The sequence below is a fragment of the Bacillus cereus group sp. BfR-BA-01523 genome, assembly GCF_022662615.1.
GTDB lineage: Bacteria > Bacillota > Bacilli > Bacillales > Bacillaceae_G > Bacillus_A > Bacillus_A mycoides.
Genome location: NZ_JAKUDX010000022.1, coordinates 1 through 45,975, shown reverse-complemented (window position 1 = coordinate 45,975; position 45,975 = coordinate 1). Strand labels below are relative to the sequence as shown.

Here is a 45,975-nt window from a genome sequence, read left to right as displayed (position 1 = left end):
CATTGGTTTGGTTTTCACCAATTTAGCTGTTGCTTGATGGATATGGTTATTTCGGATATTCGTAATTTTCCTAGATAACCGAAGGTGCTCAGTTTTAGCTTTTTCATATCCGGCAGATTGAATTTTTACACCTTTTTTAAATCTCCTAGACATATCTCTTTGCGCTGACTTTTTCCTTTTCAAAAGTTTTTTAACCTTAGCATCTTTGTTTATATTTCGTTCTTTCGTACCATTAGAAGCTACAAACAACTCTTTTAAACCAACGTCCACACCAATCGACTCATTGGTTAGTTCTTGTGGTTCGAATTCTTCTTTGAACCCTACACTAATCCACCAGTGACGACCATCAAATGTAACTCTTGGATTTGATGGTTTTTTGTTTCTTGGTAGTTGTTGTCTTGTTTTCACTTCTCCAATAGACTGAATATCAACTACTTTCTTTCCTATAATCAGCCTTTCATAATTGACATAAAATCCTTGGATTGAATCTTTTTTGGTTTTATAAGAAGTGTGATAGCCATTTTTGTACTTTTTGAACGAATTTTTTCGCGCCTTGTCAAAATCTTTTGAAGCCTGTTTGGGAACTTGTGCGTTGATGTCATATAACCACTCATATCTCTTTCGCTTCTTGATCTTTGTAAATCGTTTCTGTAAAGCTAACTGTGAAACAGATTTTCCAAATAGCTTATAGTATCTATCACTCATTCTTTTACAATAGTTATAAGCAAATCTTGCAGCACCAGCATGGTTTCTAAGCACTTTTTCTTGTTCAGGCGTTGGAATCAGTCTGACTTTCTTCGCCAATATCATCAGAATTTAACTCCTTTACTGTGCGATTATTCGGGCACTCACCTTTCAGATAATGAAAGATTTATTCTTCTGAATAGTAGCGTGTTCCACCAGCATTCTCCTGAGACTACTCGGATGCAAACCTGTTAATTCCGATACTTGACTAACTCGTGAAAATTTCATTATTATTCTCACCTCATTGAACCTAACGTAGCACATACGTTCGATAAATTCAATAAAGTTTGATAGATTCAATAAAATTTATCTTGTTCAACTAAGGGCGCAATTCCTTAGCCAGTTCTCTTATGAACTTCTCATGTTTTCACATGAGCGCAGACTATATGTTTATCTACTTAGAGATAGAGGATTTTTCCACCACCATAGGCTTGTGATGTACTCTCGTCAGTTATACGAGATAGTCGTTGAACGTTCATCTTATCAATTTTGACTTAGATGATTCGAGGCGGAAGACCCATTGTTCTAGTGTTTAGGATTTAACCTTGCACGATCTGATTGATTTTTTCTGCTTTCGCGACATTCACGCTCGCCATTTCTAGCCACGTTGTAGTTCAATCAGCTTTAGGGATTGCCCGCAGTTAACCCTCACTACTAGCCAATCACTTGACTAGCAGGGCTTGCTGATATATTTAATTAACTTTAGTTATAATTGGTTAAATAAATCGTAACAGTTAGTTACCCTCGTAATATGAATGGGTATACAGTTGTATTTAATTCATGCCCTGCTACGTTACCACACGTTGTTACACAGCCTCCATACTTAACTACCTTTAAAGAACTTTCTAACATGCTTCCGCCTACGGTATCGACAACCCCAGCGTATATTCCTTTAAGCATCGGTCTTCCTGATTCATCACTCAACTCCTCGCGGCGAATCATCTTTTTTGCACCTAAACGTAACAGCATCTCTTTCTCTTCCATTTTCCCTGTTGCCCCTACTACGTCATATCCTAGCTTCCCTAAAATACTAACTGCTACACTGCCTACTCCGCCCGTAGCACCCGTTACTAAAACATCTCCCATACTAGGCGTAATTCCCGCTCTAATGAGCTTATATACCGATAAGGCAGCTGTAAAACCGGCTGTCCCGTACATCATACTTTCCTTCAAAGACATTTCTTTCGGTAAAGGAATAACCCAAGATGATGGCACGCGAATATATTCTCCGAAACCACCAGAAGTATTCATACCTAAATCATATCCAGTTACAATAACTTGATCGCCTTCCTGAAAGGCGTTATTTTCACTACTAACTACCTCTCCCGCTGCATCGATGCCTGGTGTATGAGGATATGTTCTCGTTACACCTTTATTACCAGTAGCTGAAAGGGCATCTTTATAATTTAATGAAGAATAATAAACACGTATTAATACGTCTCCTTCAGGTAAACTATTGACTTCTCTCTCAACAAGCTTTCTTTCAAATTGATTATTTTCTTTTTCGTTCACGACAATTGCTCGGAATGATGTATGATTCATTATGCTCTCTCCTTCATCCGTAAAATCTTTCTTTATTATATAAGAAGTACGTATACAGCTAATCACATCTTCTTGGCTATATTTCAACAAATCTTACTTCTCTATCACTTTCTCACATTACATATTTTCATTTCTACTAAAACACATTATACTTGTTCTACATCTTAAAAATAAAATATAGAAAATCTGACTTTTTATAAATAAATTGAATTTTTACGAAATGTAAATGATTTGTAATGTTTTTTTTCGCTAAATTTCATTATAATAAGTGGATATGAGTGTCGTATTTCAATTCAAATGAAGGAGTACAAGAAATGGAGCAAAACCCATCTTTGCAAGAAAATACACGCAATAAACCGAAAAAAGGTAAGAAAAAAACAAAAATTATTATAAGCGTTATTCTATTAGTTTTAATAATAGGTGGCGGTTATACATGGTTTTTAGTAAATAAAGCATCTTCTGCTGTTCGAAACGCCGCTCACGATTTAGCACGCGGTGATAAGTCTGATTTACGTGCTAAAGCTGTAAAACCTATTACAAATAACGTCTCTGTCTTAATAATGGGTGTTGATGAAAGCGATGTCCGTGGGAAAGAATATGGTGAAGCTATAAGAACGGATGCACTATTACTTGCAACGTTTAATAAAGATAGCAAAACTGTAAAGCTATTAAGTATTCCACGTGACACGTATACTTATATTCCAGTAGAAAAGAAAAAAGATAAAATTACACACGCTCATGCATTTGGTTCTACTAAAAACGGAAAAGATGGTGGACCACAAGCTAGTATTGATGCAGTTGAAAAATTAATGAATGTTCCCGTCGATTACTTTGTAAAATTCAACTTTAAATCATTCATGAAAATCGTTGATGATTTAGGCGGCATTGAAGTTGACGTACCAGTTGAGTTTACTGAACAAGATAGTAATGATAACGCCGAAGCAATTCACCTGAAAAAAGGTGTTCAAAAGTTAAATAGTGAAGAAGCTCTTGCTCTTGCTAGAACAAGGCACATTGATAGTGATGCGATGCGTGGTCAACGTCAGCAACTCGTTATTGAAGCAATTTTAAAGAAACTAACAAGCGCTGGATCCGTAACAAAAGTTGGTAACATCATTGATGATATTAACGGACAATTCGTTACAAACTTAACATTCGATGACATGCTTTCATTCTATAAATATGGATCGGATTCGGAAATTGAGAAATTACAACTTCAAGGTGAAGATTGTTACATGGCAAAAGGTGATGATACATGTAGTAAGTCAGCTGGTGGTGGTCGAACTTACTACTACAATCCAGATAAAAAAGAATTAGCTAATGTTACAAACGAACTTCGTAGTCACCTTGGACTACCTGCCTATACAAAATCTGATTCTGATTCGAAAAAAACAAACTCAGAGAAAACAAAAGAATCTACGTCTGAAAATACGAGTGAACGCGAATCAAGTAACGATGAAAATCAAAATAAGAAGAATAACAGTGAAGATACAGAAACATCGTCTAATGACAATGAATAAAGTGAAGCAGTGCTCTATGGAGGTAGAGCACTGCTTCTTTTTAATGCTTTCAAAATAAAAAATCAGAACTTTCCAACTATCTTTTTTAATATTTTTAAATTATAATAAATAGTAGTAATCTATTCCAATTATCAGGGGGCCCACGCATATGAAAGCTGCAGTAAAACATAACATTTCAGATTTTAAAGAGTACTTAAAATCAAACGATATATACATGGAAGAAAATATAGATGAAAATGATGGTTCGGTACATTTTTCAGTAGGATTAGAAACAGAAGCTGGCGCAAAAATTCAACTTATCGCTGCTTTCCAAAGCGAACATCCTGCTGTGGATATATACTGCTTCAATGTTGCTCTTGTACCTGATTCAACATCAACAAATGATATTTTACATGTCATCAATGAATTAAACACATCTTATCGATTTGCAAAATTCACGCTAAACAAACAAAATGCAATTGATATTTCAACATCTCTTGCATTCTCAGAACCAAACTTTAATCCCGCACTTGTCTTTGAACATACGAGAATGCTATATAAACTGGCAAACGATGAATATAAGAACTTAATGAAAGTTATTTGGGCGTAAATAAAAAGATGGTGCTACAAGAGCACCATCTTTTTATTTCGATATCATATCAACCCACATCTTTATCGCGGTTCCTACAATTAAAGTAGACAATACGTATTGCAAAACTTTTTGATTCACTCTCTTCCCTACTCTCACTCCAAGAGGAGCGGCAAATAAACTTGCTATCGCAACGATAAGAGCCGGAATAACAACTATTTGTCCAGTAATCACTTTCCCAGTAGTAATTCCTATCGAGGAAATAAAAGTAATAGCGATAGATGTTGCTATTGTTGTACGTATCGGTAGTTTTAAAACAACTAGCATAATCGGTACTAAAAGAAATGCACCACCAGCCCCAATAATGCCGGAAACACTTCCTACAATAAACGCTAGCAAACTAGCGAGCCACTTATTGTACGTAATTCCTTCTGTCCTCTTACGATTGCTTCGCTTCGGTATAAACATCATAATAGCCGCAATAGTAGCTAGTAATGTGTAAACAACGTTTACAGCATGCTCATTTAATAGATTCGCACTAAAGCTACCTACAAAGCTTCCTATTAATATACTAGCTCCCATATACACAACTAAAGTTTTATCCATATCGTTACTTTTCCTATACGCCCACGCGCCTGCAAAAGTTGCAAAGAATACTTGAATCGCTGTAATACCACTCACTTCATGTGATGTATATCCAGCAAATCCTAGCAATACCGGAATGTATAAGATCATCGGATAATTAATAATTGCACCGCCAATTCCAACCATTCCTGATATAAACGATCCTATAAACCCAATTATAAAAAGTAATACGACTAAGCTCATCTTACATCCCCTCCCTTCTAAAAAGAAGGTGAATTAAATGAATAAGTTTACATTCCCATCCGAAGCATCTGCTAAATAAGCTCCTACTCCTGCAAACTCTACCCCATCCATAATCTCTTCCTCTTTTAACCCTAATAAATCTACTGTCATTTGACAAGCTACAAGTTTAATTCCCTGTTCTTTCGCCAAATCGATTAAATCTGGTAAAAGCATCGCATTATGTTTTTTCATAATACCTTTAATCATCTTTGGTCCCATACCGGCAAAATTCATTTTTGATAATCCCATCTTATCAGCGCCGCGCGGCATCATTTTTCCAAACACTTTCTCTATAAATGTTTTCTTTACTTTCACATGCTCATCTTTCCTAAGAGCATTTAAACCCCAGAAAGTATGAAAAATAGTCACTTCATGATCGTACGCCGCTGAACCATTTGCAATAATATAAGCAGCCATTGCTTTATCATAATCTCCGCTAAATAAAACGATTGTTGTTTTCTTCTGTTGTTCCATGTTGTTCTCCTCCTAATTACCTATAGGGGTATTTTATCATTTATAAAAAGGCTCAAATCATTTATCTCTGTACTATACGACTTTACCTTCCCACGCTAACATACCACCTACCATATTGATTGCTCGAAAACCGTAGCTCTCTAAAAACTGAACTGCTCTTGCACTTCTTCCGCCAGAGCGACAAACAATAATATATTCCTGATTTTTATTTAACTCATGCATACGAAATTCTAATAGGCCTAGTGGAATATTACATGCTTCTGGAATTTTTCCTTCAGCTACTTCTTCTACTTCACGTACGTCCACAATATTTACTGCTTCTTTACGTAACAATTTTTCTTCTAACTCTTTTGCAGTCATTTCTTTCATTTTTCTATCTCCTTCTTAATTACAAGCATTCATGCCACCTGAAACATTGATAACGCGCTGAAACCCTAATTTTTTTAATACTTTTGCTGCTTGCTTACTCCTCATCCCGCTCTGACAAATAACGATTATTTCCTTATTTTTATCTAATTGATTTGCTCTACTAGCTAACTCATTTAGCGGGATATTCTGAAATCCCTTCATATGATTTCCTCTATATTCACCTACTGTACGAACATCGATAAACTGCTTTCCCTGTTTTCCCACTATACTCTTTAATTCTTTTCCATTTATATTTTGAACACCTTTCACCGGTAAAAAACGTGAAATAACAAACCATACAGCAATTACAATGAAAAGCGTACTTAATATTGTATTCATATAACCAACCTCTCCGCCTTTACAAAACTAGTTCTTCACTACGCCTTCTTAATCCAAAACTTCAGCACATCGTCTTCTATATTATGCTTTACTATTTCATGACCGCCTGTTTTTGACCATGCTGGAATATCTTTTACTGACCCTTTATCCGTTACATGTACTTCTAACACTTCTCCAGTTTGTAAAGTATCCATCGCTTTCTTCGTTCTTACAATCGGCATTGGACATGCTAAACCTTTCGCATCTAATACTTGTTTTACATTCATCATCTATTCCTCCAGTTTGTTATTTTATAATGAATCATGAACTGCACAACGATTTGGGCCAATCTCCATTTCACGCTCTTCTTCCACACTCGGATGAATTTTCCCCATATTCGTTTGACGAATTTCTTCATATGCATTTGGCTGAGGCGGTAAATTCTCTGTCACAGTTTTACGAAACTCTACCTCATCGGCAATATTTAACCCTACATTCTCCTTAAATAAATCTTGTAAATGCGCACTCACAATGCCTCTGTCGTCCATTTCACTTATTTTTGAATAATGAGCTGGTAAAACAATTAAATCTTGAGATAATTCCTTATAACGTTTATATAAAGTATTTCGTAAATCCCCTACCCAGTCTTCCGCCTTCCCAGCAAGATCTGGACGCCCGATTGAATCTACAAATAAAATATCGCCTGATAATAAATAGGAATCATCTACAATAAATGATGTACTTCCAATCGTATGCCCCGGTGAGTATAATGCGTCAATTCCAATTTTGGTACCCCCCACCGTAATAACAGATCCTTCAACAAGCGGTTTATATGAGAAAACGACTTCCTCCGCATCTTTTGGAGGTAACCAATACGTACCCCCTACTTTTTCAGCTAACCTACGTCCTCCAGAAATATGGTCTGCATGTAAATGTGTATCCATGACATTCGTAATAGTAACACCATGCTCTTCCGCAAAATCTTCATATGCTTCAACCGTTCTGACTGCATCAATAACTGCTGCTTCACCGTTTGAGACGATCATATAAGATAAACAGCCTTTTCCAAGACGGTTAAATTGATATACACTTCCTCCGCCCTGTACATCTCCTACTTTTAACGGCTTTACATATTCACTCCAAGCTTTCATACCACCAGCTAAATAATAAACATCATTGAATCCGGCATGTAACAATTGCTCTGCGACAAACTGCGAAGAACCTTCTTTCGCACATACGACTAAAATTTCTTTCTCCCTCGGCAATTCATCTACAATATGATCTACACCATCTAATAAGTCAAAATACGGTTTATTTATAGAAGAAACTTGTTTCCCTTCAATTTTCCAATCTTCATAGTCCGTTTCATTACGAACATCTAAAATAAACAATTCTCCGAATAAAACTTTCTCTGCGACATCTTTTGCTTGTAACAGTTTAACACTCATCCAATTACCCCCTGAGGTATATTTATATTTAAAAAATTTTATTTTTCTATATTTCCTTGCCACTCTAACATACCTGGAATGACATTTTTCACGTTTGAAAAACCTCTCTCTTTCAACACTTGGCAAGCTACATCACTACGGTTACCAGTTCGGCAAACAACATAAATTGGTTTCGCACTGTCTAACATAGCACTATCTATTTCACCTAATGGAACCGAAATGGCAGATGGAATATGACCAAAGGCAAATTCCGCCGCTTCACGAACATCTACTACAATACACTCTTCACCACTTAATAATAGATCTTGCAATTCCCCATTCGTAATTGTATGAGGATACTTCACAACTTCATTTACTTCATGTTCATGGGATTTTCGTACATAATGCTTTAATATATCTCCCTCTTGTTTCGTTCCGATATATTGGTGCCCTACTTTACTTGACCAACTTTGAATATCTAGCATAGAACCTTTATCTGTCGCCTCTATTTCAATAACTTGCCCTGATGCCAACCCTTCCATCGCCTTTTTTGTCTTCACAATTGGCATCGGGCAAGCCAAGCCTTTACAGTCTAAATTCATATCAACTTTTATACTCATAATCATTTCCTCCCTAATTAGCACACATATACCTGTAGGGGTATAATAAAATGTTTTTGAAAATCTGTCAACACATACGTTTGACAGATTATCTGCTTTTTACAAGTAATTGAACGGCTTCTTTAATTAACTCTTCATTTGAACCATTACCTGTTTCAAACTGCTCGCGCAAACATTGCTCTAAATTTGTTCCAACAACGAGTCCAATTGTACGATCAAGTGCAGAACGGGATGCAGTTAACTGTGTAATAACATCTCGGCAATCTTTTCCCTCTTCCATCATGCGAAGCACACCACGAACTTGACCTTCAATACGTTTCAATCTATTTTTCATATCTTGATTATATTCCACTGTAGATCACCTCCGTAATTATAACTATATTATACATTACTTTGTAACTTTGTATAATATCATATACCCTTAAGGGTATATTGTAAAGTGGTTTATTTTTTTGAAATCTCCTAGAGTATAGTAAAAATGCAAAAGCCACTGATTTCATTGGCTTTTGCATTTCTCAACTACACTGCTTGGTAGTCCAACTAATTCATTTCATTTATGAATCAAGGAATCAACCGTTTTATTATCCTACTTCTTATAATCTCTTTGTAAAACTATAATCCATTTCTCCACCTAACGCTTCAGGTGTATCACCAGTTTCTCTAAAATCATGTGTATAAATTTGTCCAAATGAACCGAAATCTACTTGCTTATAAAATTCGAAACAAGGGAATCCATCATGTTCTCCTTGAATATCGATACTACCATCCTTGTTCACACATACAGTTAATAAATAGTCCACAGGAGGGGCATACACATTTAACGGATTACTAGCGCTTGCACTCATTTTGAATTGCACACCATCAGAATTCCATGAAATATCCGTACACACAATATTTTCAGTACTCGCTTTTCCTGTTCTTTTATTCACAGAACCATCTGGATTTGTGACCTTCTCTGTCGTAATACCCGTGTTTGCATATGAAAACACTTCTTCTTTATAAAAGTCCACTACTACCTCTTGCTCAACTCTAGAGCGCATAGTATTTACCGCATGTGGTGTAAATTCACGTGAATCACCTTCAAACTGGATTACTTTCCCTGTTTGTGCATCCTTCCGCGGTTCTGTCCAAGACATTGGAATAAATACACTAGCTCTTATTTTAACGATATTCGTCATAAGAAACACCCCTATAATTCTAATTTTATATACTGCATGCTATTGAATAAAATAGACCACAATTTCAATCCTAGAACCAATAGCTTTCTCTTTTACGTTTGCTACTTCCTTCTAAAAAATAGCGCTATATTTATATCTAGATTTTCGTTTTAAAGCTATATTCCATTTCTCCAGCTAGTGCTGCTGGGGGTATCATCCGTTTTCCTGAAATCATGTGTATATATTAATTCAAATGAACCAAAGTCGATTTGTTTATAAAATTCATAGCAAGGAAAACCATCATGTAAACCTTCAACATGCACAGTACCACTTTCATTAACTCGTATAGTCAAAAAATAATCAGCTGCAGGTGCTGCCGCGTTTAACGGATTACTTGCACTTGCACTTGCACTTGCACTTGCTCTCATTTCAAATGAAACCTCATCTTCACTCCATACAATATTTGTACATGCAATGTTTTCTGTACTTGTTTCTCCTTTTTGATACTCAATTGAGCCATCTGGATTTGTAATTTTCACAGTAACGATACAAGCATCTGCATATGTGAAAATTTCTCTTTTATAAAAATCAACAACCACTTCTTGTTCTAATCTTGAACGCTTTGTGTTCACAACGTATGGTGTAAATTCACGTGCATCTCCGGCATATTCAAACACTCTTCCCGTCGCAGGATCCTGAATAGGTTTCAGCAAAGCATACGGTGCAAATACACTCCCTCTAATTTTAACGATATTAACCATGTGAAACCTCCATAATTCATTGATTTTATTTAGATAAATCATTATTTGTTCTATTACTTTTATATAGTCAATTTGATTGACTATAAGTAAGGAGGTTATATACATGACTCATCAAACACTTAACGAACTAGATCTTACATCACTTTTATCACTATCTTTCAGCACATTAATTACTGAACTACATGATAGATTAAGTGAATTAGGATTTGAAGATATTAGGCCAGCGCACGGTTTTATGTTCAAACGCATCCTTCCTAATGGAGCAACCGGTATAGAACTAGCTGAATATTTAGGGGTTTCAAAACAAGCCATAAGTAAAATGGTAGATTCTCTTGAGAACAGTGGTTATGTCACGCGCCAAACGCATCCTACTGATAAAAGAGGTAAAATTATTGTTTTAACTGAGCGTGGTTTAGCAGTAATGAAAGCAAAAGAAGAAATAGTAGCTGAAATAGAACAACGATGGATTGCAAACATAGGTGCAGAACGAATGCAAATGCTTAAAGAGGATTTAACAACATTCGTTACTAAAGAAAATACAGGAAAATTATCATCGAGCATACGACCTGTTTGGTAAACAAAAACTCCATATAATAAAAAAGAACGGACAAGAAATTCTATGTCCGTTCTTTTCATCACACATACTTCCGATGCACCATCTTCCCATCATAAGAAAACACAACGCCCTTACTCTCCACAATCGATTCCATATGCACTGTTCTTCCCCATAGCTGATGAAGATACGGTAATACTTTTTCTAAGTATTTTAAATCTAACTCAATTCCTTCATAGCTATGTTTAATGTACAATTCCCCATTCTTTAAGTAGTCTCCATCTTCTACTACTAAGTACGGGAAACCTCCATTTGTGCGCATATTTACGAGTTGATCGCGTACATGCTCCCATTCTTTATCAATTACTTTATATTCTTTTCCTTGGCGCTGGAATAAGTACATATCTTCTCTCATTACAAGTTTTTTATTTAAATAGTTTCTTAGGAACGATACATCCCATTCAATTTCCCGTACTTCAAAGATTTTGTCACGACCAGAACCAGGTTTCACACCGCGTCGTTTCATTTCTTCTGTCGGGTTGTTATAGCGCTCTTCAATATCTTCGAACATTTTAATACCGAGGTAGTATGGATTAATACTTGTTTTTGATGGCTGTACGACACCTGCATTTAATTTCGCAAATTCAATTGCTTCACCAGATGTTAAGTCCATTTCACGAAGTATGCGTTGATGCCAGAAGGAAGCCCAACCTTCATTCATAATCTTCGTTTCAAGCTGTGGCCAGAAGTATAACATTTCTTCACGCATCATCGTTAATATGTCGCGCTGCCACTCTTCTAGCTCACGGCTATATTCTTCAATAAAGAGGAGTAAATCTTTTTCTGGCTGTGGTGGGATTTTCTTCTTTTTATGCATATTAGGTCGTTCTCTCTTTTTGTTTCGATCATCTAAATTCCATAAATCATCGTACTGTGATATCTTTTTCTTTTCTACATCCTCTTCTAAATCTTCAATACTCCATGCAAGTTTCGGACGCATAAGCGATGGATCAATATGTTCTTGAATGGCAAGTACGGCATCTAAAAATGTTTCTACCTCTTCTCTTCCATACTTATGTTCATACGCCTTCACACGATCTGCTGTCGCTGCCATACTCTCCACCATATCGCGTTTCGTATTAGAAAAACGAATATTATTTTTGAAGAAATCACAATGTGCTAAAACGTGCGCCACGATTAATTTATTTTGAATTAAAGAATTCGTATCTAATAAAAAGGCGTAACATGGATCAGAGTTAATAACGAGTTCATAAATTTTACTAAGTCCTAAATCGTATTGTAATTTCATTCTGAAAAATTGCTTTCCAAAACTCCAATGCGAAAACCTCGTCGGCATCCCATATGCACCAAATGTATAGATAATTTCCGCTGGACATACTTCATAGCGCATCGGATAAAAATCAAGACCAAATCCAGTCGCAATTTCCGTAATTTCAGCAATCGCATATTGTAGTGCTTTATCATCACTTGCTCTCATTATTTTCCCTCCTTACACTTTCCCTTAAGAAAGTGTATGATGAGGAACAAGCTTTCATGAGGATTGATTGCATAATAAAAAGACACCCTCTTAAAAAACGAGAATGCCTCTTTCTAATTAACCTTCAATGATCTCCATCTTCTCCGTAATCGGTGTACGAGCTTTTCCTTCTGGTGCTTTATCGAAATAGCCGATATGAAGAATTCCAATGATGCGTTGGCCTCGTGTTAAACCAATTCCTTCTATAAATAGTGGATTGTAGTTTAATCCACCTGATTTCCAAACACAGCCTAATCCGCGTTCCCAAGCAAGTAATTGGAAGTTTTGCATAAATGCACATGTTGCAGCGTAATCTTCGTCACGTGGAATTTGACGCGGATCTTCATTAATGTAAACAACGATTTGTGCAGGCGTACTTAAGAAACGATCAGATAAAGTTTTGCCGCGTTTTGCTCTTTCTTCTTCTGTGAAAGAGTTTAATACTGCGTCTACTAATTTCTGACGGCCTTCTCCAATGTATAATTTACAATTCCATGGCTCACGATGTTTATGATTCGGTGCCCATGTTGCGTCGTTTAATAGTTCAATTAATAGCTCTTTTTCTACTGCTTTATTTGTAAATGTACGAACAGAGCGTCTTTCTTTAATAACATTTGCGATGGAAGTATATGTAGTCATATTTTTCTCTCCCTTATTTATATATATATATATATATAATTCCGTTATTGATATTGATTTTCAATTTCGATTATAACCTAGTTTTTCACTATTAATCAATGTTTTATGTTGGAAAACCATGAAAAACTTCTTTTTATACTGTGAATAAAAAAACTTAACTTGTTCACAAGTTTTTCACATTTTATGGAAATGATATGTGTAAGTTTTCCACATTACCCATCTAGGAGGAGTTTATATGTACAAGAAAATCGCAGTAAGTATGACTATGGCAGCATTATTGTGCGGGATATCTGTCTTTCCTGCTTCCGCTGCCACGCCAAAAGAAGTAACAATGCACCATCATAAGCCTATTTCAGAAGAAGAAATGCAGTCGCTCGAAAAACTCGGCTATAATAAACATGAAATTTGGAAAGCTGCCCACATTGCAAGAATAAGTAAAAAAGAAATTAAGGACGTTTTAGCTTACTATAAGCAAAATAAATCTTGGGAGAAAACAGCACAGCATTTCGGTGTAGACCCAAGTAAATTGAAAAAGCATCATATGAATAAAGAAACGAAAAAAGCACTACTGCAAAAATTAGCAAATATGCAAAAGTCCACACCAGATGGACTGAAACAAAAAATGAAAGAATATAACATCGGCTTACGCCAACTTACCGTGTTAACAATCATCTCCCAAAAAAGTAATACCCCTCTTGACGATGTACTAAAAATGAAAAAAGATGGGATGGATATTAAACAAATTGCGGAAAAATTAAATGTGAAAAAAGAAGATATACGGGCAGAAATGATTAAATTAGTGAAGTCTATTAAAGAAAAGAAAACAAATTAGCCTGTCAAAAAGGAAGAGATATTCAATACTCTTCCTTTTCTTTATCCCGCTATTTCTGGGCAGTAAAACTCCCACCTCAAAATTCTGCTGGAGCAAAGAGGTTAGGTGGGAGTCGGGCTGCCCGTAAAAGCCCGATTGGTGCGGGCTAATAATCAGTGGGGAATGAACAAAATCCCACTGATTAAAGTTTCACTTTATGAACTTTCAGTTTTCAAGTATAAATTCCCGTCTTTCCCAAAAACTAACACAAGTAAATGGTGCATGTCAGGGGTGAGAAAATGTTTCGTTCAACATCTAAAAAGAATAAAAAAACAATCTGTTCCATTCCCGAGTTTATCCACACGATGAAAGAATCTAGTGATTTCGTTTCTTATAACGTAGTAGACGATGGGACATTATGTTTGTTTTATTATAAATCTACAGTAGAATCACTTATTATTAATCGATTCATTTTAACACCTATCAAAAAAGAATTAGATCACATTCAAAATATAAGTGACATAGCAAATATCGTCACACTTGAGGAGATTATCACCAATCCTTCTATTGATGATATCCGTGAAAAACTGTTAGGTGGATATGTACTTTTGCAGCTAAAAGTTAATTCCAAAGCAGCCGAATATGCACTTCTTCGCGCTGAAAGTTTAGCTTTAGGTACACGATTATATAACGATACAGAAAATGAATATAGTGTAATCGGTCCCAAAGTCGGATTCGTTGAAAATATTGATACAAATACACACTTACTTCGCCGAAGTATTGTAACGGAGCAATTAGTTTTCAAAGAAGTTGTAGTTGGCTCTATATCAAAAACAAAGGTCATAGTTGCTTACATCGAAGGCATTACAAATGATCAGCACGTCAATACTGCGATGCAGCGCCTACAAGGCATTGACTTTGATGTTCCTTTCGATGCGACTATGATCGAACAATTTATTAGCGATAATAGTAACTCTCCCTTCCCTGTTTTACTACCTACAGAGCGCTTAGATCGTTCTGTTTATGCACTCATTAATGGTGGTGTTGTCATTTTAACAGATGGTTCACCCTATGCATTAGCTGGACCGGCGACATTACTCGATTTTTTCGTATCTCCAGAAGATTATTATTTACCATGGATAGCAGGCTCATTTCTTAGATTGGTTCGTTTTTTCGGAGCAGCATTCTCTCTATTTTCATCAGCTATTTATACAGCTGTATTAACGTATCACTATCAAATGATTCCCGCAGATTTACTTGGACCAATTATTTATTCCCGAGCCAATGTACCATTCCCACCTGTTTTAGAGGCACTTTTTTTAGAAATTACAATCGAATTACTGCGCGAGGCTGGAGCTCGTTTACCGACTAAAGTTGGTCAAACGATTGGTATTGTTGGGGGGATTGTCATTGGCCAAGCATCTGTTGAGGCTGCTTTAACGAGTACTATTTTATTAATTGCGGTTGCGTTATCTGCGCTTGCTTCTTTTACAACACCAACAGTAAAAATGTCTTCCACTATCCGGATATTACGATTTCCCCTCATCATTTTAGCTGGAGCATTTGGAGGTGTAGGGCTAATCGTCGGATTTGTATTCATATTAGCTCATTTAATTCGCTTAAAATCACTTGGATCACCTTATTTATTACCTTTATATCCATTTCGCGGGTTAGGTACAGCTGAAGGGCTCCTTCGTCTTCCATTTAGTCAAACTGCAGGACGGGCTTCTTTTCTAAGACCAAAGAAGAAATGGCGCTATGATCCAAACCAAGCGAAAGAAAAACGCGACGGTGAGGAAAAATGAAAAATATTTTATTACGCTCTTCCATTATCATTTTAATTTTTCTATCCGGCTGTACACAATCTAACATAGTAGATACACAGCGGATTATTCATGTGGGTGGATTCGATATAACGAAAGAGAAGAAATTTCGTGGGACGATTCTCTATCCAGATTACACAAAAGGAGTGCAATCAAAACCAGAAACTCAATCCACTACCGCTGGTACCATTGAAACAATCTCTTCACTTCTAAACGCAAAATCACCACATACGATTGCTGTAGGTCAAATGCGCGTTGTCCTATTTGGAAAATCATTCGGTGAACGTGGAATCGGAGATATTATTAACAACTTACAACGTGACCCTAACATTGGCCGAGATGTGCAGCTAGCGCTTGTAGACGGTTCAACAGAAGAATTACTTAAACATGTCAAAACAAATGGATCGCTATATCTATCTGATTTATTGGAGCAAAATATAGAAACGGAGACAATCCCTCGGATGGCCTTAAATATTTTTCTATATGATTTTTATTCATCTGGCTGCGATCCATTTCTTCCTTACATTCAAGTTGCAGAAGACAAGTCTGCTTCCATTAAAGGACTCGCTTTTTTAAAAAAGGATAAAGTAGCTATGTATACAGATAAAACAGGATCTTTTTTATTTAAATTACTCATTAATCCAACTAACAACGGACGTTACGAAGTTCCGATACGTCAAGGTAAACATAAAGGCTTAATCGCAACCCAAAACTTATCTGGAAATAGTGTTTGTTCCCTTTCCGAAGCCGGTGACATTCCGAAAGTTCACATTCGACTGAAATTAAATGGACTTATAAAAAATGCCCCTGACTGGCTTGATTTATCAAAGAGCGAAAATGTAACTTACGTAAAAAAACATGTAGAAAAGACACTTGAAAAACATTTAAACGAATTAATAAAACAATTCCAAGAAAAAGAAATCGATCCAATCGGTATACGTGAAGAAATTCGTAGTCACTCAAGAAAATGGAGCATGAAACAAATTCAAGAAATGTATCCTAGCGTAGACGTTGCAGTTAATGTGAAAATTAATGTCGTACAATCTGGTATCGGAGAATAGTGAGGTGCTGTAATGGCTGGACAAGATAAAACACATACTGTTTCCCCTTATTTCACATTTCTTCTATTACACTCCCTTCAAATTGGAGTAGGTGTGTTAGGTTACCAAAGGATTATTGCACAATATGCCGGTTATGATTCTTGGATTTCTCTTATTGTTGCGGGCATTGCAACTCATATCGTGCTATTTTGCATGCTTAAAATGTTAGAAAAAGATAATGATTTAATGAATATTCATACGACATGTTTCGGAAAGTGGACTGGAACATTTTTGTCCGTATGCTTTGCTGCATACCTTCTATTATTTTGCCTTACTGTCCTTCGTACATATATTGAAGTCATTCAAGTTTGGGTCTTCCCTACAATTAAACCGTGGAAATTAACTTTATTATTTTTACTTGTGACTTACTACGTAATTAAAGGTGGTTTTCGCTCTGTAACAGGAATGTGTTTTTGGGGCGTCGTAATACCGATTTTCGTCCTATTTTTCTTAGTTTTCCCAATGAAATACGCGCATGTCCGTAACATTCTCCCAATTCTAACTCATTCACCTTTAGAAATTCTAACTGCAGCGAAATCATCTGCATTAGAATTTCTTGGATTTGAAGCAATTCTTATTTTTTATCCATTTATAAAAAAAGAAAAATCATTAAATAAATGGGCGCATGGTGGTATTGCTTTTACAACAATTCTATACGTAATACTAGCCATCGTTTCCCTTATGTACTATAGCCAAGGACAACTACATCATACAATTTGGCCAACATTAACAATGCTAAAAATTATAAAGATTCCTTTTATCCAAAGGTTTGAGTACATCATTATTTTCATATGGTATCTTATTATTTTACCTAATCTTTGTTTAACAATTTGGTCTTCTTGTTGCATTAGTAAAAGGTCTTTTCATGTACCATTTAAAATTACACTTCCATTTTTTATTGCAGCTATATTTATTTCATCCTTATTTTTCACAAACCGTGAAAGTATTAATACATTAAATACAGTACTGTCTCAAGCTGGTTTATATATTGTATACGCTTATATCCCAATTTTATTTCTATTCCATTCACTACGATGGCGCTTCAAAAATCAGTCGAAAAAATCTTCACCCGACACACCATGATATTTGATACAATTTGGTTAATACATTTGTAAAGGGGACAAGCGAATGAAAAAGTATGTATTTTCTTTACTTGCAGTACTGAGCCTAATTCTTGCTGGATGCGGGAGTACTAGTACAAATGACAAAAAATCTTCTGAATCAAAAAAAGAACATGATCATGCCACGCACACTCAGCAAGCTGATATTCAAGAAAAAACAAAAGGAGTCGACACACTCCCTACCTTTCTAGACAAGCTTGATCCGCAAATGAAAGATATCTACACTGTCGCTGGACAAAATGCAGAGCTATTAGATTGGATTCCATGTTACTGCGGTTGCGGTGAGAGTGTAGGACATAAAAACAATAAAAACTGCTTTATTCGTGAAATTAAAAAGAATGGTGAAGTTGTTTGGGATTCCCATGCAACAACTTGTGTCAACTGCCTAGAAATCGCGGTTGAATCGGCTTCTATGAAACAAAAAGGAAAATCAACGCTCGAAATTCGTAACTATATCGACAATAAATACAAAGAAGGCTATGGCAAGCCAACACCTACGCCAATGCCAAAAGCATAAAAACGAGGAAATCCCTCGTTTTTCTCTTTTCATTCACCTTTTTTCTTAACAAATTCTTTCAAGTGTATTTCTCCTTACTTGTCACACACTATATATAACTCCTCGGTAAGGAGGGTACACAGTGCAAACATATAACGACTATGATAAAGCTCTCTATTACACGTATTGCTGTAATTGGGATAAATTACTCGTTCTCATGGTTCAAACGAACGATCAATTATTTTCTAAGCGTATTGAGCATTTTTTACACGCTTATCAATACAGTAAAGAACTACCAGAAGTTGATAAACAATTGCAGCTCCTATTTCAATATATTGACCACGCATCCCAAAAGTCACATGTAGAAGAAGTAGAGCAAATTCAAATGTAAAATATAGCGCTATTCTCTTTATGAGAATGGCGCTTTTTAAAATGTTCATATCAATAAATGTTTCTCCTCATAAAACTTTTATTGATAAACATATTTTTTCTTTCTTTTCCCTACTACTTCATACTATAATTTAGTATGTAACTATTATAAGTGAGGTATAAAATATGGGACGAGAAAAAAAGCAAGAATATGCTTTACTTACTGCATGGGGAGCTTCGTTTATTGCTACATTAGGAAGTCTGTACTTTTCCGAAATTATGAAATTTGAGCCTTGTGTCCTTTGTTGGTATCAACGTATTTTTATGTATCCATTTGTTTTATGGCTCGGTATCGCTGTAGTAAAGAAAGACTATCGCATTGCAAGTTATTCTTTACCAATCGCAAGTATTGGTGCTTGTATTTCTTTATATCATTATGCAATTCAAAAAATCGCAGCATTTTCAGCTGCTGGGGCAGCTTGCGGCCGCGTACCTTGTACGGGAGAATACATAAACTGGTTCGGCTTTGTGACAATCCCGTTTTTAGCACTTATCGGCTTTATCACAATCGCTGTTTGTAGCTTCATCGTAATTAAAAACAAATAAGGAGATGAAAGAATGAAAAAAATGCTTATATTTGGCGGTATTATTATCGCCTTGTTTGCAGCAATTTTTGCTGTAACACAAATGGAAGAAAAAAATGCTTCAACAAGCCAAAAAATTGATAATGCTACTGATAGTAAGACAAATGGCCCTGACTACTATACAAATAAAATCTCTCTTTCAGATCTCCAAAAGAATTTAAAAGAGAAAAAAGAAGAAACAGTATACTTTTATCAAACATCTTGCGTTCATTGTCAAAAGCTATCTCCTATCGTAGTACCAATGGCTAAAGACTTGAATGTTGATATGAAAGTTATGGATATTGAAAAATTAGATGCTCCTTGGGATGAATATAAAATTAAAGGAACTCCAACAATCATTCATTTTAAAGATGGTAAAGAAGTGAGCCGTATTAGCGGCGAACAACCGGAAGACAAATTAAAAGAGTGGCTTGAGCAAACGAAAAAATAATAAGAAAAGGAAACTCCTTCTATACATGAAATGCGTGTAAACTCCCACACTAATGTATAAGGAGGGGGTTTTATGCCAGAAGTGAAATGCTCTGTTTCCAATTGCTCATTTTGGGGACAAGGTAACCTTTGTCAAGCAAGTGCAATCGTTGTTCAACCTGATGCACAAGAAGCAGGTCAAATTGAAAACAGTTCATATACAAACGCTACTTTAACAAACGCTACTTTAACAAACGAGACGCTTGAAAGTTCTGTAACAACGAGTGTAGAAACGTGTTGTCATACATTTAAACCGAAATATTAAACGTAAAAGCATACGATTAGTCGTATGCTTTTTTACATTCCTCTCCAAACATCATGCATCATAAAAAAGTACAAAATAACGAGAAGGACCGTCCCGCATAAAGTAATGCGCCGATATACACTCTTCTCCCCTTCCCTCGCTTTAACAAATGCCCAAATAAATCCGACGAACAATATTAAATCAATATATGGAACATAAAAGGAAAAGACGAGTAACGCATATAAATACACGATAAATAAACAAGTCGTGATTAAGAAAATTTTAAATGCAAATTCACTTTTCATAATGTGACCGCCCCCCAGTCTGTACTGTATTATATTCAGCAAAACATAATAGTTGCTGTTTCAATTTTTTCATCTCACTATTTACAGGCGCTCGATTGGTATGAAATCATTAAAACCAACTAAACTTCATCACAAATAAGCTACCGTCTATTTACGGTAGCTATTACGGGACATTATATTTCCGTTTATATAGGTTACTTAAAATCGAATAAGGTAATTGTTCATAACGAATTTTTTCTCCTGTTTCATCTACAATATACAAATTGTTTCCTATATAATAGGTTCCATCTTTTCGTTTGGAATACACTGTGTATCTTTCATTTGGCAATACTGTTTTTACTTTCGTCAATTGTCCATTTGGTTCTTGCCAATATATATCGGCGCGATCTACTAACGTAAGCATTCCAATTTGTTCTTCTTCTACTTTACGACCATTCCAGCTCACAACACGATAACCTAGCTTATATGCTTCATATTCGGGACTCGTATGAAAACGAGAAATAATTACTTTCGTCTGTAATTGTACCCGGTCGTATAACCATTGTATGTCCCGATCGTGCATGCGAATACAACCATTCGACTCCCGGCTTCCAATCGTTCCTTCCCGATTTGTCCCGTGAATTGCATATTCCTTTTTATCTAGACCTAGCCACCTCGTACCGAGAGGGTTATTCGGAGCACCTCCAGCTATTTTTTTACGATGGTATTCTTTATTTTTATATTTAGTTATAATACAAAAATTCCCTTCAGGCGTCGGGGTGCTATCTCTTCCTGTCGTTATCGGAAATGTTCTAGTATAGTTTCCCTCTTCAAAAAAAGACAGCTGATTCGTCGTAAGGTTAACTAATATTAAATGATCTGTATTAGCAAAAACGCTAGCTGGCAGGCAGAAAAATAGGATTACGATAAACCATACTTTCTTCATCTAAATCCTCCCTAGCACTAACATCATAATAAAGTGAAACTTTACTCGGTGGGAGGGTTTGTCCATCCCCTACTGAATATTAGCCTTCACCAATCGGGCATTTACGGGCAGGTATCTCCCACCTAACTTCCTTGCATTCACCGAATTGTTAGGTAGGAATCTTACTGCCCGCAAATAGCGGGATAAAGTGAAACTTTAATCAGTGGGGGTTTTGTTCATCCCCCACTGATTATTAGCCTTCACCAATCGGGCATTTACGGGCAGTTAATCTCCCACCTAACTTCTGTGCTCCACCTGAATTTTGAGGTGGAATTTTACTGCCCGCAAATAGCGGGATAAATGCAATTAGCTTTACTTTGCTCTTATAAATGAAAACTATCCATTCACAATTACTCCACCATTTACATGCATCATTTGCCCTGTCACATATGCCGAATCACTAGACGCTAAATATACATATGCAGGCGCTAATTCATACGGCTGACCAGGCCTTTGCATAGGAACATTACTCCCAAACTGTGATACTTTTTTCTCATCAAAACTGGATGGAATAAGTGGTGTCCAAATTGGGCCTGGTGCAACACCATTTACACGAATTCCCTTTTGTACTAACGACTGAGATAGCGATCTTGTAAAAGCGACAATCGCTCCTTTCGTTGCAGAATAGTCGATCAACGTTTCATTTCCTTCATACGCAACGATAGATGCCGTGTTTATAATTACATCCCCTTGCTTTAAATGAGAGAGGGCTGCTTTTGCAACATGAAAATAAGAAAAAATATTAATACGGAACGTTTTTTCTAGCTGTTCCGCTGTAATATACTCTAGTCCTTGCTGCGGATATTGCTGTGCGACGTTATTCACAAGAACATTTAGCCCCCCTAGCTGCTGGGCGGTCTCTTCTACAATCTCTTTACAATGTTGTTCATTACTCAAATCTCCCGGCAATAATACACAATTCACGCCTTCTTTTTCCACAAGTTGTTTCGTCTCATTCGCATCTTCGTCCTCATCTAAATAAGCAATCGCAATATTTGCTCCCTCTTTTGCAAAAGCGATAGAAACAGCTCTTCCAATCCCGCTATCTCCTCCTGTAATTAATACATTCTTTCCTTTTAACTTTTCACTTCCTTTATAACTTGGATCTTCAAACTTTGGAAGAGGATTCATTAACGATTCAATACCAGGTTGTTTATTTTGATGTTGTGCTGGCATTGTTAAAAAGTTTTTTTGCTGCGGCATAACTTCCTTCAACTCCTTTCCCCTTATAATGCGCACAATAAAAAAAACTACTTACACATTAAAGAACCGCAATTCACACACAGTTTTACGATTAATATTCGAATTTACGACATAAAATATGAGTTGTTCTAAAGTTTTTATGCAAAACTATTGCAAAATAGTTAAAAAACGAATATTATATATAACTGTTGTGAAAATTATTCGTAAAAAGAAAGGATGTTTATATGTTTAACCTTTCAAAACATAAAACTTCTATTAAAACTGAAATTATGGCAGGTATTATTACCTTTTTAACAATGGCATATATCATTGTCGTAAACCCTGTCATCCTTGGGGATGCAGGTGTTCCGTTTGAACAAGCATTTACAGCTACAATTATCGCTGCTGTTGTCGGAACATTATTTATGGCAATCTTTACTAATTTACCAATCGCAATTGCACCAGGTATGGGATTAAATGCTTACTTCTCTTATTCTGTTGTAAAAGCCCATGAAGGCATGACTTTCGCAATTGCATTCTCTGCTGTATTCGTAGCAGGTATGATTTTAATTTTGTTATCATTCACATCTTTCCGTACGAAATTAATGGAAGTAATTCCTGAGAACTTAAAACATGCACTTACTGCTGGTATCGGTCTTTTTATTGCTTTTATCGGTTTGCGCTTAACGGGAATTGTTACAAAAAATGATGCAAACTTAGTTGGGCTTGGCGATCTTCACTCTGCTCCAGTTCTACTAGCATTAGCTGGCCTTGGAATTACAATTATCCTTATGTCTTTAAATATAAACGGGGCACTATTTATCGGAATGTTATTAACTGGTATTATCGCTTACTTCACAGGTCAATTAACATTCTCAAGCGGCGTCACATCAATGCCTGGATTACCAGAAGGAATTATCGTTTCAAATCCAATTACTGCTGTATCTGATGTAATTAACTACGGATTATACGGCGTTGTGTTCTCATTCTTCCTTGTTACACTATTTGATACAACAGGTACACTACTTGGCGTTGCACAACAAGGTGGATTTATGAAAGATGGAAAGCTTCCAAAAGCAGGACGAGCTCTTCTATCTGACTCATTCTCAGCAACAATTGGAGCTATGTTCGGAACAACACCATCAACAGCTTACATTGAATCATCTGCTGGTGTTGCAGCTGGTGGTCGTACTGGTTTAACAACTGTTACAGTAGCTGTTCTATTTGCATTAGCAGCATTCTTCGGACCGTTAGTGAGCGCTGTTTCTGGCGTTTCAGCTATTACAGCACCATCACTAATTATCGTTGGTAGTCTTATGATGGGCTCAGTTCGCCACATCGATTGGGATACATTCGATGAAGCATTCCCAGCATTTTTAGTAATCTTAAGCATGCCACTTACATCAAGTATCTCAACAGGTATTGCACTTGGATTTATTTCATACCCACTTATGAAAGTGGCAAAAGGACAATTCCGTGCTGTTCACCCACTTGTGTATTTATTCGGGATCTTGTTCGCTTATCAATTAGTTTTCTTACCACATTAAAATCCCTCGTAAAGAGGGATTTTTTCATAAATAAAAAAGGCTGCAGAGAATTCCTTCTCCACAGCCTAATTATTATTTTTGCAAAAACGTCTGCAAATCTGCAAATTGTCTCTTTGCATCTTCATAGCCTTGCTCATATAAACTTTGTAATTTAGCCGTATCCTTTTCCATACGATCTACTTGAAGCGGCACTTCTGGGCGAATAACAAATAAATTACCTGCTTGCTCTTCTTTTTCAATGTAGTGAAGTGTTTCATTATACACTTCATAACGATTCAGCATCGTATTTACAAGGTTTGGATACTTCTTATAAGCCTTTGCTGCAATCCAACCAAATTTTGATTTTTTCTTCGCGTAACCATGATTTCTCGTCAAAATAACGACTGATTTTTTAAATCCATCTTCCTGTGCTTTACGAACTGGAATCGGATCTGAAATCCCGCCATCTAACAATTGCTTACCTCGGTAGTTTACTGCCGGTGCAATGAAAGGTAATGAACTAGATGCTTGCAATAAATTTAGCGCATCATCATTCGTTCCTTCTTTTTCAAAATAAACAGACTTTCCTGTTTCACAATCAGTTGTTCCTACAAGGAAACGCTCTGGACTATTAAAGTATGTTTCAAAATCAAACGGTACATGCTTTTCTGGAATTTCATGAAAAATGAATTCCATATCAAATAGCTGACGTTTTTTCCACAAGTTTTTATACGATAAATACTGCGGATGTGATGCGTAATCAATATTTACTGTTTTATTTCTATTTCTTTGTCTGGAAAGATACGACGCTGCATGACAAGCACCAGCTGATACACCAATTACATATGGAAAATATAAATCTTGTTCCATAAAATATTCTAATATCCCGCCCGTATATACACCACGCATACCGCCGCCTTCTAATACTAACCCCGTATTTTCAAGCATGTTATTCTCTCCTCTTTATATACATTGACTCTTTAATTATTCACTATGTTAAGTATCTTTTTCTATTATATATGAGTTCTTTCAGAAATTATATTCAAAAGGCTTGAAAAAAAGAAAAATAGAGACTCCTCAACAATCCGGTCTCTATTTTAAGCTCTTTGATCAGCAACGATATGAATATCAATATACTTCGTTTGTCTCATAATTTCATTTACAATAGAACCTTTTCGTATTTCTTCCCACCGTGTTCTCGCCGATTGCCCGAGTAAAACTTGTGTCACCTGTAGTCTTTTTGCAACTTCAATAATAACATCAGCGGGCTTTCTTCCCTTTGCTTCTTCTAATACAAAGCTCGCATCAAATTGATTCGTTAGTGATTTCCATTCTTCAATCGTTTGCTTTTTGCCTGCTGAAATAGAATCTATATTTTCTCTTTCAACGTTTAACACATACAATTCAGCATTTAGCCGATCAGCCATGCGCCAACCTCTCCGTATTAATTTCTCTGCTGTTGAACTGTATTGTACACAAACGAGAATTTTTTCTTTCACACCTATCGGTTCTATTACTGTTTGGCTAATTTTCTCATCCATATCATCTGCAACTTCCCGAAGCGATAATTCCCTGAGTGCTCCTAAATTATTAAGCGTGAAGAAATTTTGTAAGCTTTGCTCTATTTTTTCTTCCTTATATATCTTTCCATCTATTAATCTCTTCCGGAGTACCTCAGGTGTTGCATCAACGAGCTGAATTTCATTTGCTTTTTGTAAAATAAAGTCTGGAATACGTTCCCGTACTTTTACATTTGTAATTTGAGCTACAATGTCATGAACGCTTTCTAAATGTTGAATATTAAACGCAGATAATACAGATATACCGGCATCTAACAATTCTTGCACATCCATGTAACGCTTCTTATTTTTAGACCCGGGAATGTTACTATGTGCAAGTTCATCCACTACAACTACTTGCGGGCCACGCTTTATAATTCCTTCTACATCAAGTTCATAAAATACTTTCCCTTTATAATCTATTTCTTTTAAAGGAACTTTTTCTAAATCAGCAATTGCTTCTTCCGTCTCTTTTCTACCGTGTGTTTCAATTAAACCAACTACAATATCAATACCGTCTTTTTTCATCTCTCTTGCATCAAATAGCATTTTATAACTTTTCCCAACTCCAGGTGCAGCCCCTACGTATAGCTTTAGCTTTCCGCGATTTTGCTGCCGAATATATTCTAAATACTCTTCTGGCGTTCGCCTTTGAAACGTCGGTTTATAGTCATCCGCATACAAAACACTCACAACCTTTCTTTCGAAACAACGCTACCTCAATCCGTTAGATTGAGGTAGCACTGTTACTATTTCATTAATTTCTGCAATTCTAAATTTAGCTTTAAGACGTTTACACGATCCTCTCCAAATAAACCGAGTGCAGCTCCTTCTGTTTGATCCTTAATCAATTGATCTAGCTTTTCTTTCGGAATATTCGTTAATTTTGAGATGCGATCTACCTGCACAGAAGCCGCCTTCGGACTAATGTCAGGATCAAGCCCTGAACCTGAATTCGTCACTAAATCTATCGGTACTTCTGTAACTGGAACGGCCCGGTTTTGTTCCTTCCACTCTGCAATACTTTTCTCAACTCGTTTTGCTAAATCTGGATTAGACGGTGCATAGTTATTTGAACCAGATGCTTCTGCTTTATATTCTATACTAGAGACACGTCCATGAAAATAACGTGGATCTGTGAAATTTTGACCGATTAATTTTGAACCAACTACTTCATCTTTATCATTATATATAAGACTTCCATCCGCATTATCCTTCATTACCGCTTGCGCAATACCAGTTACAATAAGCGGGTATACGAGGCCGCACAAAACTAGAAATGTAAAAGTAATACGAATAATTGGTGAAAGTATACTTTGTTTTTTCGCCATCTTTTTTTCCCCTCTTCCTTATATGAACAAGCCGACAATCATATCAATTACTTTAATTCCAATGAATGGAACGATAACTCCGCCAAGCCCATAAATGAGTAAGTTTCGGCTAAGTAGTGCATTAGAACTCATCGGTTTATATGCGATACCTTTCATCGCTAGAGGAATAAGTAACGGAATAATAACCGCATTAAATATTAATGCTGATAAGATTGCTGAAAGCGGTGATGTTAATTTCATAATGTTTAATGCTTCCATTTGCGGAATCGCAAGTGTAAACATCGCTGGAATGATTGCAAAGTATTTTGCTATATCGTTTGCAATACTAAACGTTGTTAACGCACCTCGTGTCATTAACAATTGCTTACCAATTCCTACAACCTCAATGATTTTTGTTGGATTCGAATCTAAATCGATCATATTTGCTGCTTCTTTCGCAGCTGTCGTACCACTATTCATCGCTAACCCAACGTCAGCTTGCGCTAATGCCGGGGCATCATTTGTACCATCACCTGTCATCGCTACAAGTTTCCCTTTATCTTGCTCTGCTTTAATAACCGCAATTTTATCTTCTGGTTTACACTCAGCAACGAATTCATCTACTCCTGCTTCCTTTGCGATTGTTGCTGCTGTTAACGGATTATCACCTGTACACATAACCGTTTTAATCCCCATTTGGCGCAATTGTTCAAAACGTTCACGCATACCAGGTTTCACTGTATCCTTTAAATATATTAAACCGTAAATACGATTGTCTACTGCAACTACAAGTGGTGTTCCGCCTTCTTTTGAAATTAAATCTGCTTTTTGATTCACATCTTTTGGAATCATCCCGCCTTGCGATTGAACCCATTCAATCACGGCACCGACAGCACCTTTTCTCACTTTCGTTCCATCCTGTAAATCAACACCACTCATTCTCGTTTCTGCTTTAAACGGAACAAATTCACCTTGTTCTGCAAGTTCTCTATTATATGATATAGATTTCGTTTGTACATATTCTATAACTGATCGACCTTCTGGTGTTTCGTCTAAAACTGAGCTAATCGCCGCCCATTTTCCTACTTGCTCAATCGTTTCATTTCCTACTGGTAGCAGTGTATGTGCCATCCGGTTCCCGAAAGTAATCGTACCTGTTTTATCTAAAATAATCGTATTAATATCGCCCGCAGCTTCTACTGCTTTCCCTGACATCGCTAATACATTAAACTTTGTTACGCGGTCCATCCCAGCAATACCAATCGCTGATAATAACCCACCAATTGTCGTTGGAATTAAACAAACTAACAATGCTACAAGTACAGCTGTATCAATTTGAAACCCTAAATAGTTTGTAAAAATCGGCAACGTCACAACGACGATTAAGAAAATTAGAGTTAAACTCGTTAATACTGTATTTAAAGCAATTTCATTCGGCGTTTTTTGACGCGCAGCTCCTTCTACTAAAGAAATCATTTTATCAATAAATGATTCGCCAGGGTTACTCGTAATTACAATCGTAATCTCATCACTTACGACCATCGTACCGCCTGTTACTGAACAAAAATCGCCACCCGCCTCTTTTATTACAGGAGCTGATTCCCCTGTAATTGCAGATTCATCGACAGACGCTAAACCTTTAATTACTTCACCATCATTTGGAATCATTTCTCCTTGTTTTACAATAACAACGTCACCTTTTCTCAGATCAGTTGCTGAAACTTGAACAATATCTCCATTTTCTTTTACAACATTTGCAAACACATCTTTCTTCGATTGTTTTAAAGAATCGGCTTGCGCTTTTCCACGCCCTTCAGCTAAAGCTTCTGCAAAGTTAGCAAATAAAACTGTAAATAATAGAATGAGAGAAACTGTTATATTAAACCACCCTGGTACACTACTAGAACTACTTGGAAGAAAGGATAAAATTAACGTAATGATAAATCCAATTTCCACAACGAACATAATCGGATTCTTTATCATTACTTTCGGATTCAATTTCGCAAAGGATTGTTTCATCGCATGTGTCACGATATCACGATCCATCGTTTTTGCTTGTCTAACCTCATCTTCTACAGCATGTATTTGTGATTCATTTACTCTTTTTTCTTTTACTACTACCGGTCTCATCATTTACCCTCCATTACTTCAATGTAAGAAATTCTGCAATTGGGCCAAGTACTAACATCGGGAAGAATGTTAACGCACCAACAATTACAATTGTTCCGATAAAGATCCCTCCAAATAAACCATTATCCGTACGGAATGTCCCGACTGTTTCTGGTACTACCGTCTTCTCTTTCAGTGAAGCTGCAACAGCTAGCATCGTAATTAAACTGAAATAGCGTCCTAAAAACATAACTAAACCAGTCGTAATATTCCAAAACGGTGTATTGTCTGCTAAACCTTCAAATCCAGATCCGTTATTCGCAGCTGACGATGTGTACTCATATATAACTTGCGTTAAACCGTGGAAACCTGAATGAGAAATTGCATCCGTTCCTAAGCTTGTTGAAAGAGCTAATGCTGAAAACCCTAAAATAAGCAATGGATGAAATAAAATCGTTACCGCAATCAATTTCATTTCCTTACCTTCAATTTTCTTACCTAAAAACTCCGGTGTCCGTCCAACCATTAAACCAGATATAAAGACTGCAATAATTGCATACATAATAATGTTCACAAAACCTGCTCCAACACCGCCGTATACTGTATTTAACATCATATTTACGAGTGGAACTAGACCACCAATTGGTGTTAACGTATCATGCATCGTATTAACGGCCCCTGTTTCCGCAGCTGTCGTTACTGTCGCATAAAGGGAAGAAAATACTGTTCCAAATCGGACTTCTTTTCCTTCTGTACTTCCTTGTACATGTTCGATACCCATTCCATTTAACGCTGGATTCCCATGTAATTCAGATGTCGTAATCGTTATAAATCCTAGTAAAAACACCATGAATAGTGACACGAAAAGGATGCGACCTTGTTTTTTATTTCCTACCATTCGTCCGTACGTAAATGGAAGTGCTGTTGGCAATAACATCATAAGCATCATTTGTAAAATATTACTCATTTGCCCTGGATTTTCGAAAGGATGTGTAGAGTTTGCTCCGAAAAATCCACCGCCGTTATTTCCGAGTTCCTTAATGGACACGAATGATGCAACAGGCCCACGTAATATACTTTGCTTTGCCCCATCGATTGTTTGTGCTGTAACGGCCCCGTCTAACGTTTGTGGTACACCAAGTGCGACAAAGACTAGTGCCGCAATAAATGCGATAGGAAGAAATACTCTCGTTAGTGCTCTCGTAAAATCAACGAAAAAGTTACCGAGTTCCTTCCCAGCAAGCCCTCTTATAAACGCCATTACAAGTGCTAACGTCGTTGCTGGTGCTGCAAACATTAAAAATGTAATTCCGATTAATTGTGATAAATAAGATAAGCCATTTTCACCGCTATAATGCTGTAAATTTGTATCAGCCATAAAACTAATTGCTGTATTAAAAGCGAGCGTAGGCTCCATCCCTTCAATGTGTGCTGGATTTAATGGCAATACTCCTTGTAGTCTGAAAATGAAATATACGACAACAATCATAAATCCATTTAATAAAACTAATGACAATGCGTACTGTTTCCACGTTTGATTGTATTCTTTTACACCCGTAATTTTAAAAATAAGTTTTTCAAAAGGCCCGAATACTTTATCTAGCTTTTTACTACCTTGAAAGGCTTTCTCTAAATAAACTCCCATTGGCTTTGCTACTAAAATAAACAAGAGCATTGTAATAACGACTGCAACCCAAATCATAATGAATGATTCCCCCTAATTAAAACTTCTCTGGATTTAATAATGCGTACACTAAGTACACCGTAATCGCTGCAACAATAACCGATAAGGCAATCATCATGATTGCTTCCCTTCTTTCACAACTTTATCTGACCAACTTGCAAGACTTGCCATCGATGCGACTAACCCAACAAAAATACCGATCATTACAACATCTAACATAACTACCCCTCACTTTTGTTAAAATTTACCATCTGGTTATCAAAAAAAGAACACTAAGCTCTACTTAGTGTTCGAAACGAACAACACAAAGTAAACCTCCTCTCTAAACGCTTACGAGGTTAGCTGTCGGATTCGGGCCTAAAGAGTAGCCCTACTTTCAAAATTGAAAGATTCACCCCAAGTGACAATGCACAAAATTGGTTCCCCCGCTCCATTTCTGGAACTCAGCGATTTTAGGTTTTTTTTGGAAATTTCATGAATGATTTATGAGAGTAAATATACTCCTCTAAATTTAACTTGTAAAGGGGTAAATTACTGAAAATAAGAAAATATCCATCTATTTAAGCGTTTACATTAGTAGTTATTAATATTTTTTCATCTGTTTTCTCGTCTTTCCTTTCTTTTTCACAGAAATGATCTTTTAAATACGAAATAAAAAGAGCGAATTACATGAAGTGCATAGCTTGTTGCACTCAGCATTCGCTCTTTTTTCATTCAACCTTTATTCTCCACGCAAAAAAGCACGCAAATTTCTCCCTCGAATATAAACTTGTGATAATTCCGCATGTAACTGCTCATATTCGGTAATATCCGCCTCTAAATACAAAACATCTTTTGATGGTAATATAATATATGGACCTGGAAAAAGAGGATCGAGCACTACCAATTCGTGAACTCTCTCTACCGATATCGCCCAACGATTCGCTATATCTCCTAGTAACAACACTTTCATCTTCATTTCCCCCGCCCTATTCAAAAAATAAAAAAGAAATATTATCACAGTTCGTAAACACTACAAATTTAGCTCCAATTGTTTCATAGAGCCTGGCCGGATAGCGTTTATTCTTTGTAACAACAGTAATAGGCGCTTGAAAAGAAAAACGAATGTGTTCTGTGAAGAAACTAACTATCGGAAGCTCATCCCCTAGTAAAATCACCTTCTTAATACGTGTGCAAATACTAGTAAAATCCTTCTCCTTATTACAGCTATAAGCTGATTCAAACCCATACTCTCTAACTTCATCCGCTATCTCTTCATTGGCTGTAAAAATAATTAACTCATGCTGAAATGCTACTAGCTCTCTTAAACTCTTTACCTTGTTTTTTTCTCCAACACAAATAAGTGTTAGTTCCATGTACCTTATCCTCCTTAGCATAAAAGAACTCAAACATAGATTGATATTCTCCTATACTAATCAGACCGATGAAGTGATGTATCCATCATGGCACCGTCCTCTCTCAAGACGCTTACGAAGTTAGCTGTCGGATTCGGACTTTGAGAGTAGCCCTACTTTCAACATTGAAAGATTCACCCCTAGTGACGACGCACAAATTGGTTCCTCCGCTCCATACATTTGGACTCAGCGTATTACAAAAAATGTATTCTGGCTGATATATTACTCCTGTATTTTGAAAAAGTAAACACAAAAAAAGCCAGTTAACAAACTGGCTTCTCGTATCTTTATACATGCGTCTTATTCAATTTATATGCAAAATGATTCGTCGGCCCATGACCACTTCCAATATTCAATGGCTCTTCAATTGCTATACTAATAAATCGTTTTGCTTCTTGAACTGCCTCTTCCATCAAGTAGCCTTTCGCAAGTCCTGCTGTAACCGCTGAAGCAAATGTACACCCACTTCCGTGCGTTTGCTTCGAAGGAATTCGTTCACTTCTAAATTCAATAAACTGCTCACCATCAAAGAGTAAATCAATTACTTCATTACCTTGATATTCTGCATGTCCGCCCTTCATAAGCACATATTTAGCCCCTAATTCATGCAATACTTTTGCAGCTTCCTTACTATCTTCTACATTATGAATCTCCATTCCAGTTAACACTTCTGCTTCAGGAACATTCGGTGTGACAACAGTTGCTACTGGCAATAAATATTCTTTTAATGCTTGTACTGCTTCTTGTTGTAATAATGACGCACCGCCTTTAGCAATCATAACAGGATCTAGCACAATATTATTCCAGCCAAATTTTTTAATATGCTCTGCCACAATTTGAATAATTTCACTACTAAATAACATTCCCAGTTTTACAGCATCTGGCGTTAAATCCGTACCAATTGAATTCAGCTGCTCCGTAATCCCTTCTAAAGAAACAGGATATACCCCTTGAACGCCAAGCGTATTTTGAGCAGTAATTGCTGTAATAGCCGTCATTCCGTACACACCAAGCTCTTGGAAAGTTTTTAAATCTGCTTGAATTCCAGCGCCGCCTCCGCTATCAGATCCTGCAATCGTTAAAGCTTTATTTACTTTCATCTCACTCATCCTTTTCTATCCAAAATAGCGATGATAAATTGTTTTCGCTTCACTTATATCTTTCGTTCCATGCACAAGTACACGACCATCTTTGAAGGCAACTAATCTCTTTTCTCCAACAGAAAAGGATAATAAATATGGATTTACATTTAAATCAGTCACACGATCATTCAGCAATCTTTTATATTGTTCAAAATCCATTTTCTCTTTATGAGGTGGTCTAATTTGAACTGTATTTCTCCCGCATAACACCGCTGTCTTTGAAGTATTTTCCTTATTTAAATACGGATATAGTGCTTGCTCACCACACGATAGACAATTATGTTTACGAAGCTTTTGCACATTCATGCATGAATACTCATTTTTCCATACATCAAATGACACAAGCCCATCTCGAAGCGAGTCATAATCTTCTACTAACAGTTTAAGCGTTTCCGTTACTTGATGAGAAACGACGAGAGATACAGCAGGTGATATAATCCCCGCTGTGTCACATGTCGCTCCGCCAAGTGGAATCGATTGTAATAAACAAGATAAACATGGCGTTTTTCCTGGAATAATAGTATAAGAAAGACCGTAACTCCCTACACATGCCCCATAAACCCATGGAATAGAATATTTTTGCGATATATCATTCACAATGAAACGTGTTTCGAAATTGTCAGTCGCATCGATGATTACATCAACATTTGTAACGAGTTCTTCCAACTCTTCAGCCGTTACATCCTGAACGAGAGCTTCTACTCTTACTTCACTATTAACCTCTTCTAGACGTTTTTTTGCCGCTACAGCCTTCGGAAGATTATTCTCTACATCACTCTCTGCATACAATTGTTGTCTTTGCAAATTACTCCAATCGACATAATCACGGTCAACAATTGTTACTTGACCAACGCCTGCTCTTACAAACATCTCTGCATTTGCACTACCTAATGCACCTGCACCGATAATAAGTACATGCTTTTCTCCTAGCTTTTGTTGCCCTTCTTCCCCAATTGGAGAAAATAGTTCTTGGCGAGAATATCGATTATTCAACTACGCTCATTCCTTCTAAAGGACTACTTGCTGTCGCGCAGCGCTTACGTGCAATACGACCTGCTTCAAACCCTAATCGTCCTGCCTCAATACTTAATTTCATTGCGTATGCCATTTTAATAGGATCGTTCGCTCCAGATACTGCAGTATTTAATAACACACCATCTGCTCCTAATTCCATTGCAAATGCTGCGTCAGCTGGACTACCAATACCAGCGTCAACGATAACTGGTACTGTCGCTTGTTCAATAATGAAACTTAAATTTAATGGATTTACAATACCAAGCCCTGAACCAATCGGTGATGCTCCTGGCATAATCGCGTGTACACCAAGTTCTTGTAATTTACGAGCTAATACAACATCATCAGATGTGTATGGTAGAACGATAAATCCTTCTTCTAGTAACATTTCAGATGCCTTTAACGTTTCTACTGGATCAGGTAATAACGTTCTATCATCACCAATAACTTCTACTTTTATCATGTCACAAAGTCCAGAAGCTTTTGCTAATTTTGCAATACGAACAGCTTCTTCAGCATTTTTTGCTCCTGCTGTATTCGGTAATAACGTATATTTTTTCACATCAAGTTTCTCTAATAAATTAGGCTGCTTCGCATCAAATATATCCATACGACGTACTGCGAATGTTAAAATCTCAGCCTCAGAAACATCAATTGCCTTTTGCTGCACATCAAAATCAGGGAATTTCCCTGTTCCTAATAAAAGTCTAGAATGAAATGAAAATTGTCCAATGTTTAACATAATCAACCGCCTCCTACGAAAGTTACAATCTCAATTTGGTCCCCATCAAAAACAGATGTATCGTTATGATCATCTTTTTGTAAAATATCTTTATTACGTTCTACTACAACAATTCTGTTATCTAACTCTAAATGTGTAAGTAGCCCAGCTACTGTTTTCACACTCTCTGGTACTTCAATTTGGTTACCATTAATTTTTAAATTCAAACTTCCATCCCCTTTCTAAACCGTTTTAGAAAGCAATGAATCTAGCAAGTGATTCTCCTGCTTTCCTTCTATTAAATCAGCCATATACTGACCAGAAACAGGACTTAATAAAATGCCGTTTCGATAATGGCCCGTACAAGCATATAAACCTTTTATTTCTTCATGCTCTCCCATATAAGGAGCTTCATGATTAGACTGCGGTCTTAACCCAGCCCACGTACTTTCCCATTCTGCTTCTTTTAAAGCAGGCAATATTGTGTAGGCACGCTCTAATATGGAAGTAATACTTTCTGGTTGTACAGACTTATTAAACGTATGAGGCTTCATTGTTGCCCCAATTACGTAACGGCCACCACGTTTCGGTGTAATATAAAAACGTTCTTGGAAAATAGGAGCTTTCAAGAGCGGTTTCTTGCTTCTTACTGCAACAACTTCACCCTTCACAGGATACGTGCCCCAATCACTATGGAAATAATGTAGTAATTTCGTACTCCATGAGCCTCCAGCGATAACGACTTTTTCACATGTGATTACACCTTCGTTTGTCACAATTCCAGTCACTTTATTATTTTCAATACGAATATCAAACACTTCTGTTTGTTCATATATATCAGCTCCGGAAATTGCTGCAGAATGTGCGAATGCTTTCGTAAGCTCTGGTGCAATAACTTGACCATCTTTCGGATAATATACCGCCCCTATAATTGACTCGGAAAGAAACGGCTCTTTTTCCCGTAAATGGTCCCCCGTTAGAAATCGGGAATCTTCACCTGTTTTCTGCTGCCAATCCATAATATGAAGAATTCTTTTCTTCTCATCTTCATTTTGAGCGATGCGATAAATGCCCTTTTCTTCATACCCAATATCGATGCCTGTTTTTTCACGTAAAACTGCTGCAAGTTGTGGAAATATAGCACGGCTTTCTCTAGCAAGCTCAAACAACGGATCATATGCATCCCATTCTGCCTGAACACCGAGCAAGCCAGCAGCTGCTTTCGAAGCTTCAGATGCGATTCTTTGCTTCTCTACAATCGCTACTTTATGCCCTCTTTCTGCTAGAAAGTGTGCAACTGAACTACCAATTACACCTCCGCCAATAATCGCTACATCATACTTCTTACACATGTTTTCCCGCCCACTTTCTTATTGATTCCTTATAAGATTTCGCCTTGCTATACGGATTACTACTGCTTATAATCCCGGACATAACAGCAATGCCACTTACACCATTTGCAAGAACATCACCTGTATTTTCAGGGGTAATCCCACCAATTGCAGTTATTGGTATGGATAAACAACTTGCCATATGAGCAATTTCTTCTAACCCTCTCGCTGGCACACCTTTTTTACAATCTGTCGGAAATACATGACCATAAACGAGTGAATCTGCTCCATTTTTAAATGCTACTATCGCTTCATCTAGCGAATGTACTGAATAACCGACATGCAAATAAGAAAACTTTTCTTTTACTAACCTTACATCTGCGCTTCGATATCCTAGCTGAACACGCGGAATATTTAATAGAATAGCAATATCAATTCGATCATTTATCACTATCTTCGATGCTGGAAAGCCTTTCCCCAAAAGACTTTCCACACCTTCATACAATTCCTTCGTACTTTTCTCACGCTCACGAATATGCAAATAATCGATCTCACTCTCAATTTGCATCGCTACATTCACTAACTCTTCGAATGGCATATGGCCATTTGAGATTACATGGAGCTCATTTTTCATATTCATTCGCCTACTTTAAAATGTTTTCAAATAATTCATCGGCTGGAACGATTTCTTTCGTCATTCCTTTGTCTTTCAACCATTTGTTTTGTTTCTCCCATGACTCTTTTGAATCCGATAAGAATGGCTCATCTTTCGTTTCCATCTTCTCTAATAAAATTTTCATACTTTCTTTTTCAACTTCTGGTACAAGCGGGAAGTTTTCTTTTTCTTGATGATCTAATAAAATATTTAATGCTTCATCGGGTTTTTTCTTCATAAAGTCATACCCTTTTTGTGCCCCACGTAAAAAGGCTTGCAATGCTTCTTTATCTTTTTTCAACGTTTTATCACCCGTTACAAACACAAGCTCATGATAGTTCGGTACACCATAATCTGCTGGATTAAAGTATGCTGGTTCATGACCTTCATGACGCATAACAGGTACTTCATGGTTAATGTATGCCCCTGTTACCGCATCCACTTTTTTCGTAATTAATGCTGGTACTAAATCAAAGCCAACATCGACTACTTTCACTGTATCTGGATTACCACCAGCTTCTTTTACCATCGTTTTTAAATACATCTCACTTAAAGGTGTTCCAGAATATCCAACTGTTTTCCCCTCTAAATCTTTTGGCGATTGAATGCCTGCTGACTTCAGTGATACAACATGATTTAACGGTGAACGTACGACAGCTCCAATTGATTTCACTGGAATTTGTTCATTTGCTTTTGCCATGACAACATCTGGTTGATAATACAAACCAACTGTCACTTTCCCTGCTGCCGCTAGCGTTAATGGATCAGTCGGATTAGAAGGGAATTTAATATTCACCTTGACTCCTTCTTCTTTAAAGTATCCTTTTTCAATTGCCGTATAAATAAAGCTATGTACCGCATTCGGGTACCAATCAAGCATTACTGTTATTTCTTTTTCTGATTTATTCTTATCTGATGCCGAGTTACTCGAACATCCTGCAATCATTGCAACTAATAATGTAAACACAAAGATGCGTTTTAATAATTTCATGAATGTTTCCTCCAACTAATAAATTTCTTTTCTAATATCGAAACAAGTATGACGAAGAAAATAGCTAATAATGATAACAATACAATTGGTGCAAATACACCAGCTCCGTCTAACTGCGTCATCATTCTTTTACTGAAATATCCAAGCCCAGCTTGTGCACCGAGCCATTCACCAATCGCTGCCCCAATAACGCTAAGTGGCATCGCAATTTTTAACGCTGAAAAAAAATAAGGAAGAGCAGATGGCAACTTTAGCTTTAGAAAAACATCTTTTTTCGTTGCACCATATGTAACTAATAGCTCCTCCCATTCTTTTTTCGTACTGCGCAGTCCATCATACGTATTGACCGCAATTGGGAAAAACGTAATTAAAACGGTAACAACAACCTTACTCCAGATGGTATATCCAAACCATAAAACGAAGAGCGGTGCAAGCGCAGTGATCGGGATTGTTTGTGAAGCAACTAATAACGGATAAAATGCTCTTTCCATCCACGTACTCGCATTCATTAACATTGCTAGCCCTACGCCCAGTACGATAGAAATAACAACGCCTATTAAAACGACGTATAACGTTGCAGGTAAATGAACCGTAAATAATATATCTTTCAGCGCCCATATCTTCATTACAATTGCAGAAGGTGATGGCAAAATGTACATCTCATCTACAATTCTTGCTCCTACTTCCCACAGAGCAAGTAAAATTCCACTTAATATTAGGGCAGGTAATAACTCCTTCAAGCGATTCATCATACGAGTACCTGCCTTTGTAACATACTAAGGAGCTCTTCTTTAAGCGCTAACACTTCAGGCTTATATAAATCTTTTCTTGTTCGGTTACGATCAAGCGGCACAATTCGCTCAGTTAAAGTTGCTATCGGTTGATTTTCTACAACCAAAATTCGATTAGAAAGAAACAATGCTTCTTCAACATCATGAGTGATAAATAAAATTGTTTTTTCCCACTCTTTCCATTGTTCAAACAACCATTCTTGCAAAGATGCCTTCGTTAAAGCGTCCAATGCGCTAAACGGTTCATCTAACAATAATATCTCCCCGCCTGTTAATAAAGTTCGGATAAAAGATACGCGTTGCCTCATACCACCAGATAAATCTTTCGGATATTTTTTCTCGTACCCTTGTAAACCAAATTTATGTAACAGTTCTTTCGCTTTTACTTGCGCTTCTTTCTTCTGCACACCTTGGCACTCTAGTGGCAGGGCAGCATTCTCAATAATCGTCCTCCACGGCAAGAGCATATCTTTTTGGGGCATATACCCTACAGGATGACTCTTTGTTTTTGTCAGCTCTATCTGTCCAGTACTTGCCTCTTCTAAGCCTGTAATAAGGCGAAATAAAGTACTTTTCCCGCATCCACTCGGCCCGATAATACTTACAAATTCTTTATCTTGTATAGAAGCATTTAATTCATTGATGATTGGTTTCTCATCATAATGAAAGGTAACATTATGAAACTGTAGTATGTTCTTGCTCCTCAAAACCCCACATCTCCTTACGATAAGCCATATCCCAGAATAAATATTCAAATCGGCTGGAATATAAGAAAATCTCCTCTAATCGGTCTAGCTCTTTCTCTGACTTTCCAACTGCCATTTCATTTAATAAATCTATTAACCAAATACAAAGGTTACCGTATTCTTCAGAACAATATCCTTGAATCCACTCTCCAAAGAACTCATGATCTCTTGCTCCAGGAATATCATTTAAACGCTTTCCAATCTCCCAATAGCTCCACATACATGGAAGTAAAGCTGATATTAATTCTGCAAGTGTGCCATTTTGAGATACAGACATCATGTAATTTGTATAGGCTAAATTTTTAGCAGATGGTTTCGCAGATTCGATCTCCTCTACAGTAATGCCAAGTTTGTTTGCATACTGTTTATGGATCGTCATTTCTCCATTTAAAATCCCATCAATTTGCTCTGCAAATTTTGCCATAACTTGTGGATTCGTTGCCTTTACAACCCCAATTGCATATAGCTTTGCATAATCTAGCAAATATAAATAATCTTGAATAATATAGTACTGGAATTTGTCTTTTTCCAACGTACCATCCCCCATACCTACTACAAACGGATGATTATGACTTTTCTCCCAAACAGGCTGCACCGTATCAAATAATCTCTCACAAAATTTCATTAATAATTCCCCTTCCTATATATCTATTTATCTCAATAAAAAAACCACTTCTGTATATAAGAAGTGGTTACAGCAAATAAAATTATAATTTATTCGTTGTTCCACTTCCCTTCGCTAGTATTATCTAGATCAGGTGTTGTAAGGGTTAAGGATTATTCCTCTCTCAGCACGAAAAGCACCCCTAGTGGTGTTAATATGAAATTTTCAAATAAAAAATCCCCGTTTCTATACGCAAAGAAACGGGGACTCATTGTTAATGTCCGAATTGCTTCCCTACGCTAGCATAATCTAGATCAGGTAATAAAAAGGATCAAAGGCTTATGGCCCTACTCTCAGCTGGCAACACCAGCCCTCCTAGCAAACTATAAAATTATCACTGTCAGTATAACATCGCCATAAGACATCATCAACTGTTTTAATTTTCTTAATTGCAAATTAAATCTTAACGTGTTAAACAAATATAAATGCGACCTCACAAATGATATATACAATATTTATATACGAATCTCTCTTCTGACATTATTTTTATTGATTTCATATTACATTTATGTGAATACGACCAATATATTATATCTTTATACTATAATAAAATTACAACTATACAACTAGAGGAGGTCTTTATTACATGAATATGAAAGCCACAGCTTTAACAGCAACTACTATCGCAATTGCTTCTTTACTTCCTTCTATGGGAGAATCCGATATACAAACAGCGGCTGCTAAGCAACCATCTACAGTAAAAACTGGATATGTAAAAATTGACAACGTTGCACTACATCAAAATAGCCATACAGACAGTGCAATAGTTGATACCATTCGATTTAATAGCCCGGTTACTATTCTTGAAACAGTTCAAGATTGGTATAAAGTATCTGTTAACAACAAAACAGGCTATATGAAAAAAGATGCAATTCTATTCAAAAAAAATGTTCAACCAAAGTCTCAATATATCGTAAATGCAAACGCATTAAACGTTCGTTCTGAACCTAATACAGAGTCTTCTATTCTAGATATATTACCAAATGGTCAATTCATTACCATTCAAGGTGAACAAGGAGATTGGTACAAAATATTACATAACGGTCAAATTGGTTACGTACAAAAAACATTTGTATCTAATGGATCCACACCTCTAGTAAAAGGTGTAACAGTACAAGGTTCTCCTTCTTATACTGTTGCAACACCAAAATTAAATGTACGTAGCAATGCTAGCACAAGTGGCACTCTACTTGGCTCATTACAAAATGGTACACAAGTACAAGTAGTAGAAACGGTAGGTACTTGGTATAAAATTCGTTTTGGCACAGGATACGGATATGTAGCAAAACACTATGTAGTGCAAAATCAAAATCAAGCACAAGCTAAAACAGCTCAACCTGCATCAATTCCAGCAGTTTTCAAATTCCCTACTCAAGGGAAAATCAGCTCCACTTTTGATATGCGCTGGGAGCAAATGCATTATGGTATAGATATAGCAGCACAAGGAAATGTCTCTATTCAAGCTGCTGCTGCAGGTAAGGTTGTGAAATCTTATTATTCGGCTAGCTACGGCAATGTCGTGTTCATCGCCCATCAAATAAATGGGAAATTATATACAACAGTTTATGCTCATATGAAGGATCGCACTGTACAAGCTGGTGATCAAGTACAAACTGGACAATTAGTAGGTCATATGGGAAACACAGGTCATTCATACGGGCAACATCTCCATTTTGAATTACATAATGGGGAATGGAATTTTGAAAAAACAAATGCAGTAAACCCACTGCCATATTTAGTTAGGTAAATTATATGCCACGCAATATACCTCTCTTTATTGAATACCTGGCCTTTTTAGGTTTAATCTGTTGTTTAATCATTTATAATACGAACACTGTATTTTTATCTATTATTATTGCTTTTGTTGCTTTAGAAATCATTATGGAAGCATTACAAATGCGGCTAAAACAAAAAATTGCCCATATTTATAATGTAATTTTTCTTTTAAGTGCTCTTATAACAAATATAATTAGTAATGGTTTTTATTTATCTACCGTACTTCCTGTATTCTTTATAGGTGTTTTATTATTCATAGCTAGATACGTTCATGTTCCTAATAACCAAAAACATGAACAAGAAGCTTAGAAAGAGGAGACACTGTGTACCAATCTTTCAAAGATAATCCAATGAAATATATATTGAATTTATATGAAAAAATGAATACTTTTTTTGGTATACAAGGAAGTTATACTGCACAATTTCTCCTTTATGGAATGTTATTTCTTATCTTAGTTACTTTCTCCTTGCTTTACTAACAAAAAAAAGGATCTCACATAAACTTGAGATCCTTTTTAATTTATATTAATTTTTAATATGTAAAATCTGGTTTATCCACAAGCATATTTTTCATAAATGAAACTAAGATTATATTTTTTCTCTAAGCTCATTCTTTGTTCATCGTCGCACCAATAGAAAAGAATATCATGAATCGTTGCATAACGCTTATTTTTAAGAAATAGTTTAAAGAATGATGGTAAACAATCATGTAATTGTATAAATATATAATTGCGTAGTATTTCTTCTTTGTATTCAATTCCCTTACAAATATACAGTAATTCTTCACAATAATATGCATGCTGTGGAACCTGGATCATTTCGAAAAATGGTACATATGATAGTAGCTTTCCAATAAAATGACCATACCGATCCATTACCCCTATCGTCATATGCTCCATCATTTCTTTCATCACATATAAATAATCATCTACATGAGTTGTCTTTAAAGGGTCTAATCGATCGGAAATTTGTGAAAGTACAGCTCTTTGACAAGCTAAAACTGCTTGACTAGGTCCATAATATGATAGGAAGTCTGTACACTTACGATACTTTCGTAATAAGTCATGTGTATATAAATCATATACAAAAGTATTACAATACATTGCCAGACTCATCATATCACTATTTAATTGCTCTTTTGACAGTGTTTTAGCTCGCTTACACATATAAAAAAATGTAAATTCCAATACTTCTTTATGAGATAATAGATGTTTGCAATCTGTTATACATTTCTCACTAAATTTAACTCGCTCCCAAATTTCTACATCCTCAGCTGTTAATTCACCAATACGATATTTAATAATTAAATAGTTTAAAGCAACTGCTTTCGTCAAAAGATCCCATGCTTCATACTCCAATGAAGTTCGGACAAATTCATCTAGCCCTTGGGTTATCATAAAAGCATTTGCCTCTTCATACCAACCAATCTCTTGACATAAACGAAGAATACGTACTAGAGTTGGAATTTCATCTTTATGAAACTGCGGTAAATTCTTTACTTTATTCATGCCATATACGATAAATGGCGCTAAATTTTCTTCTTTATAAAATTCTTTTTCTTTCCATGCTAATATAGTTCGCTCTTTCCCTTCACCTTTTGGATGACAAGGTACAAGCAAAGAAAATAACTCAGCGAAATCATTTGGTTCTATATATGTATCTGTAACCAAATTCCAATTTGGATCGCCCTGTACAGCCCTCATATAATTCCCCTTCCCTTTTTATCCCGCTATTTGCGGGCAGTAAGACTCCCACCTCAAAATTCTGCGAATGCGAGGAAGTTAGGTGGGAGATAAAACTGCCCATAAAAGCCCGATTGGTTCAACTAATAATTATTGGGGGATGGACACCCCCCAATAATTAAAGTTTCACTTTATCTACGTAGGAAATATTAATTCATTATTACATCATTAACAACGAATATTGTTATATTCAAAATCTATAATAACACTTATATCTCTCAGTATATCATTTTTTCTCTTATTAAAAATTAGGAATGACAAATTTAAAAAAACTGTCAAAAATATTGACTCTATACTTATTATATAATGTCTCAGATACATCACGCTAACATATTAGTTTAATCCGTATATACTAGAATAATGTATCTGATCTTTATACATAATTTATTCCATATGCTCTGAGATTTCACTTAAAGCAAACCCTGCTTGATCATCTGCTGATTTTCTTATAGCTAAATCACCTAGTGCTAGCATCCCAACAAGTTGACCGCTCTCAACAACCGGTAACCGTCTAATTTGATATTGTGCCATTAATTCTGTAGCTTTTTCAATAGAATCGTCTGGAGAAACTGAAACAATGTTTGTTGTCATTACATTTGTAATTTGATTAGATCCAGGATGTTTTTCAGCAATCCCACGAACAACTAAGTCTCGATCAGTAACAAGCCCAACAACTTGTTTATTTTCAATAACAGGAATCAATCCAACCGATTCTTCCTTCATTTTTACAGCTGCCTCATATACATTGTCTAATGGTGTACAATGTACGATATGAGTACTCATAAGTTCTCTAACTTGCGTCATTTTTCATCTCCTCCTTTTAATACATACCATAGCTTTTCCTAAATCCCTTTATTTATTTCAGGAAAATAAGGTGATAAAAAGAGGCTTATACATAATAAAAAAGAGTCAGCAATATGCTGACTCTTTTTTTATGACCCGTACGGGATTCGAACCCGTGTTACCGCCGTGAAAGGGCGGTGTCTTAACCACTTGACCAACGGGCCATGGCTCCGCAGGTAGGACTCGAACCTACGACCGATCGGTTAACAGCCGATAGCTCTACCACTGAGCTACTGCGGAATATATATGGTGGGCCTAAATGGACTCGAACCATCGACCTCACGCTTATCAGGCGTGCGCTCTAACCAGCTGAGCTATAGGCCCATATACTTTACAGGGGCAGTAGGAATTGAACCCACACTGGAGGTTTTGGAGACCTCAGTTCTACCTTTAAACTATGCCCCTAAATGGTGCCGGCTAGAGGACTTGAACCCCCAACCTACTGATTACAAGTCAGTTGCTCTACCAATTGAGCTAAGCCGGCATAAAAAAAAACAAAAAAATGGTGGCTCGGGACGGAATCGAACCGCCGACACGAGGATTTTCAGTCCTCTGCTCTACCGACTGAGCTACCGAGCCAACATAAAATGGCGGTCCCGACCGGGGTCGAACCGGCGATCTCCTGCGTGACAGGCAGGCATGTTAACCACTACACCACGGGACCATTGGTTGCGGGGACAGGATTTGAACCTGCGACCTTCGGATTATGAGCCCGACGAGCTACCGTACTGCTCCACCCCGCGACGATATTATGTTTTAAAAATAAATGGAGGAGGTAGAGGGATTCGAACCCCCGCGCGACTCTCGCCGCCTGTCGGTTTTCAAGACCGATCCCTTCAGCCGAACTTGGGTATACCTCCATGAAGGAAAAATTAATATCTTATTCATTTTTATATGTAACTAAACCACTTTTTAAAAAAATGGAGGAGGTAGAGGGATTCGAACCCCCGCGCGACTCTCGCCGCCTGTCGGTTTTCAAGACCGATCCCTTCAGCCGAACTTGGGTATACCTCCGACATATAAAAAATAAAGTGGAGCCTAGCGGGATCGAACCGCTGACCTCCTGCGTGCAAGGCAGGCGCTCTCCCAGCTGAGCTAAGGCCCCATGTTTTTGGGAAAATCGGGAAGACAGGATTTGAACCTGCGACCCCCTGGTCCCAAACCAGGTGCTCTACCAAGCTGAGCCACTTCCCGTTAATAAAAGCGCGCCCGAGAGGAGTCGAACCCCTAACCTCTTGATCCGTAGTCAAACGCTCTATCCAATTGAGCTACGGGCGCATATGGTGCCGAGGGCGGGGGTCGAACCCGCACGGTG

Annotated in this window: 51 protein-coding genes, 13 tRNA genes, 2 pseudogenes and 4 riboswitches; of the genes and pseudogenes, 15 read left to right on the top strand and 51 right to left on the bottom strand. The window is 36.8% G+C overall.

Annotated features, from left to right (window positions below; all coding sequences use genetic code 11):
- Window positions 1-810 (bottom strand): RNA-guided endonuclease InsQ/TnpB family protein (locus tag MR066_RS26445; protein WP_242249005.1); only part of this gene is annotated, 810 nt, incomplete at its 3' end.
- A 675-nt stretch (window positions 811-1,485) separates the two neighbouring features.
- Window positions 1,486-2,286 (bottom strand): annotated as a pseudogene (locus MR066_RS26440) (YhdH/YhfP family quinone oxidoreductase); the annotation flags it as partial.
- 314 nt (window positions 2,287-2,600) lie between these two features.
- Here MR066_RS26440 and MR066_RS26435 point away from each other — a divergent pair.
- Together MR066_RS26435 and MR066_RS26430 are read left to right on the top strand one after the other, a co-directional pair.
- The gene (locus MR066_RS26435; protein ID WP_242249004.1) at window positions 2,601-3,806 is read left to right on the top strand and encodes an LCP family protein; all 1,206 of its coding nucleotides are present in this window, start codon (window positions 2,601-2,603) and stop codon (window positions 3,804-3,806) included.
- 148 nt (window positions 3,807-3,954) lie between these two features.
- Entirely contained in the window at window positions 3,955-4,395 is a 441-nt protein-coding gene (locus MR066_RS26430) for a hypothetical protein (RefSeq protein WP_002029912.1), read from the top strand.
- A 33-nt stretch (window positions 4,396-4,428) separates the two neighbouring features.
- Here the strand turns inward: MR066_RS26430 and MR066_RS26425 are convergent, their stop codons facing one another.
- The 10 genes and pseudogenes from MR066_RS26425 to MR066_RS26380 form a co-directional block, all read right to left on the bottom strand.
- Entirely contained in the window at window positions 4,429-5,202 is a 774-nt protein-coding gene (locus MR066_RS26425; RefSeq protein WP_242249002.1) for a sulfite exporter TauE/SafE family protein, read from the bottom strand.
- A 33-nt stretch (window positions 5,203-5,235) separates the two neighbouring features.
- The gene (locus MR066_RS26420) at window positions 5,236-5,715 is read right to left on the bottom strand and encodes a DsrE/DsrF/DrsH-like family protein (protein WP_242249001.1); all 480 of its coding nucleotides are present in this window, start codon (window positions 5,713-5,715) and stop codon (window positions 5,236-5,238) included.
- Between the two features lie 72 nt (window positions 5,716-5,787).
- Window positions 5,788-6,084 (bottom strand): rhodanese-like domain-containing protein, encoded by a 297-nt coding sequence (locus MR066_RS26415; protein WP_242249000.1) that lies wholly within the window; start codon window positions 6,082-6,084, stop codon window positions 5,788-5,790.
- A gap of 15 nt (window positions 6,085-6,099) precedes the next feature.
- Complete coding sequence (locus MR066_RS26410) at window positions 6,100-6,462, bottom strand: rhodanese-like domain-containing protein (protein ID WP_002140460.1); 363 nt, start codon at window positions 6,460-6,462, stop codon at window positions 6,100-6,102.
- A 38-nt stretch (window positions 6,463-6,500) separates the two neighbouring features.
- A complete protein-coding gene (locus MR066_RS26405; RefSeq protein WP_002010727.1) occupies window positions 6,501-6,731 on the bottom strand; it encodes a sulfurtransferase TusA family protein in 231 nt (76 codons plus the stop codon).
- A gap of 21 nt (window positions 6,732-6,752) precedes the next feature.
- Window positions 6,753-7,889 (bottom strand): MBL fold metallo-hydrolase, encoded by a 1,137-nt coding sequence (locus tag MR066_RS26400; protein WP_242248999.1) that lies wholly within the window; start codon window positions 7,887-7,889, stop codon window positions 6,753-6,755.
- Between the two features lie 38 nt (window positions 7,890-7,927).
- Window positions 7,928-8,488, bottom strand: coding sequence for a sulfurtransferase TusA family protein (locus tag MR066_RS26395; protein ID WP_002140458.1), 561 nt, complete (start codon window positions 8,486-8,488; stop codon window positions 7,928-7,930).
- Window positions 8,489-8,576: 88 nt separating this feature from the next.
- Window positions 8,577-8,840: a metal-sensitive transcriptional regulator gene (locus MR066_RS26390; RefSeq protein ID WP_000456201.1), complete on the bottom strand. Its 264-nt coding sequence runs from the start codon at window positions 8,838-8,840 to the stop codon at window positions 8,577-8,579.
- A gap of 241 nt (window positions 8,841-9,081) precedes the next feature.
- The gene (locus MR066_RS26385) at window positions 9,082-9,666 is read right to left on the bottom strand and encodes a DUF3238 domain-containing protein (protein ID WP_242248998.1); all 585 of its coding nucleotides are present in this window, start codon (window positions 9,664-9,666) and stop codon (window positions 9,082-9,084) included.
- A 136-nt stretch (window positions 9,667-9,802) separates the two neighbouring features.
- Window positions 9,803-10,406: pseudogene (locus MR066_RS26380) on the bottom strand (DUF3238 domain-containing protein).
- 103 nt (window positions 10,407-10,509) lie between these two features.
- On the opposite strand from MR066_RS26380, the gene MR066_RS26375 reads away from it, so the two are divergent.
- Entirely contained in the window at window positions 10,510-10,983 is a 474-nt protein-coding gene (locus MR066_RS26375) for a MarR family winged helix-turn-helix transcriptional regulator (RefSeq protein ID WP_002140454.1), read from the top strand.
- Window positions 10,984-11,041: 58 nt separating this feature from the next.
- Here MR066_RS26375 and spoVR read toward each other — a convergent pair whose 3' ends face one another.
- On the bottom strand, window positions 11,042-12,457 hold the full coding sequence (gene spoVR / locus MR066_RS26370; protein WP_044444616.1) for a stage V sporulation protein SpoVR: 1,416 nt from the start codon (window positions 12,455-12,457) through the stop codon (window positions 11,042-11,044).
- Window positions 12,458-12,574: 117 nt separating this feature from the next.
- Window positions 12,575-13,135 carry a nitroreductase family protein gene (locus tag MR066_RS26365; protein ID WP_012260353.1) on the bottom strand — a complete coding sequence of 187 codons (561 nt, stop codon included), beginning with the start codon at window positions 13,133-13,135 and terminating at the stop codon, window positions 12,575-12,577.
- 235 nt (window positions 13,136-13,370) lie between these two features.
- Here MR066_RS26365 and MR066_RS26360 point away from each other — a divergent pair, with 235 nt between their 5' ends.
- The 9 genes from MR066_RS26360 to MR066_RS26320 all read left to right on the top strand — a co-directional run bounded on the left by MR066_RS26360 (window position 13,371) and on the right by MR066_RS26320 (window position 20,232).
- Window positions 13,371-13,967, top strand: a complete 597-nt coding sequence (locus tag MR066_RS26360; protein WP_002140453.1) for a hypothetical protein — start codon at window positions 13,371-13,373, stop codon at window positions 13,965-13,967.
- 278 nt (window positions 13,968-14,245) lie between these two features.
- Window positions 14,246-15,751 carry a spore germination protein gene (locus MR066_RS26355; RefSeq protein ID WP_242248997.1) on the top strand — a complete coding sequence of 502 codons (1,506 nt, stop codon included), beginning with the start codon at window positions 14,246-14,248 and terminating at the stop codon, window positions 15,749-15,751.
- A complete protein-coding gene (gerYC, locus tag MR066_RS26350; protein WP_242248996.1) occupies window positions 15,748-16,830 on the top strand; it encodes a spore germination protein GerYC in 1,083 nt (360 codons plus the stop codon). Before MR066_RS26355 ends, gerYC begins: the two co-directional genes overlap by 4 nt.
- A gap of 12 nt (window positions 16,831-16,842) precedes the next feature.
- Window positions 16,843-17,952 carry a GerAB/ArcD/ProY family transporter gene (locus tag MR066_RS26345; RefSeq protein ID WP_219299976.1) on the top strand — a complete coding sequence of 370 codons (1,110 nt, stop codon included), beginning with the start codon at window positions 16,843-16,845 and terminating at the stop codon, window positions 17,950-17,952.
- A 45-nt stretch (window positions 17,953-17,997) separates the two neighbouring features.
- A complete protein-coding gene (locus tag MR066_RS26340; protein WP_219299978.1) occupies window positions 17,998-18,507 on the top strand; it encodes a PCYCGC domain-containing protein in 510 nt (169 codons plus the stop codon).
- A gap of 121 nt (window positions 18,508-18,628) precedes the next feature.
- A complete protein-coding gene (locus MR066_RS26335) occupies window positions 18,629-18,877 on the top strand; it encodes a YhdB family protein (protein WP_001195459.1) in 249 nt (82 codons plus the stop codon).
- A gap of 164 nt (window positions 18,878-19,041) precedes the next feature.
- Window positions 19,042-19,461, top strand: a complete 420-nt coding sequence (locus MR066_RS26330) for a disulfide formation protein C (protein WP_000532269.1) — start codon at window positions 19,042-19,044, stop codon at window positions 19,459-19,461.
- 12 nt (window positions 19,462-19,473) lie between these two features.
- Window positions 19,474-19,929: a thioredoxin family protein gene (locus MR066_RS26325; protein ID WP_016093295.1), complete on the top strand. Its 456-nt coding sequence runs from the start codon at window positions 19,474-19,476 to the stop codon at window positions 19,927-19,929.
- Between the two features lie 72 nt (window positions 19,930-20,001).
- The gene (locus MR066_RS26320; protein WP_242248995.1) at window positions 20,002-20,232 is read left to right on the top strand and encodes a DUF1540 domain-containing protein; all 231 of its coding nucleotides are present in this window, start codon (window positions 20,002-20,004) and stop codon (window positions 20,230-20,232) included.
- A gap of 32 nt (window positions 20,233-20,264) precedes the next feature.
- Here MR066_RS26320 and MR066_RS26315 read toward each other — a convergent pair whose 3' ends face one another.
- From MR066_RS26315 to MR066_RS26305, 3 genes are all read right to left on the bottom strand, one after another.
- On the bottom strand, window positions 20,265-20,516 hold the full coding sequence (locus MR066_RS26315) for a hypothetical protein (RefSeq protein WP_002029881.1): 252 nt from the start codon (window positions 20,514-20,516) through the stop codon (window positions 20,265-20,267).
- 163 nt (window positions 20,517-20,679) lie between these two features.
- Window positions 20,680-21,441 (bottom strand): L,D-transpeptidase, encoded by a 762-nt coding sequence (locus MR066_RS26310; RefSeq protein WP_242248993.1) that lies wholly within the window; start codon window positions 21,439-21,441, stop codon window positions 20,680-20,682.
- A 375-nt stretch (window positions 21,442-21,816) separates the two neighbouring features.
- The gene (locus MR066_RS26305; RefSeq protein WP_242249007.1) at window positions 21,817-22,683 is read right to left on the bottom strand and encodes an SDR family oxidoreductase; all 867 of its coding nucleotides are present in this window, start codon (window positions 22,681-22,683) and stop codon (window positions 21,817-21,819) included.
- 224 nt (window positions 22,684-22,907) lie between these two features.
- Here MR066_RS26305 and MR066_RS26300 point away from each other — a divergent pair, with 224 nt between their 5' ends.
- Window positions 22,908-24,209: an NCS2 family permease gene (locus MR066_RS26300; RefSeq protein ID WP_002029878.1), complete on the top strand. Its 1,302-nt coding sequence runs from the start codon at window positions 22,908-22,910 to the stop codon at window positions 24,207-24,209.
- Between the two features lie 72 nt (window positions 24,210-24,281).
- Here the strand turns inward: MR066_RS26300 and MR066_RS26295 are convergent, their stop codons facing one another.
- The 19 genes from MR066_RS26295 to tenA form a co-directional block, all read right to left on the bottom strand.
- Window positions 24,282-25,136 carry a patatin-like phospholipase family protein gene (locus tag MR066_RS26295; RefSeq protein ID WP_242248992.1) on the bottom strand — a complete coding sequence of 285 codons (855 nt, stop codon included), beginning with the start codon at window positions 25,134-25,136 and terminating at the stop codon, window positions 24,282-24,284.
- 149 nt (window positions 25,137-25,285) lie between these two features.
- Complete coding sequence (gene kdpDN / locus MR066_RS26290) at window positions 25,286-26,440, bottom strand: KdpD-like non-kinase potassium sensor (RefSeq protein WP_154696148.1); 1,155 nt, start codon at window positions 26,438-26,440, stop codon at window positions 25,286-25,288.
- A 56-nt stretch (window positions 26,441-26,496) separates the two neighbouring features.
- Window positions 26,497-27,078 carry a K(+)-transporting ATPase subunit C gene (kdpC, locus tag MR066_RS26285; RefSeq protein ID WP_061675209.1) on the bottom strand — a complete coding sequence of 194 codons (582 nt, stop codon included), beginning with the start codon at window positions 27,076-27,078 and terminating at the stop codon, window positions 26,497-26,499.
- Between the two features lie 18 nt (window positions 27,079-27,096).
- Complete coding sequence (kdpB, locus tag MR066_RS26280) at window positions 27,097-29,187, bottom strand: potassium-transporting ATPase subunit KdpB (RefSeq protein WP_061675210.1); 2,091 nt, start codon at window positions 29,185-29,187, stop codon at window positions 27,097-27,099.
- Window positions 29,188-29,200: 13 nt separating this feature from the next.
- Complete coding sequence (gene kdpA / locus MR066_RS26275) at window positions 29,201-30,868, bottom strand: potassium-transporting ATPase subunit KdpA (protein ID WP_242248991.1); 1,668 nt, start codon at window positions 30,866-30,868, stop codon at window positions 29,201-29,203.
- 19 nt (window positions 30,869-30,887) lie between these two features.
- Window positions 30,888-30,968, bottom strand: coding sequence for a K(+)-transporting ATPase subunit F (kdpF, locus tag MR066_RS26270; protein WP_000972378.1), 81 nt, complete (start codon window positions 30,966-30,968; stop codon window positions 30,888-30,890).
- Window positions 30,965-31,069, bottom strand: a complete 105-nt coding sequence (locus tag MR066_RS26265) for a SipW-dependent-type signal peptide-containing protein (protein WP_000887888.1) — start codon at window positions 31,067-31,069, stop codon at window positions 30,965-30,967. The genes kdpF and MR066_RS26265 overlap by 4 nt, the downstream gene beginning before the upstream one ends.
- Before the next feature lie 94 nt (window positions 31,070-31,163).
- Window positions 31,164-31,309, bottom strand: a riboswitch (cyclic di-AMP (ydaO/yuaA leader).
- Between the two features lie 262 nt (window positions 31,310-31,571).
- Entirely contained in the window at window positions 31,572-31,802 is a 231-nt protein-coding gene (locus MR066_RS26260; protein WP_016101779.1) for a hypothetical protein, read from the bottom strand.
- Between the two features lie 16 nt (window positions 31,803-31,818).
- On the bottom strand, window positions 31,819-32,205 hold the full coding sequence (locus MR066_RS26255; protein WP_002029867.1) for a hypothetical protein: 387 nt from the start codon (window positions 32,203-32,205) through the stop codon (window positions 31,819-31,821).
- A 93-nt stretch (window positions 32,206-32,298) separates the two neighbouring features.
- Window positions 32,299-32,446, bottom strand: a riboswitch (cyclic di-AMP (ydaO/yuaA leader).
- 85 nt (window positions 32,447-32,531) lie between these two features.
- On the bottom strand, window positions 32,532-33,344 hold the full coding sequence (gene thiD, locus MR066_RS26250; RefSeq protein ID WP_002125335.1) for a bifunctional hydroxymethylpyrimidine kinase/phosphomethylpyrimidine kinase: 813 nt from the start codon (window positions 33,342-33,344) through the stop codon (window positions 32,532-32,534).
- Between the two features lie 15 nt (window positions 33,345-33,359).
- Window positions 33,360-34,379: a thiazole biosynthesis adenylyltransferase ThiF gene (locus MR066_RS26245; RefSeq protein ID WP_033708802.1), complete on the bottom strand. Its 1,020-nt coding sequence runs from the start codon at window positions 34,377-34,379 to the stop codon at window positions 33,360-33,362.
- Window positions 34,372-35,142 (bottom strand): thiazole synthase, encoded by a 771-nt coding sequence (gene thiG, locus MR066_RS26240; RefSeq protein ID WP_002087526.1) that lies wholly within the window; start codon window positions 35,140-35,142, stop codon window positions 34,372-34,374. Before thiG ends, MR066_RS26245 begins: the two co-directional genes overlap by 8 nt.
- Window positions 35,143-35,144: 2 nt before the next feature.
- A complete protein-coding gene (gene thiS, locus MR066_RS26235) occupies window positions 35,145-35,348 on the bottom strand; it encodes a sulfur carrier protein ThiS (RefSeq protein WP_001049509.1) in 204 nt (67 codons plus the stop codon).
- A gap of 15 nt (window positions 35,349-35,363) precedes the next feature.
- A complete protein-coding gene (gene thiO, locus MR066_RS26230; RefSeq protein ID WP_242248990.1) occupies window positions 35,364-36,473 on the bottom strand; it encodes a glycine oxidase ThiO in 1,110 nt (369 codons plus the stop codon).
- Window positions 36,466-37,086 (bottom strand): thiazole tautomerase TenI, encoded by a 621-nt coding sequence (tenI, locus tag MR066_RS26225; RefSeq protein WP_242248989.1) that lies wholly within the window; start codon window positions 37,084-37,086, stop codon window positions 36,466-36,468. Before tenI ends, thiO begins: the two co-directional genes overlap by 8 nt.
- Before the next feature lie 10 nt (window positions 37,087-37,096).
- On the bottom strand, window positions 37,097-38,098 hold the full coding sequence (locus MR066_RS26220) for an ABC transporter substrate-binding protein (protein WP_002140427.1): 1,002 nt from the start codon (window positions 38,096-38,098) through the stop codon (window positions 37,097-37,099).
- A complete protein-coding gene (locus tag MR066_RS26215; RefSeq protein ID WP_242249006.1) occupies window positions 38,095-38,847 on the bottom strand; it encodes an ABC transporter permease in 753 nt (250 codons plus the stop codon). Before MR066_RS26215 ends, MR066_RS26220 begins: the two co-directional genes overlap by 4 nt.
- Window positions 38,847-39,596 (bottom strand): ABC transporter ATP-binding protein, encoded by a 750-nt coding sequence (locus tag MR066_RS26210; RefSeq protein ID WP_012260337.1) that lies wholly within the window; start codon window positions 39,594-39,596, stop codon window positions 38,847-38,849. Before MR066_RS26210 ends, MR066_RS26215 begins: the two co-directional genes overlap by 1 nt.
- On the bottom strand, window positions 39,565-40,260 hold the full coding sequence (gene tenA / locus MR066_RS26205; RefSeq protein ID WP_201032495.1) for a thiaminase II: 696 nt from the start codon (window positions 40,258-40,260) through the stop codon (window positions 39,565-39,567). Before tenA ends, MR066_RS26210 begins: the two co-directional genes overlap by 32 nt.
- An 89-nt stretch (window positions 40,261-40,349) precedes the next feature.
- Window positions 40,350-40,453, bottom strand: a riboswitch (TPP riboswitch).
- A 60-nt stretch (window positions 40,454-40,513) separates the two neighbouring features.
- Window positions 40,514-40,626, bottom strand: a riboswitch (TPP riboswitch).
- Between the two features lie 259 nt (window positions 40,627-40,885).
- Between tenA and MR066_RS26200 the strand changes: the two genes are divergently transcribed.
- Complete coding sequence (locus MR066_RS26200; RefSeq protein ID WP_002029853.1) at window positions 40,886-42,046, top strand: SH3 domain-containing protein; 1,161 nt, start codon at window positions 40,886-40,888, stop codon at window positions 42,044-42,046.
- Window positions 42,047-42,051: 5 nt separating this feature from the next.
- Complete coding sequence (locus MR066_RS26195) at window positions 42,052-42,384, top strand: hypothetical protein (protein ID WP_002010638.1); 333 nt, start codon at window positions 42,052-42,054, stop codon at window positions 42,382-42,384.
- Between the two features lie 242 nt (window positions 42,385-42,626).
- Here MR066_RS26195 and MR066_RS26190 read toward each other — a convergent pair whose 3' ends face one another.
- The 15 genes from MR066_RS26190 to MR066_RS26120 all read right to left on the bottom strand — a co-directional run bounded on the left by MR066_RS26190 (window position 42,627) and on the right by MR066_RS26120 (window position 45,938).
- The gene (locus tag MR066_RS26190) at window positions 42,627-43,778 is read right to left on the bottom strand and encodes a DUF3965 domain-containing protein (RefSeq protein ID WP_242248988.1); all 1,152 of its coding nucleotides are present in this window, start codon (window positions 43,776-43,778) and stop codon (window positions 42,627-42,629) included.
- A 423-nt stretch (window positions 43,779-44,201) separates the two neighbouring features.
- On the bottom strand, window positions 44,202-44,621 hold the full coding sequence (locus MR066_RS26185; RefSeq protein ID WP_002010634.1) for a CBS domain-containing protein: 420 nt from the start codon (window positions 44,619-44,621) through the stop codon (window positions 44,202-44,204).
- Between the two features lie 131 nt (window positions 44,622-44,752).
- A tRNA-Glu gene (locus MR066_RS26180) sits at window positions 44,753-44,824 on the bottom strand.
- A gap of 1 nt (window position 44,825) precedes the next feature.
- Window positions 44,826-44,900, bottom strand: a tRNA-Asn gene (locus MR066_RS26175).
- Window positions 44,901-44,907: 7 nt separating this feature from the next.
- Window positions 44,908-44,984: transfer RNA gene (locus tag MR066_RS26170), tRNA-Ile, on the bottom strand.
- A gap of 10 nt (window positions 44,985-44,994) precedes the next feature.
- Window positions 44,995-45,065: transfer RNA gene (locus tag MR066_RS26165), tRNA-Trp, on the bottom strand.
- Between the two features lie 3 nt (window positions 45,066-45,068).
- Window positions 45,069-45,144 (bottom strand) — tRNA-Thr (locus MR066_RS26160).
- A gap of 19 nt (window positions 45,145-45,163) precedes the next feature.
- A tRNA-Phe gene (locus MR066_RS26155) sits at window positions 45,164-45,239 on the bottom strand.
- A 9-nt stretch (window positions 45,240-45,248) separates the two neighbouring features.
- A tRNA-Asp gene (locus MR066_RS26150) sits at window positions 45,249-45,324 on the bottom strand.
- Window positions 45,325-45,326: 2 nt separating this feature from the next.
- Window positions 45,327-45,403: transfer RNA gene (locus MR066_RS26145), tRNA-Met, on the bottom strand.
- Window positions 45,404-45,427: 24 nt separating this feature from the next.
- Window positions 45,428-45,520 (bottom strand) — tRNA-Ser (locus tag MR066_RS26140).
- 61 nt (window positions 45,521-45,581) lie between these two features.
- A tRNA-Ser gene (locus tag MR066_RS26135) sits at window positions 45,582-45,674 on the bottom strand.
- Window positions 45,675-45,692: 18 nt separating this feature from the next.
- Window positions 45,693-45,765 (bottom strand) — tRNA-Ala (locus MR066_RS26130).
- A gap of 15 nt (window positions 45,766-45,780) precedes the next feature.
- Window positions 45,781-45,854: transfer RNA gene (locus MR066_RS26125), tRNA-Pro, on the bottom strand.
- A 10-nt stretch (window positions 45,855-45,864) separates the two neighbouring features.
- Window positions 45,865-45,938 (bottom strand) — tRNA-Arg (locus MR066_RS26120).
- Window positions 45,939-45,975 lie beyond the last annotated feature (37 nt).

Bases quoted from the DNA above. Each gene is read 5' to 3' on its own strand.
- MR066_RS26190 (WP_242248988.1), bottom strand. From the start codon at position 43,778: ATGAGGGCTGTACAGGGCGATCCAAATTGGAATTTGGTTACAGATACA.
- MR066_RS26315 (WP_002029881.1), bottom strand. From the start codon at position 20,516: ATGAAAAGTGAATTTGCATTTAAAATTTTCTTAATCACGACTTGTTTA.
- thiO (WP_242248990.1), bottom strand. From the start codon at position 36,473: ATGTGTAAGAAGTATGATGTAGCGATTATTGGCGGAGGTGTAATTGGT.
- spoVR (WP_044444616.1), bottom strand. From the start codon at position 12,457: ATGAGAGCAAGTGATGATAAAGCACTACAATATGCGATTGCTGAAATT.
- kdpB (WP_061675210.1), bottom strand. From the start codon at position 29,187: ATGAGACCGGTAGTAGTAAAAGAAAAAAGAGTAAATGAATCACAAATA.
- MR066_RS26375 (WP_002140454.1), top strand. From the start codon at position 10,510: ATGACTCATCAAACACTTAACGAACTAGATCTTACATCACTTTTATCA.
- MR066_RS26185 (WP_002010634.1), bottom strand. From the start codon at position 44,621: ATGACGCAAGTTAGAGAACTTATGAGTACTCATATCGTACATTGTACA.
- MR066_RS26345 (WP_219299976.1), top strand. From the start codon at position 16,843: ATGGCTGGACAAGATAAAACACATACTGTTTCCCCTTATTTCACATTT.
- MR066_RS26415 (WP_242249000.1), bottom strand. From the start codon at position 6,084: ATGAAAGAAATGACTGCAAAAGAGTTAGAAGAAAAATTGTTACGTAAA.
- MR066_RS26420 (WP_242249001.1), bottom strand. From the start codon at position 5,715: ATGGAACAACAGAAGAAAACAACAATCGTTTTATTTAGCGGAGATTAT.
- MR066_RS26435 (WP_242249004.1), top strand. From the start codon at position 2,601: ATGGAGCAAAACCCATCTTTGCAAGAAAATACACGCAATAAACCGAAA.
- thiG (WP_002087526.1), bottom strand. From the start codon at position 35,142: ATGTTAAACATTGGACAATTTTCATTTCATTCTAGACTTTTATTAGGA.
- MR066_RS26355 (WP_242248997.1), top strand. From the start codon at position 14,246: ATGTTTCGTTCAACATCTAAAAAGAATAAAAAAACAATCTGTTCCATT.
- MR066_RS26310 (WP_242248993.1), bottom strand. From the start codon at position 21,441: ATGAAGAAAGTATGGTTTATCGTAATCCTATTTTTCTGCCTGCCAGCT.
- tenI (WP_242248989.1), bottom strand. From the start codon at position 37,086: ATGAAAAATGAGCTCCATGTAATCTCAAATGGCCATATGCCATTCGAA.
- MR066_RS26305 (WP_242249007.1), bottom strand. From the start codon at position 22,683: ATGCCGCAGCAAAAAAACTTTTTAACAATGCCAGCACAACATCAAAAT.
- kdpC (WP_061675209.1), bottom strand. From the start codon at position 27,078: ATGGCGAAAAAACAAAGTATACTTTCACCAATTATTCGTATTACTTTT.
- thiD (WP_002125335.1), bottom strand. From the start codon at position 33,344: ATGAAAGTAAATAAAGCTTTAACGATTGCAGGATCTGATAGCGGAGGC.
- tenA (WP_201032495.1), bottom strand. From the start codon at position 40,260: ATGAAATTTTGTGAGAGATTATTTGATACGGTGCAGCCTGTTTGGGAG.
- MR066_RS26255 (WP_002029867.1), bottom strand. From the start codon at position 32,205: ATGGAACTAACACTTATTTGTGTTGGAGAAAAAAACAAGGTAAAGAGT.
- MR066_RS26425 (WP_242249002.1), bottom strand. From the start codon at position 5,202: ATGAGCTTAGTCGTATTACTTTTTATAATTGGGTTTATAGGATCGTTT.
- MR066_RS26260 (WP_016101779.1), bottom strand. From the start codon at position 31,802: ATGAAAGTGTTGTTACTAGGAGATATAGCGAATCGTTGGGCGATATCG.
- MR066_RS26405 (WP_002010727.1), bottom strand. From the start codon at position 6,731: ATGATGAATGTAAAACAAGTATTAGATGCGAAAGGTTTAGCATGTCCA.
- gerYC (WP_242248996.1), top strand. From the start codon at position 15,748: ATGAAAAATATTTTATTACGCTCTTCCATTATCATTTTAATTTTTCTA.
- MR066_RS26410 (WP_002140460.1), bottom strand. From the start codon at position 6,462: ATGAATACAATATTAAGTACGCTTTTCATTGTAATTGCTGTATGGTTT.
- kdpF (WP_000972378.1), bottom strand. From the start codon at position 30,968: ATGATGATTGCCTTATCGGTTATTGTTGCAGCGATTACGGTGTACTTA.
- MR066_RS26395 (WP_002140458.1), bottom strand. From the start codon at position 8,488: ATGAGTATAAAAGTTGATATGAATTTAGACTGTAAAGGCTTGGCTTGC.
- MR066_RS26385 (WP_242248998.1), bottom strand. From the start codon at position 9,666: ATGACGAATATCGTTAAAATAAGAGCTAGTGTATTTATTCCAATGTCT.
- MR066_RS26430 (WP_002029912.1), top strand. From the start codon at position 3,955: ATGAAAGCTGCAGTAAAACATAACATTTCAGATTTTAAAGAGTACTTA.
- kdpA (WP_242248991.1), bottom strand. From the start codon at position 30,868: ATGATTTGGGTTGCAGTCGTTATTACAATGCTCTTGTTTATTTTAGTA.
- MR066_RS26365 (WP_012260353.1), bottom strand. From the start codon at position 13,135: ATGACTACATATACTTCCATCGCAAATGTTATTAAAGAAAGACGCTCT.
- MR066_RS26340 (WP_219299978.1), top strand. From the start codon at position 17,998: ATGAAAAAGTATGTATTTTCTTTACTTGCAGTACTGAGCCTAATTCTT.
- MR066_RS26215 (WP_242249006.1), bottom strand. From the start codon at position 38,847: ATGAATCGCTTGAAGGAGTTATTACCTGCCCTAATATTAAGTGGAATT.
- MR066_RS26400 (WP_242248999.1), bottom strand. From the start codon at position 7,889: ATGAGTGTTAAACTGTTACAAGCAAAAGATGTCGCAGAGAAAGTTTTA.
- MR066_RS26200 (WP_002029853.1), top strand. From the start codon at position 40,886: ATGAATATGAAAGCCACAGCTTTAACAGCAACTACTATCGCAATTGCT.
- MR066_RS26325 (WP_016093295.1), top strand. From the start codon at position 19,474: ATGAAAAAAATGCTTATATTTGGCGGTATTATTATCGCCTTGTTTGCA.
- MR066_RS26265 (WP_000887888.1), bottom strand. From the start codon at position 31,069: ATGTTAGATGTTGTAATGATCGGTATTTTTGTTGGGTTAGTCGCATCG.
- MR066_RS26295 (WP_242248992.1), bottom strand. From the start codon at position 25,136: ATGCTTGAAAATACGGGGTTAGTATTAGAAGGCGGCGGTATGCGTGGT.
- MR066_RS26320 (WP_242248995.1), top strand. From the start codon at position 20,002: ATGCCAGAAGTGAAATGCTCTGTTTCCAATTGCTCATTTTGGGGACAA.
- MR066_RS26360 (WP_002140453.1), top strand. From the start codon at position 13,371: ATGTACAAGAAAATCGCAGTAAGTATGACTATGGCAGCATTATTGTGC.
- MR066_RS26330 (WP_000532269.1), top strand. From the start codon at position 19,042: ATGGGACGAGAAAAAAAGCAAGAATATGCTTTACTTACTGCATGGGGA.
- MR066_RS26300 (WP_002029878.1), top strand. From the start codon at position 22,908: ATGTTTAACCTTTCAAAACATAAAACTTCTATTAAAACTGAAATTATG.
- MR066_RS26220 (WP_002140427.1), bottom strand. From the start codon at position 38,098: ATGAAATTATTAAAACGCATCTTTGTGTTTACATTATTAGTTGCAATG.
- MR066_RS26195 (WP_002010638.1), top strand. From the start codon at position 42,052: ATGCCACGCAATATACCTCTCTTTATTGAATACCTGGCCTTTTTAGGT.